Source organism: Paraburkholderia ginsengiterrae, from assembly GCF_001645125.1.
Classification (GTDB): Bacteria; Pseudomonadota; Gammaproteobacteria; order Burkholderiales; family Burkholderiaceae; genus Paraburkholderia; species Paraburkholderia ginsengiterrae.
Genome location: NZ_LXKA01000349.1, coordinates 227,969 through 278,446, shown reverse-complemented (window position 1 = coordinate 278,446; position 50,478 = coordinate 227,969). Strand labels below are relative to the sequence as shown.

The following is a 50,478-nucleotide window of genomic DNA, read 5'->3' as shown; positions in this document are numbered from 1 at the left end:
CCGGGACCGAATAGCCGCCCAAGCGGGATCGCGGCGCCATGATGGGGCAAACGCCGTGGCCGTTGCGTCCCGACGGCACCGCCGGGCAGGTATTCGACAAGGTCACGGTCGCCGCCGAGCAAACCCTGTGGCGCGTGCTGCCGGCCCTGCTGGCGGGCGAAGCGCCGCATCTGCCGAACGATCTCGCGCACGGCAGCTATTACGGCGGCCGCAAGCCGGAAGACGGCCGCATTGACTGGACGCAGCCGGCGCAGCAGGTCTACAACCTGATCCGCGCGGTCGCGCCGCCCTATCCCGGCGCTTTCACGGACCTCGGCGGCGCGCGTTTCATCGTGGCGCGCGCGCGCCTCGCCACGCCTGGCGCGCTTCGCTCGGATTTGCCCCCGGGCCTGCACGTAAGCGATAATGCCTTTCTTGCGATATGCGGCGACGGCCGCGCGATCGCCATCCACGAATTGCGGCGCCAGCACGACGGCAGCGAGGCTGTCGTCACTCCGGCCGAATTCGCCCAGTTCATCCAAACTCCCCGTCATTCATGAAAAAAGTCCTGATTCTGGGTGTGAACGGCTTCATCGGCCATCACCTGTCCAAACGCATTCTCGAAACGACCGATTGGGAAGTCTTCGGGATGGACATGCAGACCGAACGTCTGGGCGACCTCGTCAATCATGAGCGGATGCACTTCTTCGAAGGCGACATCACGATCAACAAGGAGTGGGTGGAATATCACGTCAAGAAATGCGATGTGATCCTGCCGCTCGTCGCAATCGCCACGCCCGCCACGTACGTGAAGCAGCCGCTGCGCGTGTTCGAACTCGACTTCGAGGCAAACCTGCCGATCGTGCGTTCGGCCGTCAAGTACGGCAAGCACCTCGTGTTTCCGTCGACCTCCGAGGTCTACGGCATGTGCACGGACGAGCAGTTCGATCCGGAAGAATCGCAACTGTCGTACGGCCCGATCAACAAGCCGCGCTGGATCTACGCATGCTCGAAGCAGTTGATGGACCGCGTGATCTGGGGCTACGGCATGGAAGGCCTGAACTTCACGCTGTTCCGTCCGTTCAACTGGATCGGCCCGGGCCTCGACTCGATCTATACGCCGAAGGAAGGCAGCTCGCGCGTGGTCACGCAGTTCCTCGGCCATATCGTGCGCGGCGAGAACATCAGCCTCGTGGACGGCGGTGCGCAAAAGCGCGCGTTCACGGACATCGACGACGGCATCGGCGCGCTGATGAAGATCATCGAGAACAAGGACGGCGTCGCCACGGGCAAGATCTACAACATCGGCAACCCGACCAACAATTTCTCGGTGCGTGAACTCGCGCACAAGATGCTCGCGCTCGCCGCCGAATTCCCGGAATACGCCGAGACGGCCAAGCAGGTGCAACTGGTCGAAACGTCCTCGGGCGCGTACTACGGTACGGGCTACCAGGACGTGCAGAACCGCGTGCCGAAGATCGACAACACGATGCAGGAACTCAGCTGGGCGCCGAAGTCGACCTTCGACGAAGCGCTGCGCAAGATTTTCGAAGCGTATCGCGGCCACGTCGCGGAAGCACGCGCACTCGTCGAACAGCAATAAGGGCTGATCCTTGGCTCGTATCGTCCTGAAGATCGACGTCGACACGCTGCGCGGCACCCGCGAAGGCGTGCCGAATCTCGCGCGCATCTTCGACCGTTTCAAGGCGCGCGCCACTTTCCTCTTCAGCCTCGGACCCGACCACACCGGCTGGGCCATGCGCCGCGTGCTGCGGCCGGGCTTTCTGAAGAAAGTGTCGCGCACCTCGGTGGTCGAGCACTACGGCGTGAAGCAGTTGATGTACGGCGTGCTGCTGCCCGGTCCGGACATCGGCGCCAAGGCTTCGGCGGAAATGCGCGCGATCCATGAAGCCGGCTTCGAATGCGGCATTCATACGTGGGATCACGTGTACTGGCAGGACAACGTGCGCGGGAAAGACCGCACATGGACCGCCGCGCAAATGCAGAAAAGCCACCAGCGCTTCATCGAGGTATTCGGCGCGCCGCCAGTCACGCACGGCGCGGCGGGCTGGCAGATGAACGGCCATGCGTTCGAGCAGATCGACGCGTGGGGCATGCATTACGCGTCCGACGGCCGCGGCCACTCGCCGTATCTGCCGGTAGTCAACGGCCGCACGCTCGCGCATGTGCAGATGCCCACCACACTGCCCACGCTCGACGAAGTGCTCGGCGTGGACGGTGTCGATCTGCACAACGTCGCCGCCTGGATGTTGAAGCACACCGAAAACAATCCGCACGATCAGGTGTTCACGCTGCATGCGGAGCTCGAAGGGCAAAAGCTCGCACCGATCTTCGAACAGCTGCTGCAAGGCTGGCGCGCGCAAGGTCACAGCTTCGCGACCATGGGCGATTACTACGCCACGCTAGACCGCAGCACGCTGCCATCGTACCCTGTTACGTGGGGCGAAATTCCAGGGCGTTCCGGCGAGCTGATCGTTCAGCCCTGACGGGCCAGTCCGGCGCCGGTCTACCGCCGGCTCCCGCCACCCGGCCGCCGCGCGAGAGCATGCCGCGCACCGGCTGCCCTTACCCCAAGTCTCGATGCCAGGCCGGCGCCGCCGCACTGATCCGTCGCCGGCCACTACAACTGGAGAACCTCGTGCCCATCGCAGTCGACCAACCCATCCCCGACTTCACCGCCCCCGCTACCGGTGGCGAGATCACGCTGTCCAAGCTGCGGGGCAAGAAGGTGGTGCTGTATTTTTATCCGAAGGACAACACGCCGGGCTGCACGACCGAAGGTCTGCAGTTCCGCGATCTGTATCCGAAGTTCAAAAAGGCCGGCGCGGAGATCCTCGGCGTGTCGCGCGACAGCCTGCGCTCGCATGACAATTTCAAGGCAAAGCTCGAACTGCCCTTCCCGTTGATCTCGGATTCCGACGAAGCGTTGTGCGCGCTCTTCAACGTCATCAAAATGAAGAAAATGTATGGCAAAGAAGTAAGGGGAATTGAACGCTCCACGTTCCTGATCGACGGTGAAGGCGTGCTGCGCCAGGAGTGGCGTGGCGTGAAAGTACCAGGGCACGTCGACGCTATTCTGGAGGCTGTACAAGCGCTTTGAGGCGCGTTATATTGGGTTGCAATGAGTGCCTGTCCACCCCACACATTTCGCCGCTGCACCGAATCCGACGGCCGCTTTGCCGGTTCTGTCGGAGCCATCAGGCGCAACGTGAGTTTTGAAGGCGAGCCGCTTGCCCCGTACACCGGGGCGGCGGCTTTTTTAATTGCGCGTCGCCGTTCGTTCACTCGGCTGCGCGTTTCCGTTAAGGAGCCGATCGAAGACCAGGCGAACCGGCATCTCTAGACCGAATGCGCGCCTCCGGGCGCAAACTGCGTGCTCGTTCACCGGCACCAGCAGAATGCGACAGGCGGCGCACGATATGTGACCCGATTAATTCGAGGGAAACCATGCCTTTGCCTACCCCCCCCAGCAAGCTCGGCAATCTCCTGCCGCCTGACGAATACAAGGCGAAAGCCGCCACCCCGGCGCGCTCCGCCGCGAAGAAACAGGCCGGCGACGCAGAGACCGCCGAGCCCGCTGACTACGGACGCGCGAATGTCGCCACGCCGATGGCGCGCGCCGCCAATGCCGCGACCACGTTGCGGCCCGTGCCGGCATCGTCGGCGCCCGCAGCTGCCTCGGTAGAGCAAGCCGCTCCGGCGCCGCGCCGCAAAACCCGGCAGACCGCAGCCCTGCTGCAACCGGTTCCCGCCAATCGTCCGCAGGCTGAACCGGCCAGCCCGGCTGTCGAGCCGCAACCGGCCGTTGCCCGCGCGCCGAGCGCGAAGCAGGCCGACGCGAGCGCGCCCGGCGCCGCCGCGCAAGCCAAACGCGGCGCCAGCAAGAAACGCGGTGCAGCTGACGCCCCGGCCGAAGTCCAGAAGCTCTTCGTGCTCGACACGAACGTGCTGATGCACGATCCGAGCTGCCTGTTCCGTTTCGAGGAACACGACGTCTATCTGCCGATGATGACGTTGGAAGAACTCGACAACCACAAGAAGGGCATGTCGGAAGTCGCTCGCAACGCGCGTCAGGTCAGCCGCACGCTGGACGCGCTGGTGGCGAATGCCGGCAACATCTCCGACGGCATTTCGCTGGCGCGTCTGGGCAGCCGTGAAGCGTCCGGGCGTCTGTACTTCCAGACCAAGCTCAACGCCATCGAGCCCGTGGAAGGTCTGCCGGAAGGCAAGGCCGACAACCAGATCCTCGGCGTGGTGCGCGCGTTGCAGCGCGACCGGATGGATCGCCAGGTCGTTCTGGTGTCGAAAGACATCAACATGCGCATCAAGGCGCACGCGCTCGGCCTGCCCGCTGAAGACTATTTCAACGACCAGGTGCTCGAAGACAGCGATCTGCTGTATTCCGGCATCCGCGCGCTGCCCCAGGATTTCTGGACCAAGCACGCGAAGGGCATGGAAAGCTGGCAGGACACCAAGACCGGTACCACGTACTACCGTGTCACGGGTCCGCTGTGCGCGTCGATGCTGGTCAACGAATTCGTCTATCTGGAGCCGCAAAACGGCGAGCCGGCGTTTCATGCGCTGGTGCGCGAGCTGAACGGCAAGACGGCGCTGCTGCAAACCTTGCGCGACTACGGCCACCACAAGAACAACGTGTGGGGCATCACGGCGCGCAATCGCGAGCAGAACTTTGCGCTGAACCTGTTGATGAATCCGGAAATCGACTTCGTCACGCTGCTGGGCCAGGCCGGCACCGGCAAGACGCTGGTCGCGCTCGCCGCCGGTCTCGCGCAGGTGCTCGACGACAAGCGCTACAACGAGATCATTGTCACGCGCGCAACCGTGCCGGTCGGCGAAGACATCGGCTTCCTGCCGGGTACCGAGGAAGAAAAAATGCAGCCGTGGATGGGTGCATTCGACGACAACCTCGAAGTCCTGCAGAAGACCGACGACGCAGCCGGCGAATGGGGCCGCGCCGCGACCCAGGAGCTGATCCGTTCGCGCCTGAAGGTCAAGAGCATGAACTTCATGCGCGGCCGCACGTTCGTGGACAAGTATCTGATCATCGACGAGGCGCAAAACCTGACGCCGAAACAGATGAAGACGCTGGTCACGCGCGCGGGTCCGGGCACGAAGATCATCTGTCTGGGCAATATCGCGCAGATCGATACGCCGTACCTGACCGAAGGCAGTTCGGGGCTGACGTACGTGGTCGACCGCTTCAAGGGCTGGGCGCACAGCGGGCACGTGACGCTGGCGCGCGGCGAGCGCTCGCGCCTTGCTGACTACGCATCCGAAATTCTTTAAGTTTCAGCTAGTTAGCATCACCGCAAAGCCGCGTTCGGAGCAATCCGGACGCGGCTTTTTTCTTTACGATGCGTCTTTGACAGGCAACACTTAGCGCACGAACTTCAAGTAATTTGTCAAGAAATCTTGCCGGAGCGACGTGCCAAGGGCTACCATCCCGACATTGCCCGTCGTTAAACGGGCGTTTACCGCTCTGCCCGCCTTCATGCGCCGACTCGCCGTTTCGCTGCTGACCGTGCTGCTGCTCGCCGCTTGTGCCGGCGCGCCGCAGAACACGTCGTCGCGCGGGTCGGGTGGTTCGGTCGTCGTGACCAACGGCGCGTATCATGCGCCGCCGCCGGGTTTTCCAAATTTCGTCGACCATAGCATTGGTCGGGAAGAAATCTCGATTCAGGCGATGAGCCTCGTCGGCATTCCGTACCGTTGGGGCGGCAATACGCCTGATAGCGGCTTTGATTGCAGCGGCCTGGTTCGTTATGTCGTCTCGCGGGCCGCGTCGGTCAATCTGCCGCGCACCACCGCGGACATGAGCGGGCGCGGCGAGTCGATCGAGCCGGACGGAATTGCGCCGGGCGATCTGATTTTCTTCAACACCACGGGGCGCCCGCATTCGCACGTCGGCATATATGTCGGCAAGCTGCGCTTTGTTAATGCGCCGTCGACGGGTGGCACAGTACGCCTCGATTATTTGACCAATCCTTATTGGGCCAAGCGCTTCGACGGTATTCGCCGCGTTGCTGGACCGGCCGCGAGCCCGGCGCCGTTCGATACCCCGAGCTATCAGGCCGCGGCGCCGCAGCCTGCGCCAGCGTATGCCGGTGCGGCGGCAGCAGTGGAGCCGACTTCGGCCAGGACAGCGCCACAGCCGCCGGCCTATGGCTCGGGCGCGGCACAGCCCCAGTCACAATGGCAATCCCAGCAGGCGACCCGTGTCGCGACAGCGCCTCGTGCGCCGTTGACTACGGAAGCTCCGTCCGTCACCGCTACGACTGCGGTCGCAGCGGCACCGCAAGCTGATCCGTTTGAACCGCCTCCGCCAGGCATGAGCGCAGCGCAGATACAGGCGCGCGCGGCCGGTGCGGTATCACCGACGGCGCAGCCGTCCGCTCAGGCAAGCACGGATGACGCCAACGCCGGCTCACCGGCCCAGCGACAGTCGACGGCCGCGCAAACGGCAGCCGCCCGCGCGCCCGACGCTATCGATGCCGCCGCCGATGCCTTCGAGCCGCCACCGCCCGCTTCAGTCGCCGCGCGTCAGGCCCGCCAGGCGCAGCAAGCCGACGAGAGCGGCAATGTGCAGATCATGCGCGCCTCGACCGCCTCGCGTGGCGTGCCCGCCCCCACGCAGACCAACGACGACCCCATCGCCCGTTTCGCCAACGGCAACTTCTGACGCCGCCGATCTGCTATCGTCATCGATATTCTTCTGACAGCGGGTGGTGACGATGGATTTAGGGCTGAAAGACAGAGTCGTGTTGATCACGGGCGGCAGCAAGGGAATCGGCTTTGCGTGCGCTCGCGCGTTCGCGCTGGAGGGCGCGAAAGTCGCAATCGTCTCGCGCGATCCCGCCAACCTGGCACGCGCTTACGAGCAGTTAAAGCAGGAAGGTCTGCACGTGCATCGAACCCGTGCCGATCTGCACGAGCCGCACAGCGCCGCCGATGTCGTCGAGGAAGTCAGCACCGCGGTCGGCCCGATCGACGTGCTGGTCAACAGCGCCGGCGCGGCGCGCCGCTACGACCCGGAAACGCTCGACGCCGACGCCTTCCGCGCCTCCATGGAAGCGAAATACTTCCCCTACATCTATCCCCAGCAGGAAGTGCTGCGTCGCATGGCCGAGCGCGCCAAGTCTGGCCAGGGCGGCGAGCCCGGCACGATCGTCAACATCATCGGTATGGGCGGCAAGATGGCGAGCGACATCCACATCGCCGGCGGCGCCGCGAATGCCGCGCTGATGCTCGCCACGGTCGGCCTCGCCCACTACTACGCGCGCTACGGCATCCGCATCAACGCGATCAATCCCGGCGCGACGCTGACCGAGCGCGTCGAGGAACAGGTCAAGATGGAAGCCACGCAGCAAGGCATCGGCAACGCGGACGCACTCGCGCGCGGGCAAGCCAAGGTGCCGCTAGGACGCTATGCGCAACCGGAGGAAATTGCCGACGTCGCACTGTTTCTGGCGAGCCGCCGCGCGAGCTATGTGACGGGCGCCATTGTCCCAATGGATGGAGGCAGCACGCCGCTGATCTAGCCGGCGTGCCTCATTGATGGCGCGGCGGATTCTGCCCGCCGCGCGCTTACAGGAAGCGGTGGCCGAGCCACCAGGCAGCCGCCGCCAGCGCCGCGGAGGCCGGAATCGTCAGAATCCACGCCCAGACGATGTTGCCGGCCACGCCCCAACGCACCGCGCTCAGCTTCTGCGTTGCGCCGACCCCGACGATGGCGCCGGTGATCGTATGCGTGGTGGACACCGGAATGCCGAGCCACGAAGCGGTAAACAGCGTGATCGCGCCGCCCGACTCCGCGCAAAAACCGCCGACCGGCTTGAGCTTGGTAATCTTCTGGCCCATCGTGCGGACGATCCGCCAGCCGCCGAACAGCGTGCCGATACCCATCGACAGATAGCAGCCGCCGATCACCCACAGCGGCGGCGCGTCCGCGATCGACGACGCATAGCCGGTCGCGATCAGCAGCATCCAGATAATACCGATGGTTTTCTGCGCGTCGTTACCGCCGTGGCCAAGGCTGTATAGCCCCGCGGAGATCAGTTGCAGGCGGCGGAAGCGCCGGTCGACCTTGCTCGGCGGCGTGCGGAAATAGATCCACGACACCAGCAGCATGAAGAACGATCCGAGCACGAAACCGAGCAGCGGCGAGACGATGATGAAGGTCACCGTCTTCATCAGGCCGTCGAAATTGAGCGAACCCCAGCCCGACTTGGCGAGCGCCGCGCCCACCAGCCCGCCGATCAGCGCATGCGAGGAGCTCGACGGAATGCCGTAATGCCAGGTGATGATGTTCCAGCCAATCGCACCGACGAGCGCTCCGAAAATCACGTAGTGATCGACGATGCTGGGGTCGATCGTGCCCTTGCCGACGGTCGCGGCCACTTTCAGGTGGAACACGAAATACGCGATGACGTTGAACGCGGCCGCGAAGGCGACCGCCTGCTGCGGCTTCAGCACGCCGGTCGAGACGACCGTGGCGATCGAGTTCGCGGCGTCGTGAAAACCGTTCATGAAGTCGAATATCAGCGCGACAGCGACCAGGCCGGCCACGACCCAGATGGCGAGTTGTATCGATTGCATTATGCGTTTTCCAGCACGATGCCTTCGATGATGTTCGCTACATCCTCACACTTGTCCGTGATCGTCTCGAGCAGTTCGTAAATCGCTTTCAGCTTGATCAGGGTCTTGACGTCGTCTTCTTCGCGGAACAGTTTCGACATGGCCGAGCGCAGCACGCGGTCGGCCTCCGATTCCAGCCGGTCGATGTCTTCGCACGCCTTCAGGATCTGGCTAGCCTGCTTCATGTCCGACAGCAGGCTGACAGCGAATTGCACGCGCTCGGAGGTCGCCGTGCAGATGTGCGCCAGCTGGCTCGCCTCGGAGGTCACCGCCTGCACGTCGTACAGCGAGATAGCGGTGGCGACGTCCTCCATCAGGTCGAGGATGTCGTCCATCGTGGTGATGAGCTTGTGGATTTCGTCGCGGTCGAGCGGCGTGATAAAGGTCTTGTGCAGCAGATCGATGGCTTCGTGCGTGAGCTTGTCCGCAGCCTTTTCGGCTTTCTGCACGTTCTGCTTGTGGGCTTCGGCGTCCTGCAGGTTGTCGATCAGCAGCTCGAGTTCGCGGCTTGCCGAGACGATGCACGTTGCGTGCGCATTGAAAATTTCAAAGAACTTGCCCTCGGTGGGCATGAATCGACCGAACATTGAGATCCCGAAAATTGGTCACATTTGTGGCTGACATAAAACCGCCATATTGTACCGTTGCGAGACCCTGGCCGCACTTTCGAAAGCGCCGTTACAACAGGCGCTTCCGTTTTCTCTTCACTTATTTCCGCACTTGTTCCTTCACTGCCCCTGCATTCGCCTCATTAGTCGCTGTAGAAATTCTGCGCGCCGGCAAAGTTATCGAACTTCGTGAATTGACCATGGAACGTGAGTCGAACGGGCCCGATCGGACCGTTACGCTGCTTGCCGATAATGATTTCGGCCGTGCCTTTGTCCGGACTGTCCGGGTTGTAGACCTCGTCGCGGTAAATGAACAGGATCACGTCGGCATCCTGCTCGATAGCGCCCGACTCTCGCAGGTCCGACATGATCGGCCGCTTGTTCGGACGCTGCTCGAGGCCACGGTTGAGCTGCGACAACGCTATCACCGGCACGTCGAGCTCCTTAGCGAGACTCTTCAGCGAACGCGAGATTTCCGAGATTTCGGTCGCGCGGTTTTCACCTGACGACGAGCCGCTCATGAGCTGAAGGTAGTCGATGATGATAAGACCAAGCTTGCCGCACTGGCGCGACGAGCGGCGCGCCCGCGAGCGCAGTTCCATCGGGTTCAGGCCACCGGTTTCGTCGATGAAAATCTGCGCCTCGCTCATTTTCTGCACGGCGTGCGTGAGCTTCGGCCAATCCTCATCGGTCAGGCGCCCGGTTCGCATGCGGTGCTGATCCAGCCGACCCACCGAGCCGAGCATACGCATGGTGAGCTGCGAGCCCGGCATTTCCATGGAGAACACCGCGACCGGCAAACCGTACTCGACCGCCACGTATTCGCCGACGTTCATCGAAAACGCCGTCTTACCCATCGAAGGACGGCCCGCGACGATGATCAGTTCGCCGCCGTGCATGCCCGATGTCATGCGGTCCAGATCGACGAAGCCGGTCGGCGTGCCGGTCACGTCGCTCGGATTGGCGGTGTGGTACAGCGTATCGATCCGCTCGACCACTTCCGTGAGCAGCGGCCCGATTTCCAGGAAGCCTTGCGTGCCGCGCGCGCCGTCTTCGGCAATCGAAAACACCTTCGACTCGGCCTCGTCCAGCAACTGGCGCACTTCCTTGCCTTGCGGGTTGAACGCGTCGGCGGAAATTTCGTCGGCCACCGACACCAGCCGGCGCAGCACCGCGCGATCGCGCACGATTTCCGCGTAGCGGCGGATGTTGGCCGCGCTCGGCGTGTTCTGAGCGAGCGCATTCAGGTACGCCAGCCCGCCGACCTCTTCTGCCTTACCGGAGGTGCCGAGCGCCTCGTACACGGTGATCACGTCGGCCGGCCGCGTGGCCGCGATCAGCTTGCCGATGTGCTCGAAGATGATGCGGTGGTCGTAGCGGTAAAAATCGCTTTGTGACAGAAAATCGGCGATGCGGTCCCATGCGGCATTGTCGAGCAGCAGGCCGCCCAATACCGATTGCTCGGCTTCGATCGAATGCGGCGGGACTTTCAGCGACTCGAGTTGGGGATCTTTGGACGGTGCGTTCATGGAGAGGAATTATCGGGTAAATCGGGCGATTGCGGCGAGGGACAAGCTAAAAAGCAGGCATAAAAAAACAGGGGCCGGTTTCCCGGCCCCTGCTCTTTGCCAGCAACATCCTGGCCAATACTACCTGATGCTTTAGACGTGCTCGCCGATCACAGCCACCGTCACATCGACCAGAACGTCGGTGTGCAGCGAAACTTGAACCGGGTGCTCGCCGACGATCTTCAGCGGGCCTTCCGGCAGACGCACTTGCGCCTTTTCAACCGTGAAGCCGGCCTTGACCAGTGCGTCAGCGATGTCAGCGTTCGTCACCGAGCCGAACAGACGGCCGTCGACGCCGGCCTTTTGGCCGATCTGAACCGTCGAGCCTGCCAGCTTTTCGCCTTGAGCCTGAGCGGCCGCCAGCTTTTCAGCGGCGATCTTTTCGAGTTCTGCGCGGCGGACTTCGAATTCAGCCAGCGCTTCCTTCGTTGCACGGCGAGCTTGCTTGTTCGGGATCAGGAAGTTACGTGCGTAACCGTCCTTGACCTTCACGATATCGCCCAGGTTACCCAGATTGACGACTTTTTCCAGAAGAATGATTTGCATTCAGATGCTCCTTATCGCGTCGTCGGGTTAGGCCTTGTGCTGGTCGGTGTACGGCATCAGCGCGAGGAAACGCGCGCGCTTGATTGCCGTGTCCAGCTGGCGTTGATAGTGCGACTTCGTACCCGTGAGACGCGCCGGCGTGATCTTGCCGTTTTCGCCGATGAAGTCCTTCAGCGTATCGAGGTCCTTGTAGTCGATGTGATCGACGTTAGCGGCCGTGAAACGGCAGAACTTCTTGCGCTTGAAGAGCGGATTTTGTTGCTGACGACGCTTGTCGAATTTCTTACCAGTCGGGCGGGGCATGTTCAGTCCTTTCCAATGTCCTGCAATGCTGTGATGTGAAATACCAGAGTTCTTGCGTTGCGGTGTTTCTTGGCCAGAAAGCCTGTGAAGAGCGTTTCCACGCCCATCTGACAGCTTTCCAGCTTACCGCTCGCCTCGCCTGCGGCAACCGCCTGCATGGTCAGTTCGACTTGCCGGGCAATTCCGGCTTCGACCACTTCCGTGCGGTGCTGCAACGTGCAGCCTGCAATCGGAACGCCGGCGGGGGTATACCGCACCGGTTCGCGTTCGACGACGCTGGCCGTGAGTTGCAGCCGGTTCATGTGCCCTTTGGCGAGAACGACGCTGAGTCTGGTAGCTTAAATAGTGTGTCTTAAGCCTGCGCTTCGGACGGTTGCGTAGCAGCCGACTTCTTGGCTTCTTCGCGCTGCACTTCCTTCATCATCGGCGACGGGGCCGTTTCGGCCTTCTTCATCTTGACGATCAGGTGACGCAGAACAGCGTCGTTGAACTTGAATGCGTGTTCCAGCTCGTCGAGCGTGGTCTGGTCGCATTCGATGTTCATGCAGACGTAGTGAGCCTTCGCGAGTTTCTCGATCATGTAGGCCAGTTGGCGACGGCCCCAGTCTTCGATACGGTGGATCTGGCCACCGTGCGAGGTGATCGTGGACTTGTAACGCTCGATCATTGCGGGCACTTGCTCGCTTTGATCCGGGTGCACGATAAATACGATTTCGTAATGACGCATATTCACTCCTTGTGCTGACTTATGGATTAAAGCCACCCGGGCGTCGGAACCGGTGTGGCAAGTGAGAAGCCCACGACTATAACCCGAATAGGGCCGAGTTGCAAGATATCCAGTGATTGCGCCGCGCGATTCGGGTGTGTTTTCAAGGGTTTAGGCGGCGGCCGGTGATCTGCAGACAACCTGCGGGCCACCGGCAGGCGGCCCGCGAGCGCTCCCGGCGCCCCTACGAGCCGGTTTCCGTGCGCGCGCTGCCGCTTTGCAGGCGCGTCTTCAGCGCTGCTTCCAGGCCGCTCAGCGCATCGGGCGCGGCGTCCGAGATCGCCCACCAGGTCATGCCTTCCGCGTCCCAGTGCGCGATCGAGTAGCCGTCGCGACCGAGCGCGGCGGGCAGCGCGCCGTCCGCGCCGACCGAGGCGGTCTGCGGAAAGACGTACACGTCGATCACATGCTTCTGGTAGCGATACACGAGCACAGCCACCCGCTGATGAGCGAGGTAGTCGAGCCGCCCGCCTTCCAGAGCGAAGCCGCTCGCCGCCAGATCTTCGACCGGCGGCGCATAGTCGAGCCGGCCGTTGAACCACGGCTTGACCGTGTGGCGGTCGGTCGAAATCACGTCGATGTCGCGTCCAGACACTTGCGCGCGCACATGGCTTTCCACCAGTTCGTCGGCGAACGGCCCGCCGTCCGCCGAACGGAGCCCATTCAGCGCGACGCCCGCCGCCACCGCACCCAGTACGACCAACAGAGCGGCGGCCCAGCCAGGAGCGAAGATCCGCCCGAAACCGCCAGCAGCAACCGGCCCGCCCATGCCACCCATGCCGCCACGCGGCGCACTGCGCCAGCCGTCCAGCAAACGATCGAGCCAGCCGCGCCGCGCACGCTCGCGCGGCGGCGCATCGGCGCTCGGAGCCGGAGCCGGAGCTTTCGCCGTGTCGACCGCTTCGTCGGTACCGGGCAATCCCGCGACGATACGCTCGCGCAGCGACTGCGGCGCACGATGATAAGGTGCAGCGCGCAGCGCGCTGCTCAGGGCTCGCAAGCCTTCGCTTTCACGCCGGCAGGCGTCGCAGCTCTCGATATGCTGCTGGACACGGCGGGCGTCCGGCGCGGGCAATTCATGATCGGCGTTCGCATCGAGGAGCGGCCGCGCTTCCTTACAGTCCATCTGGCGTCTCCTGAGCGTTGCCGGCGGCGGTGCCGCCGGGTGGGTTGAGTGGCCGGCCGCCGTTGGCGGAAGCCCGTAGCGGCGTTACCGTCGCCGTGACCGCGCCTGTGGCCGATCTGCCGGCGTGCGCTTCGTCGTCGGGCGACGCGCACATCGGCGCCCCGCGTGGCGACGCCCCGCCTTGCCGCGCCTCCAGCAACGCGGCGAGCTTGCGGCGCCCCCGGGCGAGCCGGGACATTACCGTGCCGATCGGCACGTCCGCCACCGCTGCGATCTCCCGGTAGCCCATCTCCTCGAGTTCGCGCAGTATCAAGACCTCGCGGTACTCGACCGGCAACTGCGCGAGCGCCTCGTGCACGAGCTTCGTATTCTCCTCACGGATCAGCAGCGCCTGCGGGTCGGCGCCCCCTGCACTCCAGCCGTCGAAGGTCGCATCGTCCATGGTGTCGTCGAACTCGACTGTTTCATGCGACGACGCACGCCGCCGCCATTCCGTGTACCAGGTGCGGCGCACGATCGCCAGCAGCCACGGCCGCGCCGAGTCGCCGCGAAAGGTGTCGAAAAACCGGAACGCGCGCATGAACGCTTCCTGCACGACGTCGTCGGCGTCGCTGGCGTTGCCGCACAACCAGCGCGCGAGGTTGTACGCGGCGTCGAGGTGCGGCAACGCCAGCTGCTGAAAGCGGCGGCTCCTCGCTGCGTCGGTCTCGCCAGTCGCGCGGACAGGTTCTGAATCGGTCTGGACCACCTCGGCCCTCCAGGGCATTGCGGCTGTGCTGCGTGGTTCGCTGCGTGGTTTGCTGCGTAGTCGGTCATGATGCTCTCTACACCGCATAACCGGGCATTCGCCGAGTTTATTCCCGCCGCCGCGGCAACTCCGCAAAAAAATCGGCGCGGCCGTCCTCGGCCGGACCGCCTGCTAGTAGGACGGGCGGTTCCAGTAATCCTCGCTGGCGTACACCTCTTTCAGATAGTCGATGAAATAGCGCACCTTGGCCGGCACGTACCGCTGCTGCGGGTAGACCGCGAGAATGTCGTAGTCGGGCAGCGCGAATTCGTCGAGCACGGTTTCCAGCTCGCCACGCGCGAGTTGCTGCTGGATCTCCCACGTGGAGCGCCAGCCGAGCCCGAGCCCTTCCGACACCCAGCGGTGCAGCAGCTCGCCGTCGTTGCAGTCGAGCGTGCCGCCCACCCGCACCGTCGCCAGCTTGCCGTTGCGGCGGAAGTACCAGCCGCGGTTCTGCCCGCCCTGCAGGTTGAAGGCAAGACAGTTGTGCTGCGGCAGGTCTTCGAGCGTTTTCGGTTTGCCGTATTTGGCAAAGTAGGCCGGCGTGCCGCACACCACGCGCCGGTTCGACGCCAGCTTCACCGCGACGAAATTCGGATCGACCGCGCCGCCGATGCGGATCGACAGGTCGTAACCCTCGCGCACCAGATCCACCACCCGGTCGGTCAGATTGAACGACACCTGCAATTCCGGCTTGTCGGCGAGAAACGCCGGCGCCAGCGGCGCGACATGCTTGCGGCCAAACGCCGCGGGCGCCGACACGATCAGATGCCCGTTCACCGCGCGCCGCCCGGCGCTCAGTTCGTTTTCGGCCTGATCCCACTCGCTCAGCAGGCCGCGGCAGCGCTCCAGAAACGCCGCGCCGTCTTCGCTCACCACCAGCCGCCGCGTCGAGCGATACATCAACTTCACGCCGAGGCGCTTTTCCAGCGCGTCGATGCGCCGGCCGAGAATCACCGGCGACACGCCCTCTTCCAGTGCGGCCGCCGCGAGGCTGCCCGCGTCCGCGACACGCACAAAGGTTTCGATCTGTTTGAAGCGGTCCATCGTCGTCTCCTACTGGCGGCACACCGGGGCCTCACGCCAAGGCCTGGGGCCATTCCATACTTTTTGTTTCGAAATAAGCGACCCGGACTGATCTTATCAAACCTTTAAGGCAGGCCTAAAGTGCACTCAACACCTTTATTTCGCCCATTTCCAGATATTCAGGAGACATTCATGGCCAAGATGAGAGCCGTCGACGCAGCCGTTCTGGTGCTCGAAAAAGAAGGCATCGAGACCGCATTCGGCGTTCCGGGCGCAGCGATCAACCCGTTCTACTCGGCCATGCGCAAGGCAGGCAACATCAGCCACGTGCTGGCGCGCCACGTCGAAGGCGCTTCGCATATGGCCGAAGGCTACACGCGCGCAGCACCGGGCAACATCGGCGTGTGTATCGGCACGTCGGGCCCCGCCGGTACCGACATGATCACCGGTTTGTACTCGGCTCAGGCTGACTCCATTCCTATTCTCGCTATCACGGGCCAGGCGCCGCGCGCGCGTCTGTACAAGGAAGACTTCCAGGCCGTCGATATCGAATCGATCGCCAAGCCCGTCACCAAGTGGGCCGTGACCGTGCGTGAGCCGGCGCTGGTGCCGCGCGTGTTCCAGCAGGCATTCCACCTGATGCGCTCGGGCCGTCCGGGTCCGGTGCTGGTCGACCTGCCGATCGACGTGCAGCTCGCCGAGATCGAATTCGACATCGACACATACGAGCCGCTGCCGGTCTACAAACCGAAAGCGACGAAGAAGCAGATTGAAGCCGCATTGACGCTGCTGAACAACGCCGAGAAGCCGCTGATCGTCTCGGGTGGCGGCGTGCTGAACGCAGCCGCTGAAGACCTGCTCGTGACGTTCGCTGAAACCGTCGGCGTGCCGGTGATCCCGACGCTGATGTCGTGGGGCGCGATTCCGGACGACCATCCGCTGATGGCCGGCATGGTCGGTCTGCAAACTTCGCACCGCTACGGCAACGCGACGATGCTGGCCTCCGACTTCGTGCTCGGCATCGGCAACCGCTGGGCGAACCGTCATACGGGCAGCGTCGAGGTTTACACCAAGGGCCGTAAGTTCGTGCACGTGGATATCGAGCCGACGCAGATCGGCCGCGTGTTCGGTCCGGACCTCGGCATCGTCTCCGACGCGAAGGCCGCGCTCGAACTGTTCGTCGAAGTGGCGAAGGAATGGAAGGCCGCCGGCAAGCTGAAAGACCGCAGCGCGTGGGTCGCAGACTGCCAGGAGCGCAAGCGCACCCTGCTGCGCAAGACGCACTTCGACAACGTGCCGATGAAGCCGCAGCGCGTCTACGAAGAGATGAACCAGGTGTTCGGCCGCGATACGCGCTACATCAGCACGATCGGTCTGTCGCAGATCGCCGGCGCGCAGTTCCTGCACGTCTACAAGGCGCGCAACTGGATCAACTGCGGCCAGGCAGGCCCGCTCGGCTGGACGATTCCGGCGGCGCTCGGTGTTCGCGCAGCGGATCCGAAGAGCCCGATCGTCGCGCTGTCCGGCGACTACGACTTCCAGTTCATGATCGAAGAGCTGGCAGCCGGCGCGCAGTTCAAGCTGCCGTACGTGCACGTGGTGGTGAACAACTCGTACCTCGGCCTGATCCGCCAGGCACAGCGCGCGTTCGACATGGACTTCTGCGTGCAGCTCGGTTTCGAGAACATCAACTCGCCGGAAACGAACGGCTATGGCGTGGATCACGTCGCCGTCGCGGAAGGTCTGGGTTGCAAGGCGATCCGCGTGTTCAAGCCGGAAGAACTGAAGCCCGCGCTGCAAAAAGCCCAGGCGATGCTCTCCGAGTTCAACGTGCCGGTGATCGTCGAAGTGATCCTCGAACGTGTGACCAACATTTCGATGGGCACCGAGATCGACGCGATCAACGAGTTCGAAGAACTGGCAGAGAAGCGCCAGGACGCGCCGACCGCCATCAGCATGCTCGACTAAGGCTGCTGACGCGTTGAGTAGCGCATTTGGTAAATGAGCATCACGTGAAGGCGAACGCCCTGTGCGTTCGCCTTCACGAAGTTTTTCCACTGACCGACCAGAGAGACTGACCCACCATGCCGAAGTTTGCAGCCAATCTCACCATGCTGTTCAACGAAGTCCCGTTTCTCGACCGCTTTGCGGCCGCGGCGAACGCGGGCTTTAACGCCGTCGAATTCCTGTTTCCGTACCCCTTCAAGATCGCCGAGCTGAGCGAGCGTCTCGAGCAGAACAACCTGAAGCTGGTGCTGCACAACCTGCCTGCGGGCAACTGGGAAGCGGGCGAGCGCGGTATCGCGTGCCTGCCCGACCGTGTCGGCGAGTTCCAGGAAGGTGTGGGCCGCGCGATCGAATATGCCAGCGCACTGAAGGTGCCGCAACTGAACTGCCTCGTCGGCATTCCGACGGCAGGCGTCGACGCGGACAAGGCGCGCTCGACCATCGTCGAGAACCTGCGCTTTGCCGCGGGCGAATTGAAAAAGGCCGGCATCAGGCTGCTGGTCGAACCGTGCAACTCGTACGACATTCCGGGCTTCGCGCTGAACCGTTCGGGCGAAGGGCTCGACGTGATCCGCGCGGTCGGTTCGGACAATCTGTTCCTGCAATACGACATCTATCACATGCAACGGATGGAAGGCGAACTCGCGGCAACCATCAAGAAGAACCTGCCGCAGATCGCGCACATCCAGCTTGCCGACAACCCGGGCCGCAACGAACCGGGCACCGGCGAAATCAACTACCCGTTCCTGTTCAACCTGCTCGACTCGCTCGGCTACGAAGGCTACGTCGGTTGCGAATACAAGCCGCTCACGACGACCGCCGCCGGCCTCGGCTGGCTGCAGAGCGTGGCCGGGCAAACCCGCGGCGCCGCCCACGCCGCTGCCTGAACGCCATCGCGGCGAATTCAGGCGCATGACGCCCTGAAGGACATCCCCTCGCGGGACCCCGAATGGGGCAGCCCATATGGGCCAGCCCCAGTGGGCCAACCCCAATGGGTCAACCCAAACAACACTGGAGATTCAGACACATGGCAAAGATCGGTTTCATCGGCCTCGGTATCATGGGCGCGCACATGGCGCGCAACCTCATCAAGGGCGGTCACTCGCTGTTCGTGAACGGCGCGTACCCGGTGCCGGAAGATCTGAGCAAATCGGCGAGCGTCGTCGCCAATTCCACCGCTGTCGCGCAAGCTGCGGACGTCGTCATCATCATGGTGCCGGATACGCCTGACGTCGCGAACGTGCTGTTCGCCGACGACGGCGTCGCCGCCGGCCTCACGGCGGGCAAGCTGGTGATCGACATGAGCTCGATCTCCCCGCTCGACACGCAAGCCTTCGCGAAGAAGATCAACGCACTCGGCTGCGATTACCTGGACGCGCCGGTCTCCGGCGGCGAAGTCGGTGCACGCGAAGCGTCGCTGACGATCATGGTGGGCGGCCCGGAAAAGTCGTTCGCCATCGCCAAGCCGCTGTTCGAACTGATGGGCAAGAACATCTCGCTGATCGGCGACAACGGCGCGGGCCAGACCTGCAAGGTCGCGAACCAGATCATCGTCGCGCTGAACATCGAAGCCGTGGCGGAAGCCCTGCTGTTCGCGTCGCGTTCGGGCGCCGATCCGGAGCGCGTGCGCAAGGCCCTGATGGGCGGCTTCGCGGCGTCGCGGATTCTGGAAGTGCACGGCGAGCGCATGACCAAGCGCACGTTCAATCCGGGTTTCCGAATCGAGCTGCACCAGAAGGATCTGAACCTCGCACTCGACGGCGCGCGCAAGCTCGGCATCGCCGTGCCGCATACGGCGAGCGCCCAGCAACTGTTCAGCGTGTGCGCGGCAAACGGCGGCAAGGCATGGGATCACTCGGCCATGGTCCGCGCGCTGGAAATCATGGCGAACTACGAAGTCGCGCAAGCGCCGGATAGCGAAGTCAAGGCTGCTTGATAGCGGTCAGATGAGCGCAGTCAAGTGATCGCGTTCAATTAAACAGTCGTATGGATTGCCATGATGGTTGCATCGTCAACCGCATGGCAATCGCAGGTGGGGCGCTCGTTTCGTCGTGCGGCAAGCACGGCGAAGCGGGCAAATCGTGCCGCTCTGGGCTGAGAGCGGCAAGTGGGGTCCGCAGCGGCACCCGGCGGCGCCGGGGAAGCCTTGGTCGGTCAGACGTCGTCGTCGGGTGTCCGGCTGTCGGATTTCATCGTTATGCAATTTCCGCCATGCTCCCGTAGCATGGTGCACCATTCTCCGCGCATCATTGCACGCACGCTTGCATTTGCTTGCAACTGCCCGCGCCCTCGTCTACGTTATTTGACACATCTCCCCGCGCTTTTCTCCTAAACTCGTTGAGTCTGGTTGCGGGCGTATTTGTTCAGGCGCGTGCGCTCAATTGCATGTGCTTAAGTGCATGTGTTCAAGTGCGGCTTGCCGATCATGGCAACGCATGTCCTCTGGTTCGTTCGCCCGATTCCCGACCCGTGTTCAAACCGCGAGCGAATTTGGCTCGCGCCAGTAACCCCTCTGCAAAGGATTCAGAATGAGCATCTTTGGTGACATCGTAAACAAGCTCTTCGGCAAAGCGAAGCCCGACCAGCCTGCGCCTGCGGTTGAGCCGACACCGGATCCGGCCGCGGCGCAAGCTGCTGCACCGGCAGACACACCGGCGCCCGCGCCGCTGGCCGACGTCGACGTCGCTGCCGTGATGGACCAGTTCGTGAGTGAAAGCGGGCAAACGCTGAACTGGCGCACGTCGATCGTCGACACGCTGAAAGCGCTTGGCGTCGACAGCAGCCTCGAACATCGCAAGCAGCTCGCCCAGGAGCTGAAGTACACCGGCGACACGAACGATTCGGCAAGCATGAACATCTGGCTGCACAAGCAGGTGATGCAGGCGCTGGCGGCAAACGGCGGGAAGCTGCGGCCGGATCTGGCGGGCTAACGGTTTTTCCCGGCCTGCCAGAATTTGCCGGCACAGCTCATTTCCGGCAACAGCGATAAACCTCGAGCTGAAACGACAACGCGGCGCCCGGGTCGATGACCTGGGCGCCGCGTTGTCATTCAGGCGTCACGCGCGGGACACGGTTCTGACTTTGAACCAGGCCGTCCACGCCAAATCAATCAATACGTATCGAATATCTTCTGCAACGCGACCGGCCCCGTGGCGCCCGCGGCCAACGCCAGCATCAGCAGCACTCGCGCCTTGTACGGATTCAGCGAGCCCGCGCTGACAAAACCGAGCGCGTCGTCGGCGGCCGCGCCGTTGCGCATCACATGCCCCGACCCCACGCGCGACGAACGCACCACCGCCACGCCTTGCGAAGCCGCGTCGGTCAATGCTTGCTGTAGCGAGGCGTGAATCGAGCCATTCCCCGTACCGGCCACCACGATAGCGCGCACCCCCGCGGCGACCAGCGCATCCACGGCGATCCGCGACACGCCCGCGTAACTCGCGACAATTTCCACATGCGGCCACTGCGCGCCGATCACGAATTCGGTAGCAAGAGTATGCGGGCGCACCACGCCGCGCTGGAATTCGACGAGGCCGTCCTGCACCCAGCCGAGCGCACCGATTTCGGGCGACTGGAACGCGTCGACCGCGTAAGTACTCGTCTTGACCACGTCGCGTGCGCTGTGGATCTTGTTGTTGAAAGCCACCAGCACGCCCTGCCCGCGCGAGCCGGCATGCGCCGCGACCGTCACCGCATTCAGCAGATTCAGCGGACCGTCGGCGGAGAGAGCCGACGCCGGACGCATGGCCGCCGTCAGCACGACCGGCTTGTCCGACTTGACGGTCAGGTGCAGCAGATACGCGGTTTCCTCGAGCGTGTCGGTGCCGTGCGTCACCACCACACCGTCGATGTCGTCAGCGGCGAGCAGCGTGTTGATGCGTTGCGCGAGCGTGGTCCACAGCGGCATCGCCATGTCTTTGCTGTCGACGCTGGCAATCTGTTCGGGCGCGATCCGCGCCACGTTGGATAGAGCCGGCACGACCGACAGCAACTGATCGACGCCAACCACACCCGCCTGATAGCCGGATGTGTTGGTGGCGTCGGCGGCCGCGCCTGCAATGGTGCCGCCGGTTGCCAGCACGGCGATGCGCGGCAGCAGCGGCGGCGTGGCGCCTGCGCCCGAAGGCGCCGGGGAAGAGGAAGTCGAGGTATTCATGGCGGCGATTGTAAGCGATGCGCCGCGCGCCGCCATGCGTTTAACAACGCATTGCCGGTCGATTTATGTCGGGCCAGCGCCGGCGGCCGTCCACCGCCAACGGCGCGCCAGCACGGCGCGCATGTCCGCGGCGTGCCTCACACCGCTTCGCGCAACTGCGCGGCAATATCCGCTTCGCTCAGCTGCGGCGCGAACATCTCGATCAACCGGTAGGCGTACGCGCGCAGGAACGCGCCCTTGCGCAAACCGACCCGCGTCGTGCTGGCTTCGAACAGATGCTCCGTGTCGAGCGCGACCAGTTCCGTATCGCGCTTCGGGTCGTAGGCCATGGCGGCGACCACGCCAATGCCCATGCCGAGTTCGACATAGGTCTTGATCACGTCGGCATCGATCGCGGTCAGCACGACGTCCGGCAACGCCCCCGCTTTCGCGAATGCCTGGTCGATATGCGAGCGGCCCGTGAAGTCCTGGTCGTAGGTAACGATCGGGAATTCGGCGATTTCGTCGAGCGTCAGATTCTGCCGCCCGACCAGCGGATGGTCCTTCGGCACCACCACGATGTGATGCCACGAATAGCACGGGAACGTGACGATGTCCGGGAAGCGGTCGAGCGCTTCGGTCGAGATGCCGATATCCGCTTCGCCGTTGATGATCATCTGCGCGATCTGTTGCGGACTGCCCTGGCGCAGCGCCAGATGCACCTTCGGGAATACCTCGGTGAACTGGCGGATCACCTTCGGCAGCGCGTAGCGCGCCTGCGTGTGGGTGGTCGCCACGACCAGATGCCCGCTGTCCTGATCGGCATACTGGCGCGCCACGCGGCGCAGATTTTCAGCGTCGAGCAGCATCCGTTCGATCAGCTGATGCACCGCCTTGCCCGGCTCGGTCAGACCCGTCAGGCGCTTGCCGCGACGAATGAAAATATCGACGCCGAGCTCGTCCTCCAGATCCTTGATCTGTTTGGAGACGCCCGACTGCGACGTGTACAGCACGTTCGCCACCTCGGTGAGGTTCATGTTCTGGCGCACGGCCTCGCGCACGAAGCGCAATTGCTGGAAATTCATCTTGATGTCTCCGGTTCAGCCAGAGTTGAGTTATTTGAGTTGGTTTGAAACGCCGCGCGATCTCGCGGCATGGTTCGCTCAATGCGCCGGGAAAACACGCAACGCGCGCGGCACAGCGGTCACGCCGTCGCCGACCGCCAGCTGCAGATCACGCCACGCTTCGCGATCGAGTTCAGCCTCGAGCACGTTGCCTTCGCGGCCCGCGAGTTCGACCCGCACCGAGCCGCCCAACGTCACCACGCGCCGGACATCCACGACGATGCCTTCACGATGGCCGCCGGCCTGCGAATACAACTGCAGATCATGCGGCCGCACATAGGCGAAAGCCGGACCGCTGAAGTCCGCCTTGATCGCCACCGGCAGCGCCGCGCCGTCCACCACGAAACCGCTCGCGTCGACCTTGCCGTGCAGACGGTTCGCCGCGCCGAGAAACTCGTAGACGAACGAGGTTTGCGGATGATCGTACACGTCTTGCGGGCTGCCCACCTGCTCCACGTGCCCGTGATTCAGCACGACGATGCGGTCGGCCACTTCGAGCGCTTCTTCCTGATCGTGCGTGACGAAGATCGTCGAGATATGCAGATCGTCGTGCAGGCGCCGCAGCCAGCTACGCAATTCCTTGCGCACCTTCGCGTCGAGCGCGCCGAACGGTTCGTCGAGCAGCAGCACCTTCGGTTCGACGGCGAGAGCACGCGCGAGCGCGATACGCTGGCGCTGGCCGCCCGACAATTCCGACGGATAGCGCTGCGCGAGCCAGTCGAGCTGCACGAGCTTGAGCAGTTCATGCACCTTCTCGCGGATCACCGCTTCCGAGGGACGCTCCTTGCGCGGCTTCACGCGCAGCCCGAACGCCACGTTCTCGAACACCGTCATGTGACGGAACAGCGCGTAGTGCTGGAACACGAACCCCACTTCGCGCTCGCGCGCGCCGACCGTCGCGACGTCCTGGCCTTGCAGCACGACCTGGCCGCTGTCCGCGTATTCGAGCCCGGCGATCACGCGCAGCAACGTCGTCTTGCCACACCCCGACGGCCCGAGCAGCGCAACCAGTTCGCCCGGCGGAAAGTCGAGCGAGACGTTGTCGAGCGCGACGAAATCGCCGAAGCGCTTGTGCAGGTTACGAACGGTGATACCCATTACAGCTCTCCTTGCGTAAGCGGGTGTGGCTGCGTTGCATGTGTTGCGTGGTTCGGCGGCGTCACGGGGCCGGCATGCGCGGGCACGTTGCTCGCGGCCGACAGTTCCGCCGACAGATGGCGCTCGGCGAGCAGCTTCAGGCCGAGCGTCACGAGTGCGAGCAGAGCCAGCACCGACGCCACGGCGAACGCCGCCGAGAAGTTGTATTCGTTGTAGAGAATTTCGACGTGCAGCGGCATGGTGTCGGTCTGGCCGCGAATATGGCCCGACACCACGGACACCGCGCCGAACTCGCCCATGGCCCGCGCGTTGCACAGAATCACGCCATACAGCAGCCCCCATTTGACGTTGGGCAGCGTGACGCGGCGGAAGATCTGCCAGCCCGAAGCGCCAAGCACATGCGCCGCTTCTTCTTCGTCGTTGCCTTGAGCCTGCATCAGCGGAATCAGCTCGCGCGCGACGAACGGAAAGGTCACGAAAATCGTCGCCAGCACGATGCCCGGCACCGCGAAAATGATCTGCACGTCGTGCGCCTGCAACCAGGGGCCGAACCAGCCCTGCGCGCCGAACATCAGCACATAGATCAGGCCTGAAATCACCGGCGAGACGGAGAACGGCAGATCGATCAGCGTGGTCAGCAGTGCCTTGCCGCGGAATTCGAACTTGGCGATGCACCATGACGCCGCGAGGCCGAACGCGAGATTCAGCGGCACGGCGATCGCGGCCGTGATCACGGTGAGCTTGATGGCCGAGAGTGCATCCGCATCCGCAAGCGATTCCAGATAAAAACCGAGGCCCTTGTTCAGCGCCTGATAGAACACCGCAATGAGCGGCACGACCAGAAACAGCGCGAGAAACAGCAGCGCAAGCCCGGTCAGCAGCCAGCGCACCGCGGCCGGTTCAGTGACCGGATCGGGCCGTCGCGCGACGTTCCGCGGCACGGCAGCCGCAACCGCGTGATGCACGCCCTGCGCGCCGTTGATGGACTGGCGGCTCATTGCACACCTCCGCCGAGTGCCGCGACGCTCGCCGCCACCGGTGCCGGCCCGGCCCCACCGCGGCTCGTGCGGCGCTGCAAATACCACTGCAGCGTGTTGATGAACAGCAGCATCAGGAACGACACGACCAGCATCACCACCGCCAGCGCCGTTGCGCCGGCGTAGTCGTACTGCTCGAGCTTGGTGATGATCAAGAGCGAGGTGATTTCCGACTTCATCGGCACGTTGCCGGCAATGAAGATCACCGAGCCATACTCGCCGAGCGCGCGCGCGAACGCCAGCGCGAAGCCCGTCAGCAAAGCCGGAAACACCGCCGGCAGCACCACGCGGCGAAACGTCAGCCAGCGCGACGCGCCGAGGCACGCGGCGGCTTCTTCCTGTTCGCGCTCGAACTCTTCGAGCACCGGCTGCACCGTACGCACCACGAACGGCAAGCCGATGAACGTCAGCGCCACCAGCACGCCTGCCGGTGTGAATGCGATCGTCACGCCGAGCGGCTCGAGGAACTGCCCGATCCAGCCGTTGCCCGCATAGACGGCGGCGAGCGAAATGCCCGCGACGGAAGTGGGCAGCGCGAACGGCAGATCGACCACGGCGTCGACGATGCGCTTGAACGGGAACGTATAGCGCACCAGCACCCACGCGACCAGAAAGCCGAATACCGCGTTGATCAGCGCGCCGCCGAGGGCGGAGAAAAACGTCAGGCGATACGACGCGAGCACACGCGGCGAACTCACCGCGCGGACGAACTGCGGCCAGTCGAGCGTCGCGGTCTTGAGAAAGGTCGCCGCCAGCGGAATCAGCACCACGAGGCTCAGATACGCCACCGTGATGCCGAGCGTCAGGCCGAAGCCAGGCAAGGCGCTCGGTTTTCGAAAAGTCAACGTCGTCATGCGGGTCACTCTTTCAGGTCAGGCAACGGCCGCCTTACTGCGGCTGATAGATCGAATCGAACACGCCGCCGTCGGCAAAGTGGGTTTTCTGCGCGTTGGTCCAGCCGCCGAACGAATCGTCGACCGTGTAGAGCTTCAGCTTCGGAAACTTCGCAGTCAGCTCGGCCGGCACCTTGTTCGAACGCGGACGGTAGAAGTTCTTCGCGGCAATCTCCTGGCCCTCCTCGCTATACAGAAAGTTCAGATACGCTTCCGCCAGCTTGCGCGTGCCGTGCTTGTCGACCACCTTGTCCACCACCGCGACCGGCGGCTCGGCCAGAATGCTCACCGACGGCACGACGATTTCAAACTTCTCCGGGCCAAACTCCTTCAGCGACAGAAATGCTTCGTTCTCCCACGCAATCAGCACATCGCCGATGCCGCGTTGGACGAAGCTAGTGGTCGCGCCGCGCGCGCCCGAATCCAGCACGCCTGCATTCTTGTAGAGCTTGCTGACGAATTCCTTCGCCTTCTGATCGTTGCCGCCCGGCTGATGTTCGGCATACGCCCAGGCCGCGAGGTAGTTCCAGCGCGCGCCGCCCGAGGTCTTCGGATTCGGCGTGACGATCGACACACCCGGCTTGATCAGATCGTCCCAATCCTTGATGTGCTTCGGATTGCCCTTGCGCACCAGAAACACGATCGTCGATGTGTAGGGCGACGCGTTATCCGGCAAACGCTTCTGCCAGCCTTTGTCCAGCAGCCCCTTGTTAGCGAGCGCGTCGATGTCGTAAGCAAGCGCGAGCGTCACGACGTCGGCCTGCAGCCCATCCAGCACCGAACGCGCCTGGGCGCCCGAGCCGCCGTGCGACTGCTTAAAGGTGATGGTCTCGCCGGTCTTCGCCTTCCATTCCTTGCCGAATGCCTGGTTGACGTCCTGATACAGCTCCCGCGTCGGGTCGTAGGACACATTCAGCAGCGTCGTGTCGGCGGCGTGCGCCTGCGCCACCATGCCGAGCGTGCCCAGTGTACTTACTGCGCCCAATGCGAGCGCCGCGATGAGTTGCCTGGTCCGACCTGCGAGCCCCGTGCCTTGATGAGTCATGTCAACTTTCTCCGCGTTGTAGTGCGCTGAAAACAGCGTGTGATGTTGTTTTGCGTCGCGGTCACGTGCACATGAGCGCCAACCCGGAGGCCAGTCTATCGAACGGCTTTCATCATTAAAAATAATGTTTCTTCATTTTTTAATACGCAAAAGTGGTAATGACAGCTGGATAAGGCGTTGCGGCACGAAAACGGCTGTTACGACGCCGCCTGGCGTCGCTGGAGCGCCACCCGAGACCCCGAACTTAAAGTAAAGCTTGAATTGCGCCGAATACTGTATAAAAATACAGTCACCTGTTCATACATACAGTGGCGCTATGACCAAACTCACCGCACGACAGCAGCAGGTTTTCGATCTGATCCGCCGGGCGATCGAACGCACCGGTTTTCCGCCCACTCGCGCGGAAATCGCCGCCGAGCTGGGCTTCAGCTCGGCCAACTCGGCAGAAGAACATCTGCGCGCCCTCGCGCGCAAGGGCGTGATCGAACTCGCGGCCGGCGCGTCGCGCGGCATCCGCCTGCTGGCCGGCCCGGACGAGTTGCCGCACCAGTTCACGCTGCCGCATGCCAGCATCATGCAGCTGTCTCTGCCGCTGATCGGCCGGGTGGCGGCAGGTAGTCCGATCCTCGCGCAGGAACACATTTCCCAGCACTACGCGTGCGACCCGGCGCTGTTCTCGAGCAAGCCCGATTACCTGCTGAAGGTGCGCGGGCTGTCCATGCGCGACGCGGGCATCTTCGACGGCGATCTGCTCGCGGTGCAAAAGCGCAGCGAGGCCAAAGACGGCCAGATCATCATTGCCCGGCTGGGCGACGACGTCACGGTCAAGCGCCTGAAGCGCCGGCCGAACGGTCTCGAGCTGATCGCCGAGAACCCCGATTACGAAAACATCTTCGTCGAAACAGGCAGTGCGGAATTCGCGCTTGAAGGGATCGCCGTGGGGCTGATCCGTCCGGGCGAGTTCTAACCGGCCTGCCCGCCCGTTCTACGGAATCAAACAACGAAGTAAAACGCCGCGCCAACGCCGCACCAACGTTGCATCGTCTGGAGAGTCTCATGGAACGTCTTGCCCGCCTGCTGCCCTTTCGCCAGTTCGGACGTCTGCGCCATCTTCGCAAGCTGGTGCCCTGCTCGTCGATCGAGGCGTCCACGCTGAGCACGCCGTCGCTGTTCGACTCGCCCGCACCCGGGTTGTCGAGCCTGCCGTCGTCGTTGCCCGCGTTTGCCCGCGTGTCGTTGAATTCGGGTTTGAACACGGCCGAGCCGGCGCGTCGCGCCCCGGTGCGGGTCTATCACGGGCCATCGCGTTTGATCATGGTCGGCACGGTGGACGCGGTATGCCGCATGATCGACCGCTGCATCGCCGACGAAGCCAATCTGCACGGCGCGGTGTTCGAGTCGTGAAGAGCCAGAAATGGGCGGCGAGATGAAATCGCGTGGGATCGTTTTCGCGTGGCCGCGGTCCACGTTAGATCACACCTGACGGAGAATCTCAAGCAATGGCAGTTCCAACACGTACCAAGGGCAGCGCGACCCGTCCATTGATCATCACGCTGCTGGCGACTGTGGTAATCGCCGCGTTGGGCTTTGCTTATGCGACGCCATACATCGCGCTGAACAACCTCAAACGCGCAGCCGATGCGCGCGATGCGCAGACCGTCAACCAGTACGTCGACTTTCCCGCGTTACGCGTGAGCCTGAGGCAACAGGTCACCGGCCTGCTGGAACGCCGGCTCGGCGAGCACAGCAATGGCAATCCATTGGCCGCGCTCGGCGCGATGATCGGTGTGGCGTTGATCGGCCCGCTCGTGGACGCTTACGCAACGCCGGACGGCGTCGCGGCCTTGCTGAATGGCATGCCGCCGCGTGGCGACCCAGGTGAACGGCCGCCGGCCCCGCCTGCCGTGAACAATCCGCCTGACGCCGCCGCGGCCCCCGCTGCACCCGCGCCGGGCGCCGCTGCGGAGTCGGCCACCCAGCCGGCCACCAACACCGCGCCGCCGCAACCGCCGCAAACCACGGCCGGCTATCGCGGCCTCAACGAGTTCGCCGTCACGTACCAGCATGGCGCCGGCGACGCACGTTACTCGGCGATTTTCCAGCGTGAAGGCTTGTTCACGTGGAAGCTGGCCGCCATCAATCTGAACGAGTAATTGCCTGCGATTTTCAGTTAGCAACGGCCGGCGGGATCAATGCGCGTCCCGCAGCGCTGCATCAAGCCGCTGCCGCTTGCTGCTGTTCCTGCGCGGAAGAACAGGCCACCAGAATGCTGCACGACACCCGGTCCAGCAATGGCGTATTGCCCGCGCCCATCCACCAGCGCGACAAACCGGTGCGGCAGCGGTGGCCGACCACGACGAGGTCCACATTCAGCTGATTGGCGAGGTTGGCGATCTCGTCGATCGGATGGCCGAACGCGAAATGCCCTTGCGCGTTGACGCCTCGTTCGGTGAGCCAGTCCACGCCTTCCTGCAGGATGTCGCGGGCGGTCTTCTCGAAACTGCCGCAAGCCACGTCGGTGAGCAGGCCCGCGCTTTGAGCAATGCTCGAACGCATATCGACCACCGACAGAAGATGCGTTTCGGCCTTCAGGTCCAACGCCAGGTCGGCGCCGCAACGTAACGCTTTGCGGCCTTCGCGCGAGCCGTCGTAGCACAAGAGGATTTTTTGGTAGCTCGCCATGATTTTTCTCCCTTCGCGCGGAACGCGCGCTCTGAATGAATCATGGTGCGCCGCAATTCAGCTTGCAAGGGATGGAAAACGCTAAGTGCGCCCCAAACCGATGCATGCGAGGTTCGGGTGGTTCACGAACCAATGCGGCAGTGCAAGAAAGGGCCTCCCGACCGTGGGTCACGGCCCAACGCCGCGCCCGCCGATGCCATAAAATAAGCGGCCTTCCCGGCCGTTAGCGTCATTTGCGTCTTTTCCGGAGTCTCGATCGAACCATGTCTGAAGCCGCCATCGAATTTCACCAGGTCAGAAAGAACTACGGCGATAGAGCGGTCGTCGACGGACTGTCGTTTCACGTCAACACCGGTGAATGCTTTGGCCTGCTCGGCCCGAACGGCGCCGGCAAGACCACCACGCTGCGCATGCTGCTCGGCATCGCCGCGCCGGATGCCGGCTCGATCCGCCTGTGCGGCGAGCCGATTCCCGGCCGCGCGCGGGTGGCGCGGGCGCGCGTCGGCGTGGTCCCTCAGTTCGACAATCTCGATCCCGACTTCACGGTGCGCGAAAACCTGCTGGTGTTCGGCCGCTACTTCGGTTTGAGTGCCGCGCAATGCCGCGCGATGGTGCCATCGCTGCTCGAATTCGCGCGTCTCGAAAGCAAGGCGGATGCGCGCGTGAGCGAACTGTCCGGCGGCATGAAGCGGCGCCTCACCCTGGCCCGCGCGCTCGTCAACGATCCTGACGTGCTGATCATGGACGAGCCGACGACCGGCCTCGATCCGCAGGCGCGGCATCTGATCTGGGAGCGGCTGCGCTCGCTGCTGGCACGCGGCAAAACCATTCTGCTCACCACCCACTTCATGGAAGAAGCCGAGCGCTTGTGTCACCGGCTGTGCGTGATCGAGGAAGGGCGCAAAATCGCCGAAGGCGCACCGAGCGCGTTGATCGCCTCCGAGATCGGCTGCGACGTAATCGAGATCTTTGGCCCCGATCCGGTCGCGCTGCGCGATGAACTCGCGCCGCTGGTCGAGCGCTCCGAGATCAGCGGCGAGACGCTGTTCTGCTACGTGAACGACGCGCAACCGGTGCATGCACGGCTCAAACAGCGCTCTGACCTGCGCTATCTGCACCGGCCGGCGAATCTGGAAGATGTGTTCCTGCGACTCACCGGCCGCGAGATGCAGGACTAAAGCACGCTACACCGCGACAACGAGAGCGCCGCCCCTTGGGGAGACGCCCCAAGAGGATGTGTCATAGGGCACACCACACGAGACACGCAATGGACGCACGTACTTACGAAACGCCTGGCGACACGCCATCGAAACAGGAGCCCTTCGGCGCCTTTCCCGCGAACGCGACCAACTGGATCGCCGTGTGGCGCCGCAACTATCTGGTGTGGAAAAAACTCGCGGTCGCGTCGATGTTCGGCAATCTTGCGGACCCGATGATCTACCTGTTTGGCCTTGGCTTCGGTCTCGGGCTGATGGTCGGGTATGTCGACGGCGTTTCGTATATCGCGTTTCTCGCGGCCGGCACCGTGGCTTCCAGCGTGATGATGTCGGCGAGCTTCGAGTCGATGTATTCAGGCTTCTCGCGCATGCATGTGCAGCGCACCTGGGAAGCGATCATGCACACGCCGCTGACGCTCGGCGACATTGTGCTTGGCGAGGTAATCTGGGCGGCCAGCAAGGCGATGCTCTCCGGGGCCGCGATCATGCTCGTGGCCGGCGCCATGGGTTATGCGAATTTCCCGTCGATGCTGCTGGCCTTACCCGCCATCATCCTGGCCGGGCTCGCGTTCGCGAGTATCGCCATGGTGGTCACGGCGCTCGCGCCTTCGTACGACTTCTTCATGTTCTACCAGACGCTGGTATTGACGCCGATGCTGCTGCTCTCCGGCGTGTTCTTCCCGGTTTCACAGCTGCCCGCTGCCGCGCGGGGCGCGGCCGATGTGCTGCCTCTCGCGCATGCCGTCGATCTGATGCGCCCGGCCATGCTGGGGCGGCCGCTCGACAATGCATCCGTGCACGTGGCCGTACTGGCGGCTTATGCGGTGGGCGGGTTTATCGTGTCGGCCATTCTGTTCCGCCGCCGGATGATGAAATAGAACGCGGCCGCCGGCCGCCGGCCGCTGCAGGCGCCGGTCAGCGCATGGGCGAGATCGGCGCCTCGCTCGCGTCAAACGGCTTAGTCTTCGTCATCCGTCCAGGGAATGTCGACGTCGGAAATGAACGCCACCGTCGCGAACGGCCCGCCATCCTGACGGCCGATCTTTCCATCGGCGCGCTGCCATTGAACCCGGAACACCGTGCCCGGATCGTCGGCGAGCAGGCGCACCGTGCGAACTTCATCCGGATCGGCTTCTTCGACGGGACCGTCGAGCGAGATCTGCAATTCCTGCGGCCACAACCCATCGGCCGGATCGTAGATCTTGTCGCCGTCAGGAATCAGCGTGAAGGCTTCCACGCCGATCGTGGCCGATGCCTCCACGATCATCTTGGCCAACGCGCGCAGCAACGCTGTCGCCCGCGCCGAATTGGCCTGACGGATTGCCAGATCCCCGCGCGTCAGCGCCTGCTCGAGTTTTGGGTTGGTTTTTTGTTGCGCCATTCGATGTCCTGAGTCCTATCGCTCTGTTGTAGACGGCACGCCGTATCGGGCGCGCCACGCTCCGTTTTTTGGGGCTGAATCGTACCACCGCTGTCCTCGAACGGGACTTCCTTGCCTCCCGTTCGGCGACTTCCCATGCCCCACCCCGTCCACCACAGTTTAGGTCGTGATTCGTGTTCCAGCAGAGACATTTGCCTTTCAGCCGGCCGCGCCCGGATTGCGGCTGACTCGCTTTCGCGCCGTCGCCGGAGCGCCGCCACCCGCCGGCTTCGTCCCCGCCATCTCCGCGATCAGAAAGTCCCGGAACGCTCGCACGGAGGGCGGCAGTTCGCGTCCCGCCATGGTCTGCACCTGAATGCTGCGCTGGCGCATCTGCGGATGAGTCAGCGGCACGACGACAAAGCCGTCGCCGGCGTAACGGTCACGCACCGACAGCAGGCCGGTGAACATGATGGCACCGGACTTCTGCGCGTAACGGTACATCGCGCCGCTGTTGTTGCAGGTCAGCTCGGGTTCGAGCAGGATGCCCTCGAGCACGCAGGTAATGTCGATCAACTGGCGAATCGTGGTGCCGGGCTCGGGCAGCACCAGCGGATAGCGCTGCAAGTCCGCCAGCGACACCTTTGCGCGCGCCGCCAGCGGGTGATCCGCGCGCAGCAGCGCCAGCACCGGCGCGCGCTCGGTATGCTCGACCTTGACGCCCTTCTCCGGCGCGAGGCTGAACGTCAACGCGAGATCGGCGTCGCCGTCGCGCACCTGGCGGGTCGCCGCGCCTGGCGACATCACGGAGAGCGTGAAGTCGATGCCCGGATACAGGATGCGGAACGCCGCCATTGCGGCAGGCAGAAAGTCGGCGGCGAAGCCTTCGGAACTCACGACCTTGATCATGCTGCCATGCAAGGTCTCGAGGCCGCCGATCTCTTTCATCACATGCTCCGCCTCGAGCAGGCTGCGCTGCGCGTAGGCAAGCAGCCGTTCGCCGGCCTCTGAAAGCGCCATGCCGCGCGGGCGCCGTTCGAACAGCGCCACGCCGAGCTCGCTTTCGAGCCGCGCAACCTGCCGGCTGATAGCCGACACGGCGACGTGCAGCCGCGCGGACGCGTCGCTGATCGAGCCGGTGCGCGCGACTTCGACGAAATAGCGCAAAGCGATGCCATGCAGCGAAAGTGCCATGGGGGGTCCTGTCTGAACGATGCCCGACGGCAGGCAAGCCGCTCCCGCCACTTGGACGCGCGCGGCGAGCTTTGCCTTTTCGGCAACGCAAGCTTCGAAAGACGATCATTGTGACAAAAAAAACGGCCTCCTAGAATCGGTTCAAAGCATGAGGCCGTGACCGGTCGAAGTCGAATACCGGACCACGCACCCCGCATTCCGCCCCGCATTGGAGACACACATGAGCCGTACCCAGGCCATCGAGCACGCGACCCACCATTTCGAATCCGGCGCCTTTCTCGAGACCCTCAACCGCCGCGTCGGGTTTCGCACGGAAAGCCAGGAGAGCGACCGCGCCGCCACGCTGCTGTCGTATCTGACCGACGAAATCACGCCGGAGGTCACTGGCCTCGGTTTCAGCACGCGTATCGTCGATAACCCGGTGGACGGCTTGGGCCCCTTCCTGATCGCGCACCGTCACGAGGGCGACGATCTGCCCACCGTGCTGATCTATGGTCACGGCGACGTCGTGCGCGGTTATGACAGCCAGTGGCGCGCGCCGCTCACGCCGTGGGCCGTGACGATTGAGGGCGAGCGCTGGTTCGGCCGCGGCACCGCCGACAACAAAGGCCAGCACACCATCAATCTGGCCGCGCTGGCGAGCGTGCTGGCCGCGCGCGGCGGCAAGCTCGGCTTCAACGCGAAACTGCTGATCGAGATGGGCGAGGAAACCGGCTCGCCCGGGCTCGACGCGATCTGCCGCGTGCACCGGGAAGAGCTGGCCGCCGACGTGCTGATCGCCTCCGACGGCCCGCGCCTCGCCGCGCGCCGTCCCACGGTGTTTCTCGGCTCGCGCGGCTCGGTGAACTTCAAGCTTTCGCTGAATCTGCGCGACGGCGCGCATCATTCGGGCAATTGGGGTGGTCTGCTGCGCAATCCGGCCACGGTGCTGGCGAACGCGCTGGCGAGCCTCGTCGATGCGCGCGGCGTGATCGCCGTCGACGGCTTGCGCCCGCCGTCGATTCCCGAGGCGGTGCGTCGTGCTCTGGCGGATATCACGGTGGGTGGCGGCCCCGGCGATCCGGAAGTGGACGAGAACTGGGGCGAACCTGGCCTGAGCGCACCCGAACGCGTGTTCGGCTGGAACAGCTTCGAAATTCTGGCCTTCAAGGCCGGCAATCCGGAGAACCCGGTCAATGCGATTCCGTCGACGGCGTTCGCGCATTGCCAGTTGCGCTTCGTGGTCGGGACCGATTGGGACAACGTTGAAAAGCATCTGCGCACGCATCTTGACACGCACGGTTTTTCGCTCGTGCAGATCGACGTTGAGCGCGGTGCGCCCGCCACCCGTCTGAACCCGGACGATCCGTGGGTCACGTGGGCCATTGCCTCGCTCGAACATACCACCGGCAAGAAAACCGCCGTGCTGCCGAACCTGGGCGGCACGCTGCCCAACGAAGTATTCGCCGACACGCTCGGCCTGCCGACCATCTGGGTGCCGCACTCATACCCGGCCTGTTCGCAGCACGCGCCGAACGAACACCTGCTCGGACCGGTCGTGCGCGAGGGTCTGCAGATCATGGCGGGGCTCTTCTGGGATCTCGCCGAGAACTCGCCACGCGCGACCGGACGCACCGCAGCACGCACCGCCGTAGTCTGAGCCGAACCCGCCCGCAACCTCAGCGCAACCCGAGCGTAACCCGGACCCATTCAAGCGATCGGGCCCGGCGCGCCCCTATCCGTCACAAGGCACGCCCACGATGAGCACGTCAACACTGCAAGCCAGCGCCGCGCGGCCGTCCGCCGCGAAGGTTCATCGCATCATTCTCGCGGCGTCGATCGGCAATGCGCTCGAATGGTTCGACCTCGTCGTCTACGGATTCTTCGCCGTGACGATCGCGAAACTGTTCTTTCCGGCGAGCACGGAAGCGATTTCGCTGATGCTCACGCTGGGCACCTTCGGCATCTCATACCTGATCCGCCCGCTCGGCGGACTCATGCTGGGATCGCTCGCGGATCGCGCCGGACGCAAGGCGTCGCTGCTGCTGTCGATCGCGCTGATGATGGTCGGCACGCTGACGATCGCCGTAATGCCGCCTTATGCGGCGATCGGCCTGTGGGCGCCCGCGGGCATCCTGCTCTCGCGGCTCGTGCAAGGCTTTTCGGCGGGCGGGGAGTTCGGCGCATCCACGGCGTTTCTGGTCGAACATGCGCCTGAGCGGCGCGGCTTCATGGGCAGCTGGCAATTCGCAAGCCAGGGCCTCGCCACGCTGCTCGCTTCCGGTTTCGGCGCACTGCTGACGAGCCAGCTCACGGCCGCGCAACTCGAATCATGGGGATGGCGCGTGCCGTTTTTCTTCGGCCTCGCCATCGGTCCGGTCGGTTTCTATATTCGCCGCTACGTGGACGAAGGAGCCGAGTTCAAAACGGAGCCAAAAGCCCGCACGCCCCTGCGCGATCTGTTCGGCACGCAGAAAGTCCGCATGCTGCTCGCGGTCGGCTCGCTGATCATTTCGACGGCGGCCAACTACATGATCCTGTACATGCCGACCTACGCGATAAAGCAGCTGCACCTGCCCGCCTCGACCGGCTTCGCGGCCACCCTCGCCACGGGCGTCGTGCTGACCGTGCTGACGCCGTTCGCAGGCCACCTCTCCGACAGCCTCGGACGCATCCGCATCATGGCGACGGCCGCCGGCCTGATGCTGGTGACGGTGTATCCGGCGTTCATGTACATGAACGCGCATCCGTCGTTCGCGACCATGCTGCTCGCACTGATCTGGATCGGCGTATTGAAGGCGGCGTATTTCGGCGCGCTGCCCGCCCTGATGTCGGAGATTTTCCCGACGCAGACGCGGGCAACCGGTCTGTCGGTGAGCTACAACGTTGGCGTCACGGTGTTCGGCGGCTTTGCGCCGTTCGTGATCACCTGGCTGATCGATGCCAGCGGCAACAAGCTCGCGCCCGGCTTCTATCTGATGCTCTGCGCCGTGGCGAGCCTGCTGGCGCTGTACGCCGTGCGTGGGAAATTGAAGATTCGCTGAGCGTGCGTGACAGGTCTGGCGGGGTCGATGGCCGCGCAACGGCCAAGGCAAACTCCGCCACCATGCAGCCGCCCCGGCCACCAAGCCGGGGCAATCTGAAGTCTGATTCGATCCAGCGTCGAACCCCGCGCCCGACGCTCACGCATCAAGGCGCCGGATTCGGCTGCAGTTCATGCAGTGCATCGATTTCCGCGAGCATCTCGGGCGAGAGTTTCACCTCTGCGCTGGCGATGTTTTCCTTCAACTGATCGAGCGACGTCGCGCCGATCAGATTGCTGGTCACAAACGGCCGGCTGTTCACGAAAGCCAGCGCGAATTGCGCGGGCGACAAACCATGGCGCCGGGCCAGTTCCACGTATCGCGTGGTCGACTGGACCGCTTGCGGCTTGCTGTAGCGCTGAAACCGCTCGAACAGCGAAATGCGGGCGCCGGCCGGACGCGCGCCGCCTTCGTACTTGCCCGAGAGCCAGCCGAAGGCCAGCGGCGAATACGCCAGCAAGCCGATATTGTCGCGATGCGCGTACTCGGACAGACCCGCTTCATACGTACGATTCAGCAGGCTGTACGGGTTCTGGATACTGACGATGCGCGGCAAGCCGAGCTTTTCGGCGGCACGCAAAAACTGCGCGACACCCCACGGCGTTTCGTTCGACACGCCGATATGACGCACCTTGCCTGCCTTGACGAATTCGGCGAGCACCGACAGCGTCTCTTCGATCGGCACCGTGTAATCATCATCGACCCACGGGTACGCGGGACGGCCGAACGTCATCGTGCTGCGATCCGGCCAGTGCAACTGATACAGATCGACGTACTCGGTTTGCAAGCGCGTCAGACTGTCGTTAAGCGCTTCGGTGAGATTCTTGCGGTCGAACTGATTTTCTGCGCCACGAATATGGCGCGGGTTATGCGGTTGACGTGCCGGGCCGGCGATCTTGGTAGCCAGCACGATTTTCTCGCGCGCGCCGCGGTGCCGCGCGAGCCACGTGCCGATGAAGCGCTCGGTCGAACCTTGCGTCTCGGGACGCGGCGGCACCGGGTACATTTCGGCGGCATCGATCAGGTTGACGCCGTGATCGAGTGCGTAATCGATCTGCGCGTGCGCTTCCTGCTCCGTGTTCTGCTCACCCCACGTCATGGTGCCGAGACCAATCAGGCTGACCTGCACGTTGGAGTCGCCGAGCCTGCGGTATTCCATTTACTTTGTCCTGTTGATTGTGTGACCGGAAAGCGGCGACGTTACCACGCCCGCGCGATGCCTGCAGTGCAGGCTACAATGCAAATCCAGCGAGCACGATCATCATTTCGCGTGCAACGTTTCCCCGCGCCGCCTTCCTTGCGATGAATCCCGAACACCTCCAGATGCTGGTCACGCAGGTCATGCCTTACGGAAAATATAAAGGCCGCCTGATTGCTGACCTGCCCGGCAATTATCTAAACTGGTTTGCTCGCGAAGGCTTTCCGCCGGGTGAAATCGGCCGGCTGCTCGCCTTGATGCACGAGATCGATCACAACGGTTTGAAGTCGCTGCTCGAGCCTTTGCGAAAGCGTTGATCGCCGCGTGATGAAAGCGGAATGACGTGTTGCAAAGCCGGTTAAAAATTACCGTTCAGGCAGCGCAGACGCAGTCCGGGGCAGTACAATTTCACACGGTGTTGTGCTTGCCCCTTGCAGTCCTGAAGACCTTGAATTCCCGTCAGTTTGCGCGCCATGTTCATAGCCCGCGCACACGTCCGCATTTCCTGTTGCCCGCCCTTCCATGCCTGAATTCAGCTGGTCCGCGCTATTCGAATTTATCGGCCACGATCTGTCGCCGGTGCGTGCGGTCATCGCGTTCTTCCTGATCGGCTACCTGGCCGTCGGCCTGCCTGTCTATTTCCGCCAAGGCGCGGCATCGCGCGACATCTGGGGCACGGCCGCCGGCGTGACGATGGCCGCGATTTACGCGGCGTTCATCATCGGCGTGTACCCGGTGTTGCACCATTCGGCGAGTTTGCTGCACTGACGCAACGCAGAATTGACGAGCCGGCAAGCTGCGCGCTCGGAGCGTGCCGAGCCAAGCCCAGCTATTCTCCGAGGCGCCCCATCGCGGCCAGATGCGCGAGCAGGCTATCCACCGCTTCGTCAACGGACGTGCGTGCGGTTTGGACCACGACATCGGGCGCGAGCGGTGTTTCGTACGGTCCGGAAATGCCCGTGAAATCCGGGATCTCACCGCGACGCGCACGCACGTAGAGCCCTTTGGCGTCACGCGCGTCGCAGATCTCCAAAGGAGCATCCACGAATACCTCGACGAATCCTTCGCCGACGATTTCGCGCGCGGCGCGCCGATGCCGATGCTCCGGCGAAATCACCGCCGCAATCGCAATGAAGCCTTGTTGCATGAAGAGCGCCGCGACGTGTGCGATCCGCCGCAGGTTTTCAGTGCGATCCTCGCACGTGAAGCCGAGGTCCGCGTTCAGTCCGCGCCGCAGCACGTCGCCGTCGAGCACGACCGCGGCATGCCCCGCTTCCGTCAGGCGCCGATGCAACGCGTTGGCCACGGTCGATTTACCCGCGCCGGAAAGTCCCGTCATCCAGATCACGGCGCCGCGGGACGCGCTCATGATTGACGCTCCGCGCGGCTTGCGGTGGCTTCGTCAACGGCGCCGCCCTGGTTGTGAGCATCCGCGCGATCCGTCGAAACCAGTTCCGGCCCTAGCGCGTCCAGCAACGGCTGAAGCAATGCCTGCCGCGGCTGCCAGCGTTGCAGCGAGGTCTTGTAAAGCGGACGGCGCACCTGGGCGGAACTGGCCGTTTTCACCTGCCGCGTGGTCTGATGGAACGACAGGCAGCGTTCGTCCCAGTCGAGCCCGCAATGCGCAAGGAGGCGCCGCACGTTGCTTTCGAAATCGCCGACCAGCTCTTCATACTTGACCTCGATCATCACGCCTTCCGGCAACACGCGCTGCCAGTGCGCCATCAACGCGTCGTACGCCCGGTAGTAACGGCCCAGTTCGCCGAGGTCGTAGCCAAACGGCACGTCGTGGAAAATCCGCGAGAAAATCGACAGGCACGTCTGCAACGGCGAGCGCCTGCTATGAATGAAGCGAGCGTTCGGCAGTGCCAGATGAATCAGACCGACGTTGATGAAGTTGAACGGATATTTGTCGGTGAAGTGCGTCAAGCGCGCCGCCGGATTGGGTTCTTCGTTCTCGTCCTTGCATTGCGCGTCCGGCAGCGCGAGCTGCATGCGACGCAGATAGTCGGCGCCGAGCGCGCGCAGTTGCGCTGCGCCGACGCCGGGCAATGCTTCGATATCGATTCGAAGCGGATCGTCGAAATCACGGCCGATGCAGCTCACCAGCGCCTCGCTGAATTCCGTGCGTTCACCCGCTCCAAAAACCCGCGGATGACTCGCCAGTATCTGTTCGATCAAGGTCGAACCCGAGCGCGGCATGCCGACGATAAAAATCGGCGCCGCTGACGGATCGCCCAGACCGCGCTTCGCCGCCAGCATGTCCGGCGTCATCAGTTCCGGCAGATGCGCGAACAGGCCGAGCGACTCCGTTTCGTTATAACGCACGCCGGCGCGGTGCAACGCGTTGCCCTTCAGAAAGTGATCGAACGACGCGTCGTTGCGGCCCACATCGGATAAGGCCTGGCCATACGCGAAGTGGATCTCCGCCTGATTGGCCGGCGACATCGCGGCGGCGTTACCGGCGAGGAGCTCCACGGCGAGGAACACCGGGTCGTCGGCGGTAAGGCGCTTGGATTGCACGAAATTGCGGTAGTACACCGGCACCTGCGGCGCGGCTTCGATGGCACGGCGATACGCGTCGTGCGATTCGTCGAAGCGGCCGAGCGCCTGCAGGCAGTTGCCCATGTTGTTGTGCGAGCCGTCGGCCTGCGGATTCAGGCGGGTCGCCTCGCGATACGCTTCGACCGCCTGCTCGAGCCGGTACATCTGCTCGAGCGCCCAGCCGAGGCCGTGATGCGAGTCGGTGTTGAGCGGATTAAGCGTGATCGCTTCCCGATACCGGGCGACGGCCTCGGGAAAACGGTTCAGCGCGGCGAGCGTCGCGCCGAGGCGCTCGTGAATGAGCGCCTCGGCGGGATCGAGTGCGAGAGCGGTTTCGAAATGCCGCAGCGCGGTTTCGAGGTCGCCGCGCGCGGCGCAGGCCTCGCCCTGCGCGCGCCATTCTGCTGCGGTAGCCGGCTGTGGATCGTGCTTCATGGACGGCTGGAATGTTGCAGGCTTCGCATCAAGCGGTCCTGACAGTGAGCGGGTGCGGCCTTGGCGTCCAGACCGGGCACGGGCGCGAGGCGCAGCCGGCGGCCTGAATTCAAGGGTATTTGTCTGAAGGCAAATTAACAGGCCCACCCTACAGTTGCGTTTCGAAACTTTAACCAACTGTTACAGCACGGTGAGCCGGTAAGGGATGGAATGGTTGTTGTAGTGCTTCACCGTCAGGGGTTCGTTTAGCGGCCATGATGCGTCGGCGCGGCATGTCGCCTGCAAGCGGTAATTTGCGGACACAAATGCGGCTGAACTCCGGGGCTCGCGAATTTATCTCACTCTTATGCGAAGGAGACGATCGTGAACAGGCTCATTGCATCCTTGACGCTGTTGACGGTGGTAGCCGGCCTTACCGGATGCGTGGTCGCGCCGGGATATGACTACGGCTACGCACAGCCCTACTACCCTGACTACGGCTATGCCTACGGGCCACCCTATGCGCCGGTGTACGGCAGCGTCGGCATCTACGGCGGCTGGGGCGGTGGCTGCTGCTACCACGGCGGACACTGGCATGGTGGCGACGGGTGGCATGGCGGCAATGGATGGCATGGCGACGGTGGCTGGCACGGTAACGGCGGAAGTGGCGGCTGGCACGGCGGCGGATACGGCGGGTCTCACGACGGCAGCGGCGCCAGCGGCGGCGGTAATAACGCGTGGAGCAGCGGCGGCATGCACGGTGGCGGGCGTAGTCATTGAGGTGGCGCGCGGCGCGTCAACCGTGACGCGCTGATTCGCCGTGCGGATGCATATCCCCGCAGCGCGATAGTGAGTAGTGAGAGTCGGGAGAGAACCGGCCGGCGCCACGGATTAATTCGTGCGGCAGAAATGGCCCGCCCCTTAAAGTTTTTGAGCCGCCTGCCGAAAACGAGGGCATGAAATACTTCTTCGACTACGCTCTCGCCGAGCGATACGGCTACGGCATGGCCGTATTCATCGCCGCCGAGACCTCTGACTTGCAGCGCGCCATTGACGCGACGAACGCCCGCCGCATGCGTGCGGGTCGCAGCCTGCTTGAAGACGCACAAGTTGCCGACATCCTTTCGGTCTTGCGAAAGAAGGGTTATCTCGCAGCCACGATGGACGACGACGCAAACCTTTCTGGTTCTGGCGCCAGTGCGACTGGCTGATTGCTTCGACGAAGCATTTTCCGAAAACAAAAAAGCCGTTCCGAAATTCATATTCGGGAACGGCTTTTGGCGCTTAACTGCTTGAAACTGCGTGCTCGATACTGCGTAATTCTTTGGGGTGGCTGATGGGACTCGAACCCACGACGACAGGAATCACAATCCTGGACTCTACCAACTGAGCTACAGCCACCACTGATATCTGCTTGATTTGCCGCTAAAAACTGGCTCACCAACGAAGAAACGAGATTATACGAACTAGAACCGCGCTTGCCTAGTCCTTTATTCAAAAATTTCGACGGGCTCGCGCAGATGCTGTCTCGCTTCATCGAAAATGGTCAGATCGCGCGCGGCCAGACGCTTGCTGTCGGACAGAACGCGACGCCATCCACGGGCGCCCGCCTCACCGCGATAAAGACCGAGTGCGTGACGAGTAATCGCGCCGAGATAGGTGCCGCGCGCCATTTCAGCGGCGCAATATTCGATCAGCTGCGCCTCGACCTGGTCGCGTGTGAGCGGCGTTTGCGTCGAACCATAGAAACGCGCGTCGACATCGGCCAGCACATAGGGGTTGTGATAGGCCTCGCGCCCGAGCATGACACCGTCGACATGCTGGAGATGCGTCTCCACTTCATCAAGCGTCTTGATGCCGCCGTTGATGATGATCTCCAGCTGCGGAAAGTCACGCTTCAGCTGGTACGCGTAGTCGTACTTGAGCGGCGGAATCTCACGGTTCTCCTTCGGGCTCAGGCCTTTGAGAATCGCGTTGCGCGCGTGCACGATAAACACGTTGCAGCCGGCGTCCGCAATCGTGCCGACGAAATCGCGCACGAAACCGTATTCCTCGACCGCATCGACGCCAATCCGGTGCTTGACCGTGACCGGCACCGACACGACATCGCGCATCGCCTTCACGCAGTCTGCGACCAGTTGCGGCTCGTTCATCAGGCACGCGCCGAACGCGCCGCGTTGCACGCGCTCGGACGGGCAGCCGCAGTTCAGATTGATTTCGTCGTAACCCCACTGCTCGCCCAGCTTGGCCGAACGGGCGAGATCATCGGGTTCGCTGCCGCCGAGCTGCAGCGCGACCGGCGCTTCGTCGGGCGTAAACGCCAGATGGCGCGGCACGTCGCCATGCAGCAACGCGCCGGTCGTCACCATTTCCGTGTAAAGCCACGTATGGCGAGAAATCATCCGATGCAGCGAACGGCAATGACGATCGGTCCAGTCCATCATCGGCGCGACCGATACGCGGCGCGGACTGGGAGTGTGAGGTGAAGACATGGTGCGGCCAGGCGGCGTGATTCGAAACGCCGATTTTACCGCAACGTGAGACGCGGCTCCTCTGACCACGGGCACAATCCCGAATCCGTCCCGAGACCCATCGCCGTTTCGAGACCAATGGGACCGCACCGCATTTCCATCGGCTTCTCTATCGGCATTGAACCCGCCCATACCGCAAACCCACGCTCCGGACGGGGTTTCATGGCACAAAAAACCCTTGACCGACGGGGTCGGACCACCGCTGACGCTTGCCCCGCCTGCCTCTGCCCGATTATTTCAGGATCAGGAACAGTAATTTCAGATTATCAGTACAAATTTTCGATAGTAGGGGTATACACTGCATTCCGTCGACGTTGCAGACACACCTCACCGGCCCCTGCGACGCTTTCCTGAAATGCAGTCGAAACGTTATCGGAGTCACACCATGAAGACCAAGCTCATCGCCGCCTTGCTGGTTGCAGTTTCTGCCTCGATCGCCGCCCCCGCCTTCGCAAGCGGCTACGGCCCGGCACCGTTCTACCGTCCGGCGACCGGCGCACCGGCTTCGCAACAAGGCCAGAGCGCACAAACCGTCGCAGCTGAGCGCGCCAATGCTGACTCGAACAACTACGGTGGCGTGAAGAACACGGCGTCCCAATCGGGCAAGCGTGAAACTGTTTCGGGCCCGCAATCGGTTTTCTTCGGCCAGTAATCACTCGCCGTTGAGCCTGCTGTCCGTCAGGGACAGCGGGTAATCCGGGCGCCGCGCATGCAGTCTCGATGCCGGCGCCCGGTTGCGTTTACGCGGCGTCTTCCATGCCAATGCGACGCCAATGCGACACCAATGCGATCAACCCGGCGGCTCGCTCGCGTCGATCACTTCACGCGCCGCCTGGAAGCCAGCTTCAGCCGCGGCATGCTCGGTGGACCACAAGCTGTCGATATGCACGAGCCGCCAGTCCACCACCACCGCGTCGCCGCGCAGCACGCGGAAATGCGCCTTGACGCCCGTGAGCACCTGTTCGACCGCGACCTCGATGTCGTAGTCCTGATAGCGCTCCCGGTAGTCCCCCATGTCGAGGCCTGTCGGTTCCATGTCCGCCTCCGTCGTGTCGCCGGCCATGTCGCCGGTCATGTTGACGGTCATGTTGACGGCCAAACGTATCCGGCGAGCGTGTTTGATGGCTCGCGAATAACGCGCTGCCGCCGGAGGAAATGCGAGCCAGGCGCGAGCTACAGGGCTCGCGCAATGGTGCAGCCCGGCGGCCCCTGCCCTGACGATCAATCGCAATCGCCCGACAGATACTGCCGCCCGTTGCAGGTGATCTCGACGTCGCCGCCGCTTGCCTCGGCTATCAACCCGCCCGCCAGCAATTCGGCGGTCACGGACTGCGCCAGTTGCGGCGCCTGCTGTCCGACACCGACGTCGTTCAGACGTCGCAGGGCCTCAACCGCCTCGGGACTCAATGACTTCGACATGGCCGTCTCCGTCTGGATGCCTGATTTATCCTAGCAAGTTTCGCGGACGTATGCTGGGGAGTGTCGAAGCAGGCGGCGCACCTCACAGGCGCGCGATCGACACCTCCGTCGATTTCACCAGCGCGACCACCTCCGAGCCGACCTTCAGGTCGAGTTCGTCGACGGAGCGCGTGGTGATCACCGAGGTCACGACGCCGAACGGCGTATCGACGTCGACTTCGGACACCACCGAACCGCGGATGATTTCCTTGACCTTGCCTTTGAACTGATTGCGTACGTTGATTGCGGAAATGCTCATATCGAATAACTCCAGAGAAGCGTTTAAAAGCGGTTAATCCAGCGAGGTCAAAATCAAACGGCCCAGCGGACGTCGGTCGGCCGCGTCAGGTGGCCCTTGTCACGTGCGTCGTACGGGCGATGAGACAGCGCGTCGTCATTCGGCGCGGTCTTCAGCACGCGTTGCAACACATGGTCTTCGAGCGCGGCAAACCCCGCCGACGCACGCGCGCGCGGACGCGTCAGCGGCACCGGCTGATCGAGCGCGATGCGGCCATCCTCGATCAGCAGAATCCGGTCGCCGAGCGCCACGGCTTCGTGCACGTCGTGCGTGACCAGCAGCGCGGTGAATTGATGCTCGCGCCACAGGCGTTCTATCAGCGCGTGCATTTCGATCCGCGTCAACGCGTCGAGCGCGCCGAGCGGTTCATCGAGCAGCAGCAATTGCGGCCGATGCACCAGCGCCCGCGCCAGCGCCACACGCTGACGCTGGCCGCCGGACAGCTGCGCGGGCCAATCGTTGGCGCGTTCGAGCAGGCCGACTTCGGCGAGCACCGCGCGGGCGTCTTCACGGGCACCGCGGCCGAGGCCGAGCATCACGTTCTGCAGCACGCTCTTCCACGGCAGCAGACGCGCGTCCTGAAACATGATGCGGGTTTCGAGAGGCTCGCCGTTTTCGGCACGCTTTTCGAGCACGCCCGAAGTGGTCTTTTCCAAGCCGGCAACGAGCCGCAGCAAGGTCGATTTCCCGCAGCCGCTGCGCCCGACGATCGCCACGAAACTGCCCCGCTCGATCGACAGATCGAACCCGGACAACACCTTGCGTTCGCCGTACTGCTTGCTCACGCCGCGCAATTGCACCGAATAGTCCGCGGCACGGCGCGCGTCGTTGCGCGCGAGAGCGCCCGCAGGGAATCCTGCTGCAACGCGTGCATCAGCGCGTGAATCAGCTTGCGCATCGACTCGCACCTGAGCTCGCGATGCCTCACCCTGTTCGAAGCCCGCCGTTTCGCGCACGTCATGATCGACGCCATGAGCCTGCGTCAGTTCGGCCTCAAGATCGCTGCCCGCGATACCGCCAAACGACGTCGACAATACCGTTGCGCTCATGCTTTCCCTCCTCGTTGATAGGCCGGGTGCCAGCGCAGCGAGACACGCTCGAGGGCCCTCGCCAGCACGTCGGCGAGCTTGCCGAGCGCCGCGTACAGCAGAATGCCGACCACCACGACATCGGTTTGCAGGAATTCGCGGGCGTTCATCGTCATATAGCCGATGCCCGATTGCGCGGAAATCGTCTCCGCAACGATCAGCGTGACCCACATCAAGCCGAACGCGAAGCGCACGCCAACCAGAATCGACGGCAACGCCCCCGGCAAAATCACATGCCGGTACAGCGCAAATCCCTTCACGCCGTAGCTGCGCGCCATCTCGATCAGGTTGGCATCGACCGAACGGATGCCGTGGAAGGTGTTCACGTAGATCGGGAAAAACACGCCCAGCGCGACGAGAAACACCTTCGCCTGTTCCTCGATGCCGAACCACAGGATCACGAGCGGGATCATCGCCAGCGCCGGAATGTTGCGGATCATCTGCACAGTCGAATCGAGCGCGATCTCAACGGGCTTGAACAACCCCGTCGCGAGTCCGAGCCCGAGGCCGATGCCGCCGCCGATCGCAAAACCCGACACCGCCCGCCACGTACTGACCTTCACGTCCGCCCACATTTCGCCGGACTGGATCAGCGACCACGCGGCCTTCACGACCGCGAGCGGCTCGGGCAGCACGCGCGTCGACAACACCCCGCTGCGCGCGGCAAATTCCCACGCCAGCAGGATCGCGAGCGGCGCGAGCCAGGGCGCGAGTTGCACGCCGATGCGACGCAGCGCAGCCGACAACGCGCTCATATCGGCGCTCCTGTGCCGTTGCGCACTCACAGTGGATTGAGCCATGCTTGCTTTCCTCATTGCTTGTCGATGGACGCGCGTGCGGCTGACAGCACGCACGTTCAGCTCGCGCTGGCCGCTTTCGGTAAATAGCTGTTGCCGACGATCTCGCCGAACGGCCCCGACAGCGGTCCGTTCGAGGTCTTGTTCTGACGGTCCGGCAGCAGCGGAAACACGAGTTCGGCGAAGCGATACGACTCTTCCAGATGCGGATAGCCCGACAGAATGAAGGTGTCGATGCCGAGCGCGGCATACTCCTTCATGAGCGCGGCCACTTGCTCCGGATTGCCGACCAGCGCCGTGCCCGCGCCGCCGCGCACGAGCCCCACGCCTGCCCACAGATTCGGATAGACCTCGAGCTCGGCACGGCCGCCGCGCTTGCCACCGTGCAGCGCGGCCATGCGGCGCTGCCCTTCGGAGTCCATCTTCGAGAACGAGGCCTGCGCGCGTGCGATGGTTTCGTCGTCGAGCTTGCTGATCAGCTTGTCGGCGGCGGCCCACGCTTCTTCTTCCGTCTCGCGCACGATCACGTGCAGACGAATGCCGAATTTGATTTCGCGGCCATGCGCGGCGGCACGCGCGCGAATGTCGGCGATCTTCTTCGCCACCGCGGCGGGCGGCTCGCCCCACGTCAGATAGGTGTCGATATGTTCGCCCGCCATCTCGTGCGCGGCCGGCGACGAGCCGCCGAACCACAGCGGCGGATGCGGGTTCTGCACGGGCGGATATAGCGCCTTGCCGCCCTTCGAGCTCAGATGCTTGCCATTGAATTCGATCGCGTCGTTGGTGTGCGACGCAGTGAGCAGCTTGCGCCAGATGTGCAGGAAATCGTCGGTGATTTCATAACGGGTGTCGTGATCGACGAAGACGCCGTCGCCTTCCAGCTCCGCCGCGTCGCCGCCCGTCACGACATTAATCAGCAGACGTCCGTTCGACAGACGGTCGAACGTCGCCGCCATGCGCGCGGCCAGACCCGGCGACGAGATGCCCGGGCGAATCGCCACCAGAAACTTCAGACGCCGGGTCGCGGCGATCAGGCTCGACGCGACGACCCATGCGTCCTCGCACGAGCGGCCCGTCGGCAGCAGCACGCCCTCGTAGCCGAGCGTATCGGCGGCCACGGCGATCTGCTGGAAGTAGTCGTAATCGGCTGCGCGTGCGCCTTGGGACGTACCGAGATAGCGGCTGTCGCCGTGAGTCGGAATGAACCAGAACACATTCATATACTGCTCCTGCATGTTCGAAACGGGATTGAATGACGGCCGTGCGAGACGTGCCCGCGTACACGCCGGCCGCGCGCATCCATCCGGCACGCAGCCGGACAATGCAGCGCGAAAGGGACGGAAAAAACAGTGCGGATAGCGGCGACGGCGGCGAATACCGTCTGCATGGAGAAGCAGTCTATGGATCGGGCAGCGGCTTTTGAACGATTTTTTTTAGCTTAGGTTTTCCACTTTCGTGATTAGCCTGACGTTAAAGCATACGGATGTTGCGCTTTGTGCACGCTAGAAAGCGGGAGCCCCTATATATAATGGCGCACGTTTCCAATCATCCGGTACCGGCCACGCGAAGCACGCCGGCTGTACCCTGGCGGTTCACTGCATGCAAAAACTCATCCTGCCGTTCGTCGCCGGTTTTCTGGCTTCCCTGTTTTTTCATGAATCGACGCTTGCGCTGCTGCATGCAGCCGGCCTGATCGATCTCATGGGTTTTTCGACCGCACCGTTTTTACCGTTCGGCTTGCCCGAGTTCATCGCGAACGCAATCTGGAGTGCATTCTGGGCGGTGCTGATGGCGTGGCTGTTGCGGGTGGCGCCGCATCGGCAAGCGCCTTGGGTGCCGGCCTTCGTGTTCGGCGGCATTGCATTGACGGCGGCGGGCGTGTTCGTGGTCGATCCGCTGCGCGGCATCTGGCCGAGCGGCAACATGCTGCCGCGCCTCGCTCAGGGCTTCGCGGCGAACGCCATGTGGGGCTGGGGCGCACTGGTGTTCATGCGCGCCTTCATGGCGAGCGAAGACGAGGAATGAGTTAGCCGCGTATGAGTTAGCCGCGCAGTTCGCGCAACGGGTGTTCGCTGGCCGGCCATGGGCTCACGAACATCTTCTCGACCTCGGCGGCGCTCACGTCTTCAATGCGCGCGAAGCGCCAGCGCGGCGCGTTGTCCTTGTCGATGATCCGCGCACGAATGCCTTCAATCGTGTCGCCCAGCAGAAAACTCGAGCGCGTCAGATCGAGGTCGCTGCGCAGCACGTCCGCCATCGCTCCTTCGGCACGCGTCACCACTTCCAGCGACACCGCCATCGACAACGGCGACCGTTCGCGCAACACCGCAATAATCTGCTCCGCCCAATCGGCCGCCTCGCCGTCGCTTTCGCTTTGGAGCGAGGCTAGAATCTGCGCGACGCCGGGCAACGCGAAATGGCGGTCGATCAAAGCCCGCGCATTCGCAAGCGGCGAAGCCTCGGGCTGCGGCACGACCTGATGCGCAAGCGCCGCGCGCTCGATGCACGCCACGACATCCGCGCCCCGTTCGAACCGCTCGCCGCGCAAAGTGTCGACCAGCGCGGGCAATGCCGCGTCGTCGATATACACGTCGGCGAGACCCGCATAGAGCGCGTCCGCCGCGCCCATCGTCTCGCCGGTCACCGCCAGATAGCGGCCGAGCGCGCCTGGCGTGCGGGCCAGAAACCAACTCGCGCCGACATCGGGAAAGAGTCCGATGCGCGTTTCCGGCATCGCCATCCTGGTCGAGCCGGTGACGACACGCAGGCCGCCGGTGCGATGCGCGCCCTGCGAAATACCCATGCCGCCGCCCATCACGACGACGTTCATCAACGCGATATAGGGCTTCGGATAAGTGAAGATCGCGTGGTTGAGGCGGTACTCCTCGGTAAAGAAGGTGTCGCGCGCGCCGAGCTCGCCGCGCTGCGCCGACTCGTACAGAAAGCGGATGTCGCCGCCCGCGCAGAACGCCCGCGGGTGCTGGCTGCGCACGACGACGGCGAGCACTTCGGGATTGTCGCGCCACTGGCCGAGCGCGGTATGCATCGCGCGAATCATGCCGGTCGACAGCGCGTTGAGCGCCTTGGGCCGCTCCAGTTCGATAAAGCCGATGCGGTTGGCTACGTAAGTCGCGACTTCGTCGCTGACGGCGGGCGAGGCGGAGATGGACATGAGGAGCTAGGCGCAACCGCGCCGGGTTAGTTGGAGTTGAACGTTATCACGCGCTCGCGGCCTTGGGCGCGGCAGCCGGCTCGCTCACAGCGTCAGCAACCGTTTCAGCGACTGGCTCAGCGTGACGCTTTGCAGCCGTTTTCGTGGCTTTCCGGTTCGACGGCGGGTCCGCCGGCTCGGCGCCGGACCCGGCCGGCGATCCGGCGCTCGCACCGGCCGATCGGTTCTTGTGCGCCACGGCGGAGGCATCTTGCGGCTGCGCGGCGGGCGACGTGCCGAGCCACGCGTCGAGCGCAACGCCGACCACCGTGTCGAGCGGTGCGGCCGGGAACACCGGACACGTGAGATGAAGCGCGACGATGCCGTGCAGGTTCGCCCAGAACGCCTCGGCCCACACCGCCGAATCCGTCGACGCAGGCAGGCGCCCTACTGCCTTGAGCGCCTCCAGCGCGGCAAGAATCATGTCCAGCGCGGCCGCGCTGGATTCGTCGCCATTCCCGGCTGGCGCGCCGTTCGCGTTATCAGCTGCTGCTTCGCCCTGCGCGGCCTGCCCTTGCGCGGGCGCTGCGCCGCTCTCGTCCCCCGGCACCGAGGCCGCGCCGGCTAACGCCGCACCGGTATAGCTCGCATCCTCCATGAAGATCAGCCGGTAGGTTTCCGGATGCGCGACGCCAAACGCGACATAAGCGCGCCCAAGTGCCTTGAGCCGCTCGGCCGGATCGGCAACGGCCACAAGCGG

The 50,478-nt window shown here is 63.7% G+C and carries 54 protein-coding genes, 1 tRNA gene and 1 pseudogene (1 of these 56 running past the window's edge); 24 read left to right on the top strand and 32 right to left on the bottom strand.

The genetic code is table 11. The features are described 5' to 3' along the window. Positions 1-20 precede the first annotated feature (20 nt). The 7 genes and pseudogenes from A6V37_RS31350 to A6V37_RS31320 form a co-directional block, all read left to right on the top strand. A pseudogene (locus A6V37_RS31350) lies at positions 21-539 on the top strand (formyltransferase); the annotation flags it as partial. Next, positions 536-1,582: a bifunctional UDP-4-keto-pentose/UDP-xylose synthase gene (locus tag A6V37_RS31345; protein ID WP_064269895.1), complete on the top strand. Its 1,047-nt coding sequence runs from the start codon at positions 536-538 to the stop codon at positions 1,580-1,582. The pseudogene A6V37_RS31350 and the gene A6V37_RS31345, both read left to right, overlap by 4 nt. Positions 1,583-1,592: 10 nt before the next feature. Further along, positions 1,593-2,486 (top strand): polysaccharide deacetylase family protein, encoded by an 894-nt coding sequence (locus A6V37_RS31340; protein WP_064269894.1) that lies wholly within the window; start codon positions 1,593-1,595, stop codon positions 2,484-2,486. 152 nt (positions 2,487-2,638) lie between these two features. Then, complete coding sequence (locus A6V37_RS31335) at positions 2,639-3,100, top strand: peroxiredoxin (RefSeq protein WP_064269893.1); 462 nt, start codon at positions 2,639-2,641, stop codon at positions 3,098-3,100. 347 nt (positions 3,101-3,447) lie between these two features. Then, positions 3,448-5,307 carry a PhoH family protein gene (locus tag A6V37_RS31330; RefSeq protein ID WP_064269892.1) on the top strand — a complete coding sequence of 620 codons (1,860 nt, stop codon included), beginning with the start codon at positions 3,448-3,450 and terminating at the stop codon, positions 5,305-5,307. A 205-nt stretch (positions 5,308-5,512) separates the two neighbouring features. Next, positions 5,513-6,700 (top strand): NlpC/P60 family protein, encoded by a 1,188-nt coding sequence (locus A6V37_RS31325; protein ID WP_064269891.1) that lies wholly within the window; start codon positions 5,513-5,515, stop codon positions 6,698-6,700. A gap of 52 nt (positions 6,701-6,752) precedes the next feature. Then, a complete protein-coding gene (locus tag A6V37_RS31320; protein WP_064269890.1) occupies positions 6,753-7,559 on the top strand; it encodes an SDR family oxidoreductase in 807 nt (268 codons plus the stop codon). 46 nt (positions 7,560-7,605) lie between these two features. Here the strand turns inward: A6V37_RS31320 and A6V37_RS31315 are convergent, their stop codons facing one another. The 10 genes from A6V37_RS31315 to A6V37_RS31270 form a co-directional block, all read right to left on the bottom strand. Then, entirely contained in the window at positions 7,606-8,616 is a 1,011-nt protein-coding gene (locus A6V37_RS31315) for an inorganic phosphate transporter (protein ID WP_064269889.1), read from the bottom strand. Beyond that, a complete protein-coding gene (locus A6V37_RS31310) occupies positions 8,616-9,242 on the bottom strand; it encodes a DUF47 domain-containing protein (RefSeq protein WP_064269888.1) in 627 nt (208 codons plus the stop codon). Before A6V37_RS31310 ends, A6V37_RS31315 begins: the two co-directional genes overlap by 1 nt. Before the next feature lie 164 nt (positions 9,243-9,406). Beyond that, entirely contained in the window at positions 9,407-10,792 is a 1,386-nt protein-coding gene (locus A6V37_RS31305) for a replicative DNA helicase (protein WP_064286694.1), read from the bottom strand. A gap of 132 nt (positions 10,793-10,924) precedes the next feature. Next, positions 10,925-11,377 (bottom strand): 50S ribosomal protein L9, encoded by a 453-nt coding sequence (gene rplI, locus A6V37_RS31300; protein ID WP_064269886.1) that lies wholly within the window; start codon positions 11,375-11,377, stop codon positions 10,925-10,927. A gap of 27 nt (positions 11,378-11,404) precedes the next feature. Next, on the bottom strand, positions 11,405-11,680 hold the full coding sequence (gene rpsR, locus A6V37_RS31295) for a 30S ribosomal protein S18 (RefSeq protein WP_064269885.1): 276 nt from the start codon (positions 11,678-11,680) through the stop codon (positions 11,405-11,407). A 2-nt stretch (positions 11,681-11,682) separates the two neighbouring features. Then, complete coding sequence (gene priB / locus A6V37_RS31290) at positions 11,683-11,982, bottom strand: primosomal replication protein N (protein WP_064269884.1); 300 nt, start codon at positions 11,980-11,982, stop codon at positions 11,683-11,685. A 50-nt stretch (positions 11,983-12,032) separates the two neighbouring features. Then, positions 12,033-12,407: a 30S ribosomal protein S6 gene (gene rpsF / locus A6V37_RS31285; RefSeq protein WP_064269883.1), complete on the bottom strand. Its 375-nt coding sequence runs from the start codon at positions 12,405-12,407 to the stop codon at positions 12,033-12,035. A 223-nt stretch (positions 12,408-12,630) separates the two neighbouring features. Further along, positions 12,631-13,572: an anti-sigma factor family protein gene (locus A6V37_RS31280; protein WP_064286693.1), complete on the bottom strand. Its 942-nt coding sequence runs from the start codon at positions 13,570-13,572 to the stop codon at positions 12,631-12,633. Continuing rightward, entirely contained in the window at positions 13,562-14,320 is a 759-nt protein-coding gene (locus A6V37_RS31275) for an RNA polymerase sigma factor (RefSeq protein ID WP_064286692.1), read from the bottom strand. The genes A6V37_RS31280 and A6V37_RS31275 overlap by 11 nt, the downstream gene beginning before the upstream one ends. 171 nt (positions 14,321-14,491) lie before the next feature. Then, positions 14,492-15,406 carry a LysR family transcriptional regulator gene (locus A6V37_RS31270; RefSeq protein WP_064269880.1) on the bottom strand — a complete coding sequence of 305 codons (915 nt, stop codon included), beginning with the start codon at positions 15,404-15,406 and terminating at the stop codon, positions 14,492-14,494. Between the two features lie 171 nt (positions 15,407-15,577). Here A6V37_RS31270 and gcl point away from each other — a divergent pair, with 171 nt between their 5' ends. From gcl to A6V37_RS31250, 4 genes are all read left to right on the top strand, one after another. Next, positions 15,578-17,353 carry a glyoxylate carboligase gene (gene gcl, locus A6V37_RS31265; RefSeq protein WP_064286691.1) on the top strand — a complete coding sequence of 592 codons (1,776 nt, stop codon included), beginning with the start codon at positions 15,578-15,580 and terminating at the stop codon, positions 17,351-17,353. A 116-nt stretch (positions 17,354-17,469) separates the two neighbouring features. Then, entirely contained in the window at positions 17,470-18,279 is an 810-nt protein-coding gene (hyi, locus tag A6V37_RS31260) for a hydroxypyruvate isomerase (RefSeq protein ID WP_064269878.1), read from the top strand. Between the two features lie 140 nt (positions 18,280-18,419). Beyond that, complete coding sequence (locus tag A6V37_RS31255; RefSeq protein ID WP_064286690.1) at positions 18,420-19,328, top strand: 2-hydroxy-3-oxopropionate reductase; 909 nt, start codon at positions 18,420-18,422, stop codon at positions 19,326-19,328. 592 nt (positions 19,329-19,920) lie between these two features. Continuing rightward, entirely contained in the window at positions 19,921-20,322 is a 402-nt protein-coding gene (locus tag A6V37_RS31250) for a DUF3597 domain-containing protein (protein ID WP_064286689.1), read from the top strand. A gap of 179 nt (positions 20,323-20,501) precedes the next feature. Here A6V37_RS31250 and A6V37_RS31245 read toward each other — a convergent pair whose 3' ends face one another. The 6 genes from A6V37_RS31245 to A6V37_RS31220 all read right to left on the bottom strand — a co-directional run bounded on the left by A6V37_RS31245 (position 20,502) and on the right by A6V37_RS31220 (position 26,724). Beyond that, positions 20,502-21,548, bottom strand: a complete 1,047-nt coding sequence (locus tag A6V37_RS31245) for an asparaginase (RefSeq protein WP_064286704.1) — start codon at positions 21,546-21,548, stop codon at positions 20,502-20,504. A gap of 137 nt (positions 21,549-21,685) precedes the next feature. Then, a complete protein-coding gene (locus A6V37_RS31240) occupies positions 21,686-22,612 on the bottom strand; it encodes a CysB family HTH-type transcriptional regulator (RefSeq protein ID WP_064269875.1) in 927 nt (308 codons plus the stop codon). 78 nt (positions 22,613-22,690) lie between these two features. Beyond that, entirely contained in the window at positions 22,691-23,749 is a 1,059-nt protein-coding gene (locus tag A6V37_RS31235; RefSeq protein ID WP_064269874.1) for a sulfate/molybdate ABC transporter ATP-binding protein, read from the bottom strand. After that, positions 23,749-24,747 (bottom strand): sulfate ABC transporter permease subunit CysW, encoded by a 999-nt coding sequence (gene cysW, locus A6V37_RS31230; RefSeq protein ID WP_064269873.1) that lies wholly within the window; start codon positions 24,745-24,747, stop codon positions 23,749-23,751. Before cysW ends, A6V37_RS31235 begins: the two co-directional genes overlap by 1 nt. Next, entirely contained in the window at positions 24,744-25,640 is an 897-nt protein-coding gene (gene cysT / locus A6V37_RS31225) for a sulfate ABC transporter permease subunit CysT (RefSeq protein WP_064269872.1), read from the bottom strand. Before cysT ends, cysW begins: the two co-directional genes overlap by 4 nt. A gap of 34 nt (positions 25,641-25,674) precedes the next feature. After that, positions 25,675-26,724 (bottom strand): sulfate ABC transporter substrate-binding protein, encoded by a 1,050-nt coding sequence (locus tag A6V37_RS31220; protein WP_064269871.1) that lies wholly within the window; start codon positions 26,722-26,724, stop codon positions 25,675-25,677. 316 nt (positions 26,725-27,040) lie between these two features. Between A6V37_RS31220 and lexA the strand changes: the two genes are divergently transcribed. The 3 genes from lexA (at position 27,041) to A6V37_RS31205 (ending at position 28,877) form a co-directional block, all read left to right on the top strand. Continuing rightward, positions 27,041-27,691 carry a transcriptional repressor LexA gene (lexA, locus tag A6V37_RS31215; RefSeq protein WP_064269870.1) on the top strand — a complete coding sequence of 217 codons (651 nt, stop codon included), beginning with the start codon at positions 27,041-27,043 and terminating at the stop codon, positions 27,689-27,691. Positions 27,692-27,780: 89 nt separating this feature from the next. Beyond that, positions 27,781-28,128 carry a hypothetical protein gene (locus tag A6V37_RS31210; RefSeq protein WP_064269869.1) on the top strand — a complete coding sequence of 116 codons (348 nt, stop codon included), beginning with the start codon at positions 27,781-27,783 and terminating at the stop codon, positions 28,126-28,128. 95 nt (positions 28,129-28,223) lie between these two features. After that, a complete protein-coding gene (locus A6V37_RS31205) occupies positions 28,224-28,877 on the top strand; it encodes a DUF2939 domain-containing protein (protein WP_064269868.1) in 654 nt (217 codons plus the stop codon). 61 nt (positions 28,878-28,938) lie between these two features. On the opposite strand, the gene A6V37_RS31200 is transcribed toward A6V37_RS31205, so the two are convergent. Next, complete coding sequence (locus A6V37_RS31200) at positions 28,939-29,406, bottom strand: universal stress protein (RefSeq protein ID WP_064269867.1); 468 nt, start codon at positions 29,404-29,406, stop codon at positions 28,939-28,941. A gap of 263 nt (positions 29,407-29,669) precedes the next feature. On the opposite strand from A6V37_RS31200, the gene nodI reads away from it, so the two are divergent. Then, positions 29,670-30,584, top strand: a complete 915-nt coding sequence (gene nodI, locus A6V37_RS31195; protein WP_064269866.1) for a nodulation factor ABC transporter ATP-binding protein NodI — start codon at positions 29,670-29,672, stop codon at positions 30,582-30,584. Positions 30,585-30,673: 89 nt separating this feature from the next. Further along, on the top strand, positions 30,674-31,501 hold the full coding sequence (locus tag A6V37_RS31190) for an ABC transporter permease (RefSeq protein ID WP_064269865.1): 828 nt from the start codon (positions 30,674-30,676) through the stop codon (positions 31,499-31,501). 80 nt (positions 31,502-31,581) lie between these two features. Here the strand turns inward: A6V37_RS31190 and A6V37_RS31185 are convergent, their stop codons facing one another. After that, positions 31,582-32,004 (bottom strand): hypothetical protein, encoded by a 423-nt coding sequence (locus A6V37_RS31185; RefSeq protein WP_064269864.1) that lies wholly within the window; start codon positions 32,002-32,004, stop codon positions 31,582-31,584. A 198-nt stretch (positions 32,005-32,202) separates the two neighbouring features. After that, on the bottom strand, positions 32,203-33,177 hold the full coding sequence (locus A6V37_RS31180; RefSeq protein WP_064286688.1) for a LysR family transcriptional regulator: 975 nt from the start codon (positions 33,175-33,177) through the stop codon (positions 32,203-32,205). Between the two features lie 220 nt (positions 33,178-33,397). On the opposite strand from A6V37_RS31180, the gene A6V37_RS31175 reads away from it, so the two are divergent. Further along, positions 33,398-34,816 (top strand): M20 family metallopeptidase, encoded by a 1,419-nt coding sequence (locus tag A6V37_RS31175; protein ID WP_064269862.1) that lies wholly within the window; start codon positions 33,398-33,400, stop codon positions 34,814-34,816. A gap of 100 nt (positions 34,817-34,916) precedes the next feature. Further along, complete coding sequence (locus A6V37_RS31170; RefSeq protein ID WP_064269861.1) at positions 34,917-36,200, top strand: MFS transporter; 1,284 nt, start codon at positions 34,917-34,919, stop codon at positions 36,198-36,200. A 145-nt stretch (positions 36,201-36,345) separates the two neighbouring features. On the opposite strand, the gene A6V37_RS31165 is transcribed toward A6V37_RS31170, so the two are convergent. Then, positions 36,346-37,398, bottom strand: a complete 1,053-nt coding sequence (locus A6V37_RS31165) for an NADP(H)-dependent aldo-keto reductase (RefSeq protein WP_064269860.1) — start codon at positions 37,396-37,398, stop codon at positions 36,346-36,348. A gap of 143 nt (positions 37,399-37,541) precedes the next feature. Here A6V37_RS31165 and A6V37_RS31160 point away from each other — a divergent pair, with 143 nt between their 5' ends. After that, positions 37,542-37,754, top strand: coding sequence for a DUF3820 family protein (locus tag A6V37_RS31160; protein WP_064269859.1), 213 nt, complete (start codon positions 37,542-37,544; stop codon positions 37,752-37,754). 205 nt (positions 37,755-37,959) lie between these two features. After that, a complete protein-coding gene (locus A6V37_RS31155) occupies positions 37,960-38,205 on the top strand; it encodes a hypothetical protein (RefSeq protein WP_064269858.1) in 246 nt (81 codons plus the stop codon). Positions 38,206-38,266: 61 nt separating this feature from the next. On the opposite strand, the gene cysC is transcribed toward A6V37_RS31155, so the two are convergent. Next, entirely contained in the window at positions 38,267-38,806 is a 540-nt protein-coding gene (cysC, locus tag A6V37_RS31150) for an adenylyl-sulfate kinase (RefSeq protein ID WP_064269857.1), read from the bottom strand. Beyond that, a complete protein-coding gene (locus A6V37_RS31145) occupies positions 38,803-40,416 on the bottom strand; it encodes a tetratricopeptide repeat-containing sulfotransferase family protein (protein WP_064269856.1) in 1,614 nt (537 codons plus the stop codon). The genes cysC and A6V37_RS31145 overlap by 4 nt, the downstream gene beginning before the upstream one ends. A 363-nt stretch (positions 40,417-40,779) precedes the next feature. On the opposite strand from A6V37_RS31145, the gene A6V37_RS31140 reads away from it, so the two are divergent. Together A6V37_RS31140 and A6V37_RS31135 are read left to right on the top strand one after the other, a co-directional pair. Then, positions 40,780-41,175, top strand: coding sequence for a hypothetical protein (locus A6V37_RS31140; protein WP_064269855.1), 396 nt, complete (start codon positions 40,780-40,782; stop codon positions 41,173-41,175). A 176-nt stretch (positions 41,176-41,351) separates the two neighbouring features. Further along, positions 41,352-41,606 (top strand): hypothetical protein, encoded by a 255-nt coding sequence (locus A6V37_RS31135; protein WP_064269854.1) that lies wholly within the window; start codon positions 41,352-41,354, stop codon positions 41,604-41,606. Positions 41,607-41,720: 114 nt separating this feature from the next. Here A6V37_RS31135 and A6V37_RS31130 read toward each other — a convergent pair. Both A6V37_RS31130 and dusA read right to left on the bottom strand, forming a co-directional pair. After that, positions 41,721-41,796: transfer RNA gene (locus A6V37_RS31130), tRNA-His, on the bottom strand. 89 nt (positions 41,797-41,885) lie between these two features. Further along, complete coding sequence (gene dusA, locus A6V37_RS31125; RefSeq protein ID WP_064269853.1) at positions 41,886-42,887, bottom strand: tRNA dihydrouridine(20/20a) synthase DusA; 1,002 nt, start codon at positions 42,885-42,887, stop codon at positions 41,886-41,888. A gap of 424 nt (positions 42,888-43,311) precedes the next feature. Here dusA and A6V37_RS31120 point away from each other — a divergent pair, with 424 nt between their 5' ends. Further along, entirely contained in the window at positions 43,312-43,578 is a 267-nt protein-coding gene (locus A6V37_RS31120; protein WP_064269852.1) for a hypothetical protein, read from the top strand. Between the two features lie 138 nt (positions 43,579-43,716). On the opposite strand, the gene A6V37_RS31115 is transcribed toward A6V37_RS31120, so the two are convergent. From A6V37_RS31115 to ssuD, 6 genes are all read right to left on the bottom strand, one after another. Then, positions 43,717-43,962, bottom strand: coding sequence for a DUF6566 family protein (locus tag A6V37_RS31115; protein WP_064269971.1), 246 nt, complete (start codon positions 43,960-43,962; stop codon positions 43,717-43,719). Positions 43,963-44,147: 185 nt separating this feature from the next. After that, positions 44,148-44,345 carry a hypothetical protein gene (locus A6V37_RS31110; protein WP_064269851.1) on the bottom strand — a complete coding sequence of 66 codons (198 nt, stop codon included), beginning with the start codon at positions 44,343-44,345 and terminating at the stop codon, positions 44,148-44,150. Between the two features lie 82 nt (positions 44,346-44,427). Continuing rightward, the gene (locus A6V37_RS31105) at positions 44,428-44,643 is read right to left on the bottom strand and encodes a TOBE domain-containing protein (RefSeq protein ID WP_064269850.1); all 216 of its coding nucleotides are present in this window, start codon (positions 44,641-44,643) and stop codon (positions 44,428-44,430) included. Between the two features lie 53 nt (positions 44,644-44,696). After that, entirely contained in the window at positions 44,697-45,731 is a 1,035-nt protein-coding gene (locus tag A6V37_RS31100) for an ATP-binding cassette domain-containing protein (protein WP_075643587.1), read from the bottom strand. Further along, positions 45,728-46,570, bottom strand: coding sequence for an aliphatic sulfonate ABC transporter permease SsuC (gene ssuC, locus A6V37_RS31095; RefSeq protein ID WP_064269849.1), 843 nt, complete (start codon positions 46,568-46,570; stop codon positions 45,728-45,730). Before ssuC ends, A6V37_RS31100 begins: the two co-directional genes overlap by 4 nt. Positions 46,571-46,626: 56 nt before the next feature. Further along, entirely contained in the window at positions 46,627-47,787 is a 1,161-nt protein-coding gene (gene ssuD / locus A6V37_RS31090; protein WP_064269848.1) for an FMNH2-dependent alkanesulfonate monooxygenase, read from the bottom strand. Positions 47,788-48,166: 379 nt separating this feature from the next. Between ssuD and A6V37_RS31085 the strand changes: the two genes are divergently transcribed. Further along, positions 48,167-48,592, top strand: a complete 426-nt coding sequence (locus A6V37_RS31085; RefSeq protein ID WP_064269847.1) for a hypothetical protein — start codon at positions 48,167-48,169, stop codon at positions 48,590-48,592. A 16-nt stretch (positions 48,593-48,608) separates the two neighbouring features. On the opposite strand, the gene A6V37_RS31080 is transcribed toward A6V37_RS31085, so the two are convergent. Both A6V37_RS31080 and A6V37_RS31075 read right to left on the bottom strand, forming a co-directional pair. Beyond that, positions 48,609-49,739, bottom strand: a complete 1,131-nt coding sequence (locus tag A6V37_RS31080; protein ID WP_064286687.1) for an enoyl-CoA hydratase/isomerase family protein — start codon at positions 49,737-49,739, stop codon at positions 48,609-48,611. A 46-nt stretch (positions 49,740-49,785) separates the two neighbouring features. Then, a protein-coding gene (locus A6V37_RS31075; RefSeq protein ID WP_064286686.1) for a TetR/AcrR family transcriptional regulator crosses the window boundary here: on the bottom strand, positions 49,786-50,478 show its 3' portion. 231 nt of this gene lie beyond the right edge of the window; the window shows 693 of its 924 coding nt (coding positions 232-924); its start codon lies beyond the right edge, outside the window; it ends in the stop codon at positions 49,786-49,788.

Coding starts and splice junctions, on each gene's coding strand:
- A6V37_RS31185 (WP_064269864.1), bottom strand. CDS start 32,004: ATGGCGCAACAAAAAACCAACCCAAAACTCGAGCAGGCGCTGACGCGC.
- nodI (WP_064269866.1), top strand. CDS start 29,670: ATGTCTGAAGCCGCCATCGAATTTCACCAGGTCAGAAAGAACTACGGC.
- A6V37_RS31145 (WP_064269856.1), bottom strand. CDS start 40,416: ATGAAGCACGATCCACAGCCGGCTACCGCAGCAGAATGGCGCGCGCAG.
- gcl (WP_064286691.1), top strand. CDS start 15,578: ATGGCCAAGATGAGAGCCGTCGACGCAGCCGTTCTGGTGCTCGAAAAA.
- dusA (WP_064269853.1), bottom strand. CDS start 42,887: ATGTCTTCACCTCACACTCCCAGTCCGCGCCGCGTATCGGTCGCGCCG.
- A6V37_RS31160 (WP_064269859.1), top strand. CDS start 37,542: ATGAATCCCGAACACCTCCAGATGCTGGTCACGCAGGTCATGCCTTAC.
- rplI (WP_064269886.1), bottom strand. CDS start 11,377: ATGCAAATCATTCTTCTGGAAAAAGTCGTCAATCTGGGTAACCTGGGC.
- A6V37_RS31175 (WP_064269862.1), top strand. CDS start 33,398: ATGAGCCGTACCCAGGCCATCGAGCACGCGACCCACCATTTCGAATCC.
- A6V37_RS31305 (WP_064286694.1), bottom strand. CDS start 10,792: ATGAACGCACCGTCCAAAGATCCCCAACTCGAGTCGCTGAAAGTCCCG.
- priB (WP_064269884.1), bottom strand. CDS start 11,982: ATGAACCGGCTGCAACTCACGGCCAGCGTCGTCGAACGCGAACCGGTG.
- A6V37_RS31345 (WP_064269895.1), top strand. CDS start 536: ATGAAAAAAGTCCTGATTCTGGGTGTGAACGGCTTCATCGGCCATCAC.
- ssuC (WP_064269849.1), bottom strand. CDS start 46,570: ATGGCTCAATCCACTGTGAGTGCGCAACGGCACAGGAGCGCCGATATG.
- A6V37_RS31270 (WP_064269880.1), bottom strand. CDS start 15,406: ATGGACCGCTTCAAACAGATCGAAACCTTTGTGCGTGTCGCGGACGCG.
- rpsR (WP_064269885.1), bottom strand. CDS start 11,680: ATGCCCCGCCCGACTGGTAAGAAATTCGACAAGCGTCGTCAGCAACAA.
- A6V37_RS31100 (WP_075643587.1), bottom strand. CDS start 45,731: ATGAGCGCAACGGTATTGTCGACGTCGTTTGGCGGTATCGCGGGCAGC.
- A6V37_RS31220 (WP_064269871.1), bottom strand. CDS start 26,724: ATGACTCATCAAGGCACGGGGCTCGCAGGTCGGACCAGGCAACTCATC.
- A6V37_RS31180 (WP_064286688.1), bottom strand. CDS start 33,177: ATGGCACTTTCGCTGCATGGCATCGCTTTGCGCTATTTCGTCGAAGTC.
- A6V37_RS31200 (WP_064269867.1), bottom strand. CDS start 29,406: ATGGCGAGCTACCAAAAAATCCTCTTGTGCTACGACGGCTCGCGCGAA.
- cysW (WP_064269873.1), bottom strand. CDS start 24,747: ATGAGCCGCCAGTCCATCAACGGCGCGCAGGGCGTGCATCACGCGGTT.
- A6V37_RS31210 (WP_064269869.1), top strand. CDS start 27,781: ATGGAACGTCTTGCCCGCCTGCTGCCCTTTCGCCAGTTCGGACGTCTG.
- A6V37_RS31135 (WP_064269854.1), top strand. CDS start 41,352: ATGAAATACTTCTTCGACTACGCTCTCGCCGAGCGATACGGCTACGGC.
- A6V37_RS31165 (WP_064269860.1), bottom strand. CDS start 37,398: ATGGAATACCGCAGGCTCGGCGACTCCAACGTGCAGGTCAGCCTGATT.
- A6V37_RS31330 (WP_064269892.1), top strand. CDS start 3,448: ATGCCTTTGCCTACCCCCCCCAGCAAGCTCGGCAATCTCCTGCCGCCT.
- A6V37_RS31115 (WP_064269971.1), bottom strand. CDS start 43,962: ATGGAACCGACAGGCCTCGACATGGGGGACTACCGGGAGCGCTATCAG.
- A6V37_RS31325 (WP_064269891.1), top strand. CDS start 5,513: ATGCGCCGACTCGCCGTTTCGCTGCTGACCGTGCTGCTGCTCGCCGCT.
- A6V37_RS31245 (WP_064286704.1), bottom strand. CDS start 21,548: ATGAATACCTCGACTTCCTCTTCCCCGGCGCCTTCGGGCGCAGGCGCC.
- A6V37_RS31240 (WP_064269875.1), bottom strand. CDS start 22,612: ATGAATTTCCAGCAATTGCGCTTCGTGCGCGAGGCCGTGCGCCAGAAC.
- A6V37_RS31155 (WP_064269858.1), top strand. CDS start 37,960: ATGCCTGAATTCAGCTGGTCCGCGCTATTCGAATTTATCGGCCACGAT.
- A6V37_RS31250 (WP_064286689.1), top strand. CDS start 19,921: ATGAGCATCTTTGGTGACATCGTAAACAAGCTCTTCGGCAAAGCGAAG.
- cysT (WP_064269872.1), bottom strand. CDS start 25,640: ATGACGACGTTGACTTTTCGAAAACCGAGCGCCTTGCCTGGCTTCGGC.
- rpsF (WP_064269883.1), bottom strand. CDS start 12,407: ATGCGTCATTACGAAATCGTATTTATCGTGCACCCGGATCAAAGCGAG.
- A6V37_RS31315 (WP_064269889.1), bottom strand. CDS start 8,616: ATGCAATCGATACAACTCGCCATCTGGGTCGTGGCCGGCCTGGTCGCT.
- A6V37_RS31310 (WP_064269888.1), bottom strand. CDS start 9,242: ATGTTCGGTCGATTCATGCCCACCGAGGGCAAGTTCTTTGAAATTTTC.
- A6V37_RS31105 (WP_064269850.1), bottom strand. CDS start 44,643: ATGAGCATTTCCGCAATCAACGTACGCAATCAGTTCAAAGGCAAGGTC.
- A6V37_RS31320 (WP_064269890.1), top strand. CDS start 6,753: ATGGATTTAGGGCTGAAAGACAGAGTCGTGTTGATCACGGGCGGCAGC.
- A6V37_RS31170 (WP_064269861.1), top strand. CDS start 34,917: ATGAGCACGTCAACACTGCAAGCCAGCGCCGCGCGGCCGTCCGCCGCG.
- A6V37_RS31190 (WP_064269865.1), top strand. CDS start 30,674: ATGGACGCACGTACTTACGAAACGCCTGGCGACACGCCATCGAAACAG.
- A6V37_RS31110 (WP_064269851.1), bottom strand. CDS start 44,345: ATGTCGAAGTCATTGAGTCCCGAGGCGGTTGAGGCCCTGCGACGTCTG.
- hyi (WP_064269878.1), top strand. CDS start 17,470: ATGCCGAAGTTTGCAGCCAATCTCACCATGCTGTTCAACGAAGTCCCG.
- A6V37_RS31085 (WP_064269847.1), top strand. CDS start 48,167: ATGCAAAAACTCATCCTGCCGTTCGTCGCCGGTTTTCTGGCTTCCCTG.
- A6V37_RS31280 (WP_064286693.1), bottom strand. CDS start 13,572: ATGGACTGTAAGGAAGCGCGGCCGCTCCTCGATGCGAACGCCGATCAT.
- A6V37_RS31205 (WP_064269868.1), top strand. CDS start 28,224: ATGGCAGTTCCAACACGTACCAAGGGCAGCGCGACCCGTCCATTGATC.
- cysC (WP_064269857.1), bottom strand. CDS start 38,806: ATGAGCGCGTCCCGCGGCGCCGTGATCTGGATGACGGGACTTTCCGGC.
- A6V37_RS31255 (WP_064286690.1), top strand. CDS start 18,420: ATGGCAAAGATCGGTTTCATCGGCCTCGGTATCATGGGCGCGCACATG.
- A6V37_RS31080 (WP_064286687.1), bottom strand. CDS start 49,739: ATGTCCATCTCCGCCTCGCCCGCCGTCAGCGACGAAGTCGCGACTTAC.
- A6V37_RS31235 (WP_064269874.1), bottom strand. CDS start 23,749: ATGGGTATCACCGTTCGTAACCTGCACAAGCGCTTCGGCGATTTCGTC.
- ssuD (WP_064269848.1), bottom strand. CDS start 47,787: ATGAATGTGTTCTGGTTCATTCCGACTCACGGCGACAGCCGCTATCTC.
- A6V37_RS31120 (WP_064269852.1), top strand. CDS start 43,312: ATGAAGACCAAGCTCATCGCCGCCTTGCTGGTTGCAGTTTCTGCCTCG.
- lexA (WP_064269870.1), top strand. CDS start 27,041: ATGACCAAACTCACCGCACGACAGCAGCAGGTTTTCGATCTGATCCGC.